The sequence below is a fragment of the Streptomyces sp. AF1A genome, assembly GCF_047340315.1.
Taxonomy (GTDB): Bacteria; Actinomycetota; Actinomycetes; order Streptomycetales; family Streptomycetaceae; genus Streptomyces.
In genome coordinates this window covers 57,672-110,613 of record NZ_JBLEBI010000006.1, presented here as the reverse complement: position 1 = coordinate 110,613, position 52,942 = coordinate 57,672, and the positions used below count along the sequence as shown (strand labels likewise).

The window sequence follows — 52,942 nt, the reverse complement described above, 5'->3', positions numbered from 1 at the left end:
CCCAAGGCTGCGGGGGCGCCCTTTGCGCGTGGGTCAGGCGTCTTCCCGCCGTACCGACAGCAGCTCCTCCAGCTGCCCCTCGCGGGCCTGAGCGGCCACGAAGAGGAGTTCGTCGCCCGGCTCCAGGGAGTCCTCCCTGGACGGGGTCAGCACGCGGGTGCCGCGGATGATGGTGACCAGCGAGGTGTCCTCCGGCCACTGCACGTCGCCCACCTGGGTGCCGGCCAGCGCCGACTCCTCGGGCAGGGTCAGCTCCACGAGGTTGGCGTCGCCGTGGCTGAAGCGGAGCAGCCGGACCAGGTCGCCGACGCTCACCGCCTCCTCGACCAGGGCGGACATCAGGCGCGGCGTGGACACGGCCACGTCCACCCCCCAGGCCTCGTTGAACAGCCACTCGTTCTTCGGGTTGTTCACCCGGGCGACGACGCGCGGGACGCCGTACTCCGTCTTGGCGAGCAGCGACACCACCAGGTTGACCTTGTCGTCACCGGTCGCGGCGATCACCACGTTGCAGCGCTGGAGCGCCGCCTCGTCCAGGGACGTGATCTCACAGGCGTCGGCCAGCAGCCACTCCGCCTGCGGCACCCGCTCCACCGAGATGGCGGTCGGGGCCTTGTCGATGAGCAGGACCTCGTGGCCGTTCTCCAGCAGCTCGCCCGCGATCGAGCGGCCGACGGCGCCGGCTCCGGCAATGGCGACCCTCATCAGTGACCGCCCTCCTCTTCGGGGCCCCCGGCGAACGCCGCCTCGACCTTCTCCACGTCGTCCGTCCGCATCATCACGTGCACGAGGTCGCCCTCCTGCAGCACCGTCTGGGAGCTGGGCAGCATGGCCTCGCCCAGCCGGGTCAGGAACGCCACCCGGACGCCCGTCTCCTCCTGCAGCCTGCTGATCTTGTGGCCGACCCACTTGGGGGAGGCGTGCACCTCGGCCAACTGCACCCCGCCGGTGGGGTCGCGCCACAGCGGCTCGGCCCCCGAGGGCAGCAGCCGGCGCAGCATCTGGTCGGCGGTCCAGCGGACCGTGGCCACGGTCGGAATGCCGAGGCGCTGGTAGACCTCGGCGCGGCGCGGGTCGTAGATGCGCGCGGCGACGTTCTCCACACCGAACATCTCGCGAGCCACGCGCGCGGCGAGGATGTTGGAGTTGTCCCCGCTGGAGACGGCGGCGAAGGCGCCGGCCTCCTCGATCCCCGCCTCGCGCAGGGTGTCCTGGTCGAAGCCGACTCCGGTGACCCGGCGGCCTCCGAAACCCGGGCCCAGCCGACGGAAGGCGGTCGGGTCCTGGTCGATGACGGCGACCGTGTGCCCCTGTTGCTCCAGGGTCTGGGCGAGAGCGGAGCCTACGCGCCCGCAGCCCATGATGACGATGTGCACGACCGTCCTTCCGATGTCAAGAGTCGCTGACTTGGCCTTAACAGGTTCTCAGACCGCCGCCCAAGCTACACACGCACCGTCCGGGTCGGGCACCCCCCGGGCCGGGCCGGCCACGTTCGTCGTGGTTCATCGTCGCGTGATGCTGCGCACGCTGTACACAGTCAGGATTCCGAGGCCGAGGAGGCCGACCACGGCCCCGATCAGCTCAGCGGTCGGGGGCATGGGACCTCCGAAGGGTCGGCGACAGGCGGGGTTTGCCATCTAGGCACGGTCCATGGCCCGGCCACGGAATCCGCACGTCCTTTCGCCTCCGAGTTCACCCGTGGGGCAGACACCGGCGGCCGGCCCCCCGGCACGGGCGAAGTCGAGCGGGGGGAGGGGTGGGCGGCTGCCAGTTCGAAGGCTTACGATCCTCTCTCGTGTCCAAACTGACCGACGTGCCCAAACGGATCCTGATCGGGCGCGCACTGCGCAGTGACCGGCTGGGCGAGACTCTCCTGCCGAAGCGCATCGCACTCCCCGTCTTCGCATCCGACCCGCTGTCCTCCGTCGCCTACGCGCCGGGGGAGGTTCTGCTGGTCCTGTCCATCGCGGGCGTGTCGGCCTACCACTTCAGCCCCTGGATCGCCCTCGCGGTCGTGGTGCTGATGTTCACCGTGGTCGCCTCCTACCGGCAGAACGTGCACGCGTACCCGAGCGGCGGCGGCGACTACGAGGTCGCCACCACCAACCTGGGCGCCAAGGCCGGCCTGACGGTCGCCAGCGCCCTGCTCGTGGACTACGTCATGACCGTCGCCGTCTCCATCGCCTCCGGCATCGAGAACCTCGGCTCGGCCGTCCCCTTCGTGGTCCAGCACAAGGTGCTGTGCGCCGTCGCCGTGATCGTGCTGCTGACGCTGATGAACCTGCGCGGCGTGAAGGAGTCCGGCAAGCTCTTCGCGATCCCGACGTACGTGTTCGTCGGCGGCGTCTTCGTCATGATCGTGTGGGGCGTCGTCCGCGGCCTGATCCTCGGGGAGACCATGCGCGCCCCGAGCGCCGCGTACCACATCAAGGCCGAGCACCAGGGCCTCGCGGGCTTCGCGCTGGTCTTCCTCCTGCTGCGGGCCTTCTCCTCCGGCTGTGCCGCGCTCACCGGTGTGGAGGCGATCTCCAACGGCGTACCGGCCTTCCGGAAGCCCAAGTCGAAGAACGCGGCGACCACGCTGGCCCTGATGGGCGTCCTCGCCGTCACCATGTTCTGCGGCATCATCGGCTTCGCGATGTCCACCAAGGTCCGCATGGCCGAGAACCCGGCCACGGACCTGATCCACAACGGCCACCCGCTGGGCTCCGGCTACGTCCAGGACCCGGTGATCTCGCAGGTCGGCGAGGCGGTCTTCGGCAAGGGCAGCTTCCTCTTCGTCGTCCTGGCGGCGGCGACCGCCCTGGTCCTGTTCCTGGCGGCCAACACGGCGTACAACGGCTTCCCGCTGCTGGGCTCGATCCTCGCCCAGGACCGCTACCTGCCGCGCCAGCTGCACACCCGCGGCGACCGCCTCGCCTTCTCCAACGGCATCGTGCTGCTCGCCGGCGCCGCGGCCCTGCTGACCGTCATCTACGGCGCGGACTCCACGCGCCTGATCCAGCTGTACATCGTCGGCGTGTTCGTGTCCTTCACGCTCAGCCAGATTGGCATGGTCCGGCACTGGAACCGCCACCTGGCAGTGGAGCAGGACCAGGCCAAGCGCCGCCACATGATCCGCTCCCGGGCGATCAACGCGTTCGGCGCCTTCCTGACCGGCCTGGTGCTGGTCGTGGTGCTCGTCACCAAGTTCACGCACGGCGCCTGGGTGGCCGTGCTCGGCATGTGCATCTTCTACGCGACGATGACCGCCATCCGGAAGCACTACGACCGCGTCGCCGAGGAGATCGCCGCCCCGGAGGAGTCGGACGACGACATGGTCCGCCCCTCGCGGGTGCACTCGGTGGTCCTGATCTCCAAGATCCACCGCCCCACCCTGCGTGCCCTGGCCTACGCCAAGCTGATGCGCTCGGACAGCCTGGAGGCGCTGACCGTCAACGTCGACCCGGCCGAGACCAAGGCGCTGCGCGAGGAGTGGGAGCGGCGTGGCATCGACGTGCCGCTGAAGGTCCTGGACTCGCCGTACCGCGAGATCACCCGGCCGGTGATCGAGTACGTCAAGGGGCTGCGCAGCAAGTCCCCCCGCGACGCGGTCTCGGTGATCATCCCCGAGTACGTGGTCGGCCACTGGTACGAGCACCTGCTGCACAACCAGAGCGCGCTGCGCCTCAAGGGCCGCCTGCTGTTCACGCCCGGCGTGATGGTCACCTCCGTGCCCTATCAGCTGGCCTCCTCCGAGGCGGCCCGGGCCCGGGCCCGCAAGCGCCAGGAGTGGAATGCACCGGGCGCGGTCCGGCGCGGTCCGGCCACCGTGCGGCCCAAGGAGCCGTCGGCCACCAAGGAGTGAGCCCCTGGTTCGACCTGCGGTGAACGGCCGGACGACAGCCACGTAGACTGGTGGGCTGTTGTCCGGCCGTTTTCCGTTCCCGATCTGGAGTCACCCCGCCATGCAGGCAGAACCGAGGAAGTCGCTGGTCGGGGAGGAATACGAGGTCGAGATCGGCCCCGTCGCCCACGGCGGCCACTGCATCGCCCGCACCGCCGAGGGGCAGGTGCTGTTCGTCCGGCACGCGCTGCCCGGTGAGCGGGTGGTGGCGAAGGTGACCGAGGGCGAGGAGGGCGCCCGCTTCCTGCGTGCGGACGCGGTACGGATCCTGGAGGCGTCCAAGGACCGCATCGAGGCGCCCTGCCCCTTCGCCGGGCCCGGCCGCTGCGGCGGCTGCGACTGGCAGCACGCGAAGCCGGGCGCCCAGCGCCGGCTGAAGGCCGACGTCATCGCCGAGCAGCTCCGGAGCCTCGCGGGCCTCAGCCCGGAGGAGGCGGGCTGGGACGGCACGGTGGTCCCGGCCGAGGGCGACAAGCTGCCGGCCGGCCAGGTGCCGCAGTGGCGCACGCGGGTCCAGTACGCCGTCGACGCCGAGGGCCACGCGGGCCTGCGCCGCCACCGCTCCCACGAGGTCGAGCGCATCGACCACTGCATGATCGCCGCCGAGGGCGTCAGCGAACTGGGCATCGAGAAGCGCGACTGGAGCGGCATGGAGTCCGTCGAGGCGATCGCGGCCACCGGTTCGCAGGACCGCCAGGTCGTCCTGACCCCGCGCCCCGGCGCCCGCCTGCCCCTCGTGGAACTGGACAGGCCGGTCTCCGTCCTCCGCGTCGACGAGAAGTCCGGCGGCGTCCACCGCGTCCACGGCCGCCCCTTCGTCCGCGAGCGCGCCGACGGCCGCACCCACCGCGTCGGCGGCGGCGGCTTCTGGCAGGTCCACCCGAAGGCTGCGGACACCCTCGTCACCGCGGTGATGCAGGGCCTGCTGCCGCGCAAGGGCGAGACGGCCCTCGACCTGTACTGCGGCGTCGGTCTGTTCGCCGGCGCCCTGGCCGACCGCCTCGGCGAGAAGGGCGCGGTCCTCGGCATCGAGTCCGGCAGGCGTGCGGTGGAGGACGCCCGGCACAACCTCGCCGACTTCCCGCGGGTCCGCATCGAGCAGGGCAAGGTGGAGTCGGTGCTGCCCCGCACCGGCATCACCGAGGTCGACCTCATCGTCCTCGACCCACCCCGCTCCGGCGCCGGCCGCGCGACCGTCGCCCACCTCGCCTCCCTGGACGCCCGCCGCATCGCCTACGTCGCCTGCGATCCCGCTGCGCTCGCCCGCGACCTGGCGTACTTCCGCGACGGCGGGTACCGGGTGCGGACGTTGCGGGCGTTCGATCTGTTCCCCATGACGCATCATGTGGAGTGCGTGGCGATCCTGGAGCCCGCCGACAAGGGCCGGTGAACCGGGCAGGCCGGCGGACCGTCACGGACGTTCGCGGCTAGTGGATGACACGGACCTTGTCCGCCCGCGCTCCCTTCTCGCCCCCGGCGATCTCGAAGGTGACTCGCTGGATCGGCGGGACTCGCGGAAAGGGGCGGCATCGCACGGGCGGATGCCTCCCGCTGTCAGGCCACCCGGTAGGGCCGTGCCCGCTCCGCGTCGAGGACGAGCCCGAGGCCGGGTGCCCCGTCGGCTCCGGGGGTGAGGGTGCCGCCGGCGGGGGAGAGGACGCCGGCGAACAGGGCGCGTTCGATGCGGACATGGTCGTGGAACCACTCCAGGTGGCGGAGGTTGGGCACCGCCGCGGCCGCGTGGGCGTGGGCGTGCGGGGCGCAGTGCCCGGAGATGTCGATGCCGTGGGCCTCGGCGAGGGCGGCGGCGCGCAGCCAGACGGTGATGCCGCCGCAGCGGGTGACGTCGGCCTGGAGGCAGTCCACCGCTCCGGCGGTGATCAGGTGCGCGAGGTACGGGAGGGTGTAGCCGTACTCGCCGGCGGCCACGTCCTGGGGCACCCGGTCGCGGATCGCTGCGAGGGCGGCCGGGTGGTCGGAGGAGACCGGCTCCTCGAACCAGGTCACGCCCTCGTCGGCGAGCGCCCGGCCCATCCGCACGGCCTGCTTGGCGCCGTAGCCGCCGTTGGCGTCGACGTAGAGGCCGGTGCTGTCGCCGATGACGGCTCGGGCCCGGGCGACGCGCCGCCGGTCGCGTTCCTCGCGGCGTCCCCACGACTCCGCGATCTTGATCTTGACGCGGGGGACGCCCTCGTCCTCGACCCAGCCGCGCAGTTGCCGTTCCAGCCGGTCGTCGTCGTACGTGGTGAAGCCGCCGCTGCCGTAGACGGGCACCTCGTCCCGGGCCGCGCCCAGGAGGCGCACGAGGGGCTGGTCGAGCAGGCGGGCCTTGCAGTCCCACAGCGCGATGTCCACGGCCGAGATCGCCTGGGCGGCCACGCCGGGCAGACCGGCGTTGCGCACCGCCCGGCGCATGGCCTCGTTCATTCGTGGCACGTCGAGGGCGGGAGAGCCGGTGATCACGTCGGCGAGCAGGTCGTCGACGACGTGTGCCGTCGCGGCGGGCGCGTAGGTGTAGCCGAGGCCCGTGACGCTCCCGCAGCCGACGGTCGCCAGGACCAGGGTCGTGCTGTCCCAGGCGAGGGTGCCGTCGGCCTCGGGGGCGTCGGTGGGCACGGTGTAGACGGCCGTGCCCACCCGCTCCACCACCGGGCTGTCGCTCATGTGCCGTCCGTCTCGCCCGTCGCCCCGGGCCGGTCCGTGCGGTGGCGGTGGCCGGGCAGGAACTCCTGGACCTTGGCCTTGAAGCCCTGACGGACCATGGCCGCACGGTCGCTGTCGCCCTTGAGGACAGAGGTTGCCGCCGCCTCGATCTGGTCGAGGGTCGCGTGCGGAGGGATCGGCGGGACGGCGGGGTCGGTCACGAAGTCCAGGACGCAGGGCCGGTCGGCGGCCAGCGCGGCCTCCCAGGCGTCCACGACGTCACCCGGCTTCTCGACCCGTATGCCCTTGAGGCCCACCATGCGGGCGAAGTCGGCGTAGGCGACGTCGGGGATCGACTGGGAGGGCAGGAACTGCGGGGCGCCTTCCATGGCGCGCATCTCCCAGGTGACCTGGTTGAGGTCCTGGTTGTTCAGCACCGCCACGATCAGCCGGGGATCCTCCCATTCGCGGTAGTACTTCGCGACGGTGATCAGCTCGGCCATGCCGTTCATCTGCATCGCCCCGTCGCCGACGAGCGCGATCGCGGGCCGGTCGCCGTGCGCGAACTTGGCGCCGATCGCGTACGGCACTCCGGGCCCCATCGTGGCGAGCGTGCCGGACAGCGAACCGCGCATGGCGCCGCGCAGCCGCAGATGGCGGGCGTACCAGTTGGCGGCCGAGCCGGAGTCGGAGGACAGGATCACGTTCTCCGGCAGCAGGCTGTCCAGTGCGTGCACGACGTACTCGGGGTTGAGCGGTTCGGCGTCGACCGCGGCACGCCGCTGCATGACCTCCCACCAGCGGGCGGTGTTCTTCTCGATCTGCCGGCGCCAGCTGTGGTGCCTGTTCGCGTCGAGTAGCGGCAGCAGCCGGGCCAGCGTCGTTCGTGCGTCGCCGACGAGGTTGACCTCGAACGGGTAGCGCAGCCCGACCATGTGCGGGTCGATGTCGATCTGCACGGCCCGCGCCTGCCCGAACTCGGGCAGGAACTGGGTGTAGGGGAAGGAGGAGCCGATGACGAGGAGGGTGTCGCAGCCCATCATCAGCTCGTACGAGGGCCGGGTGCCCAGCAGCCCGATGGAGCCGGTGACATACGGCAGGTCGTCGTCGAGGGCGTCCTTGCCGAGCAGCGCCTTGGCCACGCCGGCGCCGAGCCGGTCGGCGACCGCCATGACTTCCTGCCGGGCCCCGCGGGCCCCCTGCCCGACCAGGAGCGCGACCTTCTCGCCCGCGTTGAGTACCTCGGCGGCACGGGCGAGGTCCTCGTCGCCCGGCACCGGGGCGTACTGCGACATACCGAGGCTGGAGGGCACCATCTTGAAGGCGTGGCCGGGCGGCGAGTAGTCGAGTTCCTGGACGTCGGCGGGGATGATCACGCCGGTGACGGAGCGGCGGGCCAGGGCGGTGCGGATCGCCCGGTCCAGGACGCCTGGCAGCTGCTCGGGGACGGTGACCATCTCGCAGAAGTCGGAGGCGACGTCCTTGTAGAGGCTGACGAGGTCGACCTCCTGCTGGTAGGAGCCGCCCATGGCACTGCGGTTGGTCTGTCCGACGATCGCTACGACGGGCACGTGGTCGAGCTTGGCGTCGTACAGCCCGTTGAGCAGGTGGATGGCGCCGGGCCCGGACGTGGCGGCGCACACCCCGACCCTGCCGGAGAACTTGGCGTAGCCGACGGCTTCGAAGGCCGACATCTCCTCATGCCGGGACTGGATGAAGCGGGGGTTGTCGTCGGCACGGCCCCAGGCCGCGAGCAGACCGTTGATGCCGTCGCCGGGATAGGCGAAGACATGGTCCACCCCCCAGGCGCGCAGGCGCTCGAGGAGATGGTCGGAAACCTTCTGCGACATGTTCGACAGCCTTTCCGGTAGCGCCTGTGTGAAGAGGGATCAGAGAACGGGGATCAGAGGTGGCGCAGCGAGCGCACCGCCGCTCGCCCGGCGACCGTCGCGGCGGACGCCGTCAAGGCGGCCGCTCCCGCGCCGGCCGCCCAGCGGGACGCGCGGGAGGGCGGGGCGGGGCGTACGGCCAGGCGTTCGGGGTGCTCGGTCGGGAGCGTGCCCTCCAGGCCGAGGGCCAGGACCTCCGCCAGGTGCAGGGCCCGCCGTCCGGTGCCGCCTTGTTCGATCTGGGTTCGGCAGCTGAAGCCGTCGGCGAGGACCAGGCTGTCCGGGGCGGCGGCGCGAACGGCGGGCAGGACGCCCTGTTCGGCGACGGCCATCGAGACCTCGTGGTGGCCGCGTTCGAAGCCGAAGTTGCCTGCCAGGCCGCAGCAGCCCTCGTCGAGGACGTCGGCGTCGAGATGAGCGCGGCGCATCAGCTCGCGGTCCGCGTCGAACTTCATGACGGCGTGCTGGTGGCAGTGAGTCTGCACGGTTGCCCGCCTGTTGAGCCGCGGGGGCCGCCAGTCGTCGGGTGCGTGGTGGACGAGGTGCTCGGCGAAGGTGCGGACCTGTCCGGACAGGCGCTGCACGTCCTGGTCGTCGGGCATCAGCTCGGGGGCGTCGGAGCGGAAGACGGCGGTGCAGGACGGTTCGAGGCCGATGACCGGGGTGCCCGCCTCCAGGTAGGGGCGCAGCACGCCCAGGGTGTGGCGCAGCACCTTCTGCGCGAGGGACAGCTGCCCGGTGGAGACCCAGGTCAGCCCGCAGCACACCGGCCGGGCGGGTACGGCGACGCGGAAGCCGGCGTCCTCCAGCACGCGTACGGCCGAGACGGCGATCGAGGGATGGAAGTAGGCGGTGAAGGTGTCCGGCCACAGGACGACGGTGCGCGGGTCGGCCGGGTCGGGTTCCTCGATGCCACGGGCCCGCCACCACTGCTGGAAGGACTGCTCGGCGAAGACGGGCGCCGAGCGGGCCTCGTCCACGCCGGCCAGGCACTTGCCCGCCCGTGCCAGACCGGGCGCGCGCAGGACACTGTTGACCAGCCCGGGCGCGATACGGGAGAGCCGGGCCCATACGGGCAGCCAGCCCATGGAGTAGTGGGCGGCGGGGCGCAGTCGCCCCTCGTAGTGGTGGGCGAGGAACTCCGCCTTGAGGGTGGCCATGTCGACGCCGGTCGGGCAGTCCGACTTGCAGCCCTTGCAGGCCAGGCACAGGTCCAGTGCGTCGCGTACCTCGGTGGAGCGCCAGCCGTCGGTGACGGCCGAGTCGGCATGGCCGTCGAGCATCTCGAACAGCAGCCGCGCCCGGCCCCGGGTGGAGTGCTCCTCCTCCTTGGTCGCCCGGTAGGAAGGGCACATCACGCCGCCGGAGTGGCTGCGGCAGTTGCCGATGCCCACGCACCGCATCACCGCCCGGTTGAAGGAGTGGTCGTCCTCCGGGAAACCGAAGTGCGTCGCCGGGGTCCTCGGACGCCAGGAGGAGCCGAGGCGCAGCTGTCCGTCGACGGGGTTGGGGTGGACGATCTTGCCGGGGTTCATCCGGTTGTCCGGGTCGAACAGCGCCTTCATCTCGCCGAACGCGGTCACCAGCCGCTCACCGAACATCCGGGTGAGCAGCTCGCCCCGGGACTGGCCGTCGCCGTGCTCGCCGGAGAGGGAACCGCCGTAGGAGACGACGAGGTCGGCGGCCCGCTCCAGGAAGCGGCGGAAGTCGGCCACGCCTTGGGCGGTCCTGAGCCCGAACGGTATGCGGGTGTGGACGCAGCCCTGCCCGAAGTGGCCGTACAGGGACGGGTGGTCGTAGTCGAACTCCTCGAAGAGCTGCTTGAGGTCGCGCAGATAGTCGCCGAGCCGCTCGGGCGGTACGGCCGAGTCCTCCCAGCCCTCCCAGGTCTCCCGGCCGTCCGGCGGACGGGCCGTGACGCCGAGCCCGGCCTCGCGGGCCCTGAGCATCTTCTGCTCGCGCTCGGGGTCGTCCGAGAAGGCGACGTCCGCGTCCTTCTCGCCGCGGCCGACCGAGCGCAGCAGAGCGTGCGCCTGCTCGTCGACGTCCTCCTGGCTGTCGCCGCCGAACTGCAGCATCAGCCAGCTGTCACCCTGCGGCAGGGCGTTCAAAGACGCCAGGTAGGCGCCTTCCTCCCGCATCAGCTGGGCCATCCGGCCGTCCAGCGCCTCCAACTGGCCGGGCGAGCAGTGCTCCAGGAGCCGGGGCACGTCGTCCGCGGCGGCGCAGATGTCGTCGTAGCCGAGGACCAGCAGCGACTGGTACGCGGGCACCGGCACCAGGTCGAGTTCGGCGTGCAGCACGGTCACCAGGGTTCCCTCGCTGCCGACCAGCGCCCGCGCCACGTCGAAGCCGTTCTCCGGCAGCAGCGAGTCGAGGTTGTAGCCCGAGACCCGGCGCGGGATCTTCGGGTAACCGCGGCGGATGTCGGCGAGGTACTCGGTGACGATACGGTCCAGGCCGGCGTAGAGCTCGGCCCGGCGGCCGCCCTGCGCGGCGATCCGAGCCCGCTCGGCCTTCGACGTCGGCCCGACCCACATCCGGACGCCGTCGTAGGTGAGCACCTCCAGGCGGCGCACGTTGTCGACCGTCTTGCCGTATGCCTGCGCGGACGCGCCGCACGAGTTGTTGCCGATCATTCCGCCCAGGGCGCAGTGGCTGTGCGTCGACGGCTTCGGGCCGAACTGCAGCCGATGACCGGCCAGCCGCCCGTTGAGCACGTCCAGCACGATCCCCGGCTCGACCACGCAGGTGCGGGCGTCGGGATCGACGGCGACGAGCCGGTGGCAGTACTTGCTCCAGTCGATCACCACGGCTGTGTTCGTCGACTGTCCGGCGAGGCTGGTGCCGCCGCCCCGCGACAGGACCGGGGCACCGAACCGGGCGCACACCCGTACCGCCGCCATCCCTGCTTCCACCGTACGGGGCACCACGACGCCGATCGGCACCTGCCGGTAGTTGGAGCCGTCCGTGGCGTAGGCGCCCCTGCTGCCCGCGTCGAACCTGACCTCGGCGTCCACCTCCTCGACCAAGGCCGCCGTCAGCCCGGCCACGTCCACGCCCGCGGTACCGAAGGGGGTGCGAGTCATCAGGGGGAACCGCCTTCCTCAGACGTGGGCGTGGGGGGAGGCGTCGCGCACATTCCCGGGTTCTCCGCGACGCCGCAGTTCTCGGGTACCCACCCCTGAAGGCGCAATGGCCCCCTTTTTTTGGGGCCATCATGAGGATTCGGTTCCGGTCGGATCCGGCCCGTGGCTCGCGGCCGCGACGGGGTGTCCACCAGCCGTAGCGTCGGGTCGATCCCGAACACGCCGGTGTGTCACCTCGACAGGACGGGAACTCGGGGGCCATGAACACGGAGCAAGGACTCCTGGGGTCGTACTGGATCGAGACCGCCCCGGGCGGCGAGCCCGCTCCCCCGCCCTCCGGGGATCTCACCGTCGAGGTAGCGGTGATCGGTGGCGGTGTCGCGGGGCTGAGCACCGCCTGGGAGCTGGCCCGGCGCGGCCACGAGGTGGCCGTACTGGAGGCGGACCGGATAGCCGCCGGAGTCACCGGCCACACGACGGCCAAACTGACCGCGCTGCACACCCTGATCTACGACCACCTGCGCCGCACCCGCGGCCGCGAGGGCGCGCGGCTGTACGCAGACTCGCAGTCCGCGGCGATCCGCCGTGCCGCCGAGATCGCGGCCGACCTGGGTATCGAGTGTGAGTGGGAGGAGGCGGCGGCCTGCACCTACGCTGAGGGTGCCGGGAACGTCGCCCAGCTTCGGGCGGAAGCCGAGGCGGCGCGCGAGGCGGGCCTGTCGGCCGAGTTCGTCACCGGGACGGACCTGCCCTTCCCGGTGGCCGGCGGGGTCCGGGTGACCGGCCAGGCACAGTTCCATCCCGTGAAGTACCTGCGCGCCCTCGCCGGAGAACTGCGCCGGCGCGGCGGCACCGTGCACGAGGGGACACGCGTCACCGGGCTCACCGAGGCCGAACCCTGCGTCCTGCGGACCGACGTCGGCGTCGTGGTGCGGGCCCGCGAGGTCGTGGTCGCCACGCACTACCCGGTCTTCGACCGGGCCCTTCTCTTCACCCGCCTCTCCCCGCGCCGTGAGCTCGTCGTCGCGGGCACCCTCGACACGGACCGGGCACCGCGCGACATGTACATCACGCCCGAACAGAACACCCGCTCCGTGCGCAGCGCCCCCTACACGGACGACGAACGACTGCTGCTCGTCACCGGAGAGCACTTCACTCCCGGCGCCCCCGGCACCGCCGGCGTCGAGGAACGCTTCGCCCGTCTGGCCGCCTGGGCCGGCAGTCGCTTCCCCGGCCTGACACTCACCCACCGCTGGGCCACCCAGGACAACGACTCCACCGACTCCGTACCCCTCGTCGGACCGCTCCACCCCGGCAGCCACCACACCTACGTGGCCACCGGCTTCGGCGGCTGGGGCCTGAGCGGCGGCATCATGGCCGGCGAGCTGATCAGCGACCTCGTCGAGGGCCGTGAGCCCGAGTGGGCGGGCCTGTACGACCCGCGTCGACTGCGTTCCGTGGTCCGCGAAGGCGTGTCCTTCCTCAAGCACCAGGCCCACGTGGCCAAGCACTTCGTCGGCGACCGCCTCCCGCCCGTCACCGCACCCGGCCCCGAGGCCCTCGCCCCCGGGGACGGAGCGGTCCTGCGCGTGGGCGGGCACCAGTGCGCCGTCCACCGGGACGACCGCGGCCGGCTCCACGCCGTCTCGGCCCGCTGCACCCACCTCGGCTGCCTCGTCGCCTTCAACCATGCGGAGCAGGCATGGGAGTGCCCGTGCCACGGCTCCCGCTTCGCCCTCGACGGCCGCATCCTCCAGGGTCCCGCAGTGCGGCCGCTGGAGAAACGAGAGGTCTGAGTGGCATGGAAAGGGCAGCCCTGTTCGACGTGGACGGAACCCTCGTCGACACCAATCATCTGCACGTGGTCACCTGGTGGGAGGCGTTCCGCCGGGCCGGGCACCTGGTGCCGACGCACGCCATCCACCGCGCGGTCGGGCTCGGTTCCGAGGACCTCGTCGCCCATCTGCTCGGCGAGGGAAAAGAATCAGCCCTGGCCCCCGGCGAGGCGGAGGACCTCAGCACCGCGCACAAGGTGCTGTACGCCCAGTACTTCGAGCGGCTGACCGCGCTGCCGGACGCGGGACGTCTGCTGCGGCGGCTGGCCGACGACGCCTGGACGGTAGTCCTGGCCACCTCGGCGAGCGACGACGAACTCTCCGCGCTGCGGCGGGCGATCGGCGCGGACGACGCCATCAAGGCGGCAGCGAGCGCCGACGACGTCTCCGAGGGTAAACCGGCTCCCGAGCCCGTCGAACGGGCGCTGGAACTGGCCGGCGTAGCTGCGGAGCGTGCCGTGTTCGTCGGCGACACGGTGTGGGACATGCGGGCGGGCAGCCGTGCGGGTGTGCGCTGTGTGGCGCTGCTGTGCGGCGGTATTCCCCGCGCGGACCTGGAGGAGGCCGGCGCCGACGCCGTGTTCGACGACCCGGCCCAGCTGCTCACCGAGCTGGCGCGCAGTCCGTTCGCCTGACGCAGTTGTCACGTCCACTGCGCGGGGGCACCCGTGTGGCGGCGCCGAGCGGATCACCGTGACAGGTCGTCACTGCGTCGCCACGACACGCACGCTCCAGCAGCCGGCCCGGCTGTGCGGCGCCGCGCCCGGACGGGACTGAGGGCCACTGACCTGGCAGGGTCACCGCGAGTCCTGGAAGTCGAGTTCCTCCGCGAGGAGGATCCTGGCGCCCATGTTCCGCTCCATCATTTCCAGTGCGGCGACCGCCAGATGGGGATGGATCGAGGCGACGGCGTCCCTCGGCACTGTGACCTCCAGATGACGGATGTGCGCGTCCAGGGCGGAGTACAGGACGCACTGCTCGGTGACCTGACCGGTCAGGACCACTGTTCCGACGTCCAGGTGCCACAGCAGATAGGACATGGGGGTGTCGTAGAAGATCGAGTGCCGGGCCTTGACCACGAAGAGCGATGCGTCGTCCGGCTGGATCGGCTCGACCAGGCCGGCGTGCGGACGCGACAGCGCGGTTTCGACCAGCTCTCCCTGGTGGGAGCGCCAGAGCCCGAAGTTGTCGTTCGCGTAGATCACGGGCACGCCCGAGTCCCGGGCCCGGCCGATCAGATCCGCCAGCACGGGTACGACCCGCTCGGCGGCGGGTGTCAGCAGCTCGGCGTCCTCATGGTCGTAGGTGTTGATCATGTCGATCACGACGAGTGCGCTGCGGTCCGTCTTCCCGGGTCCGGGCACGGGATCCACCACCTCGCGCGATCAGTCCCGCAGCCTCGGCAGGACCTTGGTGCGGTAGAAGTCGAAGAAGCCCTGCTGGTCCTTGCCGATCTGGCTCACGTACACGCCGTCGAATCCCGCGTCGACGAACGCGGACAGTGCCTCGGCGTGGGCGTCCGGATCGTCGCCGCACGGCACCGACCCGGCCACCTGCTCCTCGGTGACCAGCTGCGACGCCTGCTCGAAGTGGCTCGGGGTGGGCAGGACCTGCGCGAGTTCGCCGGGCAGTTGCTCGGTGGCCCACAGCCGGTGTGCGGTGCGGACCGCCTCCCGTTCGTCCGTCCCCCAGCAGACCTTGAGGCCGCCGTAGACCGGCTTGGCGCCGCCGCCTCCGCGCCGGAAACGCTCCACCAGGGACACGTCCGGCATCATCGTGACCAGCCCGTCGCCGATACGCGCGGCGACCTCGGCGGCCTGCGGGCCGAAGGCCGAGACGTCGATCGGTACCGGTTGGTCGGGCAGCGTGTACAGGCGGGCGTTCTCCACGGTGTAGTGCTTGCCGTGGTGGCTGGTCTGTTCGCCGGTGAACAGCTGCCGGATGATCTGGAGGGCCTCCTCCAGCATCTCCATCCGTACCGCTGACTCCGGCCAGACCGTGCCGAGGATGTGTTCGTTGAGCGCCTCGCCGGTGCCCACTCCCAGCCGGAAGCGCCCGCCCAGCTGTACCGCGCTGGTCGCGGCCGCCTGGGCGACCACGGCGGGGTGCGTCCGTACGAGCGGGCAGGTCACCGCCGTCTCCACGGGTAGCGAGACCGCCTGGGACAGGGCGCCGATCACCGACCACACGAACGGGCTCTGCGCTTGGCTGTCGTTCCACGGGTGGTAGTGGTCCGATATCCACAGCGACTCGAAGCCGGCCTGTTCGGCCATGCGCGCCTGCTCGACGAGTTCCGCCGGGCGATGCTCCTCACACGCGAGGAAGTATCCGAAGCCGGTCATCGTGCCTCCTGGAACCGCGGGTCGCTCGGGGGTGACCGCAACCGAGTACCCGCCGGCCACGAGCTTGCGCATGGCGCCGGAAGAAGAAGGGGCGCGGGGGCGAACACGCACACCAGGCGCAGGTCCTCGTCCGGATGAGGCGAACGCCCGAAACGTCTTGTTCACCGCCGCCGCAGCACCCCTCGGCCGCTTCTTCTCGACCGGCTCGACCGGCTCGACCTCGAACAACCCATCCATGCCCGCCCTGCATGCCGTGATCGTTGCCGCACGCACTCCCGCTGTTGCGCACGGCCCCGCAGAACCGCCCGTGTGTTCGCGCGCGTCCTGATCTGCGGTGCCACGAGTCGCCGATGACCGGGGAGGAAGCGTGCAGCAGCCGAAGACAGTGCTCGCCCAGCGCATCGCCGAGCGGAGGAGGGGAGGCGACGACCCCCGCGCTCTGGTGGGTGAGATGCGCCGTTCGGTCCTCCTGGTGCCGTTGGCCGACGGAGGGTTGTGGTCGGTGCGCGGGGGCGGGGTGCGGTGGGTCTGCGGGTTCACCGACGAGGCCGCTCTGGCCCGGTTCGCCCGCCACCACGCGCCCGCTGACCAGCCGGTGGACTACGCGGCCCTGCGGGGCGCGCGCATCGTCGACGAGATCGTGCCGGCTCTGGGCGAGCCCGCCGGCCTCGCCGTCGACATCGCCACCGAGGACGGCGCGATGTTCTTCCCGCCGGTCGCCGGAATCGTCCCCGAAGCGGTCGCCGTCGACGCCGGACCGAGGGGAGAGGCGCGGTCATGAGCGGCGACGGCAAGGACCTGCGGCTGGACAAGGAGTCCGTCGCCAAGTTCACGCAGGGCCTGGGGACGACCATCGACCAGCTCGGCGACCTCGGCGGCGCCACCGGTTCCGTCATGGGAAAGGGCTTCTCGGAGCTGGCCATGACGGGGATGGAGGCCGGACACCACGGCCTGTCGGTCGACTTCGAGGACTTCTGCGAGTCCTGGGAGTGGGGCGTGCGCGCCCTGGTCCGGGACGCCAGCGAGATCGCGAACCGGCTCGGCCTGGCGGCCGGCACCCTGTGGGAGGAGGACCAGTACGTCGCCGGCTCGCTGAAGGTGGGCGCCAACTCCCTGTTCGGCGGCAACCCGCACGCCAGTGAGGAGGAGATCGCCGAGCAGGGCTGGGGCGACATCTTCACTCCGGACTACCTGCACCCCGACTACAGCCCCGAGTCGTTCGACAAGGCCGGGCACGACATGGCGCAGACCTGGAAGGACACCGGCCGCACCGTGCTCACCGAAGGCCAGGGCGGCCGGCAGTCGGAGCTGCTGAACAAGGCGTTCGGCATCTCCGACGACCAGTGGAACCAGGCGCTGGACGACACCTTCGGACCGTCGCCCGAAGAGCGCGCGCAGCAGCAACAGCAGGGTGAGTCCGGGGGGAACTGACCGTGGGTATCGGCGACTTCATCAGTGACATCACGCCCGACTCGGTCGAGGACAGGATCGAGGACGGCGTCGAGTGGGTGGGCGACCGGGTCGAGGACGCGGGCAACTGGACCGCCGACCGGTTGCAGGACGTCGGCTGGGAGTCCGGCGCCGACTGGGTGCGCCAGCAGTCCCGTTCGGTCGCCAACCGGCTGGGCGCCGAGGTCGACGAGATGGACCTCGGGCAGACCGAGGACAAGACCAAGCTGATCTACGGCAGCCCGAGCAAGATCAACGCCGTCGCCGCGAAGCTTCGCGGCTTCGAGTCGGCCTTCAACGAGACCGGCGACGGTCTCAGGGGCCTCGACACCTCCCGGCTCAAGGGCGAGGCGGCCGACGCGCTGCGCACCACCATCGGAAAGCAGCCGCACAGGTGGTACACGGCGGGAGAGGCCTGCGTCAAGGCGATCAGTGCGCTGGAGTCGTTCGCCGACACGGTCACCTGGGCCCAAGGTCAGGCGCAGACGGCGATCGACAAGTGGAAGGCGGGCGTCAAGGCGTCCGAGGACGCCGCCGACGCCCACCGCAGGAAGGTCGACGCCTACAACAAGGCCGTCGACCGCTACAACGCCCAGCCCGCCGACAAGCGGGACCCGTCCTCGCTCCCGGCACGCCCCGCCGAGACGTTCGACGATCCCGGCAAGAAGCTGATGAAGGACGCGCAGGACATCCTGGCCGAGGCCCGCAAGCAGCGGAACTCGGCCGCGGAGACCGCGCGCTCCGCGGTACGCGCCGCCCGCGCCATGGCCCCGAAGAAGCCCTCCTACGCCGAGCAGTTGCGCGACGGCTACGGCGAACTGCAGATCATGCAGGACCACGTGGGCGGGGGTCTCATCAAGGGCACCGCCGGGATCGTGAACTTCGTCCGCAGCGTCGACCCCATGGACCCGTACAACCTCACGCACCCGGCCGAGTACGCCACGTCCCTCAACAGCCTGGCCGCCGGCCTCGTCGTGGCCGCCAACGACCCCGTCGGCACCGGCACCCAGATGGTCAAGGACTTCATGAAGGACCCGGCCGAGGGTTTCGGCCGGCTGATCCCCGACATCGTGCTGACCGTGGCCACCGACGGCGGCGGCGCCGCGGTCAAGGGCGTGCGCATCGCCGAGGACGCGTCCGAGGCCTCGAAGGTGCGCAGGCTCGTGGACGACGTCGACGAAGGGACCCACGCGCGCCCGGACGGGAAGCGCCTCACCGACGGCTCCGACCCGGTGGACCTCGCCACCGGCCGGATGTTCCTGCCCCAGACCGACGTGGAGATCCCCGGCATCCTGCCGCTGGTCTTCACCCGGCGCACCGAGTCGGGCCTCGCGACCGGCCGCTTCCTGGGCCCGTCGTGGACATCCACGGTCGACGAGCGGCTGGAGGTCGACGCCGTCGGCGTCGTCCACGCCACCGCCGACGGCCTTCTGATCACGTACCCGCACCCGGTCCCCGGCGCCCCCACCCGGCCGGACTCCGGCGGCGGGCGTACCCTGCTCGCCCGCGACGCCGACGGCGACTACACCCTGACCGACCCCGACTCGGGCCTGGTCCGGCACTTCACGGCCCCGCCCGGCGTCGAACCCGGCGGCGACGGCACCGCCTGGCTGTCCGGCCTCGGCGAACGGGGCGGGCACACCGTCACGGTGGACCGTGCGGACGACGGACTGCCCCTGGCCCTCGTCCACTCCGCGGGCCACCGGGTCCGGCTGACCACCGCCGACGGGCGGGTGACCGCGCTCTGCCTGGTCGGCGGCGGCGAGGACGGCGCGGACCTGCCGCTGGTGCGCTACGACTACGGCGACGAGACCGGCGACCTCACCACCGTCACCCGCCCCTCCGGTGCCGCCACCGCCTTCCACTACGACGAACGCCACCGCGTCATCGCCTGGATCGACTCCAACAACCGCCGCTACGACTACGTCTACGACGACCTGGACCGGGTCGTCGCCGAGGGCGGTGAGGCGGGCCACGTCCAGATCACCCTGAGGTACACCGGACCCGACCCCGAGACCGGCCACCGCACCACCACGCTCACCACCGCCGACGGCCGCCGCACCCGGCACCTGATCGGCCCGCACTGCCGGATCCTGGCCACCACCGACGCGCTCGGCCACACCACCCGCTTCCGCCACGACCCGAACGGCAACCTGCTGTCCCGCACGGACCCGCTCGGCGCCACCACGGCCTTCACCTACGACGACGAGGGCCGCCTGATCTCGGCCGTACGCCCGGACGGCTCCGAACTGCGCATCGTACGCGGCCCGTTCGGGCTGCCGACGGAGGTCGTCGGGCCGGACGGCGCCCGCACCACGTACACCTACGACGAGCGCGGCAACCGCACCGCGTGCACCGACCCGGCCGGACACACCACCCGCACCACCTACGACGACGCGGGCCGTCCCACCTCGGTCACCGACGCCCTCGGGAACACCACCCATGTGACGTGCGACGCGGCGGGGCGGATCGTGGCCGTGACCGACCCGTCCGGCGCCACCACCCGCACCGAGCGGGACGGGCTCGGCCGCCCGGTCCGGGTGACCGACCCCATGGGCGGCGTCATCCGCCTGCAGTGGAACGCGGACGGCCTGCTCGCCCGCCGCACCGGCCCGGACGGCGCGAGCGAGTCGTGGAGCTACGACGGCGAGGGCAACTGCACGGCCCACACCGACGCCGCCGGAGCCGTCACCCGCCACGAATACACCCACTTCGACCTCCCGCTCGCCACCACGCGCCCCGACGGCGCCCGTTACGAGTTCGAGCACGACGCCGACCTGCGCCTCACCCGCGTCACCGGCCCCCAGGGGCTGAGCTGGACGTACGAGTACGACGCGGTCGGCAACATCGTCTCCGAGACCGACTTCGACGGGCGCACCCTGGCCTACCGTGTGGACGCCGCCGGCCGCCTCACCGCCCGGACCGACGCCCTCGGCACAACCGTCTCCTTCGAGCGCGACCCACTCGGCCAGGTGGTCGCCAAGACCGTCGACGGCCGGGTGACGACCTACGCGTACGACCGGGCGGGCCGCCTCCTGGAGGCGGTCGGACCGGACAGCGAACTGCGCTACCAGTACGACCGCCGCGGGCTGGTCAAGACGGAACTGGTGGACGGCCGCCCGATGCTCTACTCCTACGACGGCCTGGGACGGCGTGTCCGCCGCACCACCCCCACCGGCCACGTCACCTCCTACGCCTACGACGCCGACGGGCTCCCCGCACGGCTGACCACCGGCGGCCGGCCGGTCGACTTCACCCACGACGCCGCCGGCCGCGAACTGGCCCGCGCCTTCGGTGACGCGCTCACCGTGACGTCGGCCTGGGACGAGGCCGGCCGGCTCGCCGCGCAGCACGTCACCGCCGGAGCCCACGCCGTCAACAGCCGTGCCTACGCCTACCGCGTCGACGGCCACCTGCTGTCCGTCGCGGATCGGCTCTCCGGGACCCGCACGTTCGACCTGGACCCGATGGGCCGCGTCACCGCCGTCCACGCGCCGGGCTGGACGGAGCGCTACGCGTACGACGACGCCGGCAACCAGACGTCCGCCTCCTGGCCCGACCGTCATCCCGGCACCGAAGCGGTGGGCCCCCGCTCGTACGACGGCACCCGTGTCATCCGCGCCGGGGACGTCCGCTTCGAGTACGACGCCCTCGGCCGGGTCACCCTGCGGCAGAAGAGGCGCCTGTCGCGCAAGCCCGACACCTGGCGCTACGCGTGGGACACCGAGAACCGCCTCACCTCCGTCAGCACCCCGGACGGCACCCGGTGGCGCTACCGCTACGATCCGCTGGGCCGCCGCACGGCGAAGCAGCGTCTCGCGGCCGACGGCGAGAGCGTGGTCGAGGAGGTCCGCTTCACCTGGGACGGACTCACCCTGTGCGAGCAGACCAGCCACCGCCCGGACCTCCCGCACACCGTCGTCCTCAGCTGGGACCATCGGGACGTCGTCCCCCTCGCCCAGACGGAGCGCATCCTGACGGCCGACAGCCGGCAGCAGGAGATCGACCGGCGGTTCTTCGCCATCGCCACCGATCTGATCGGCACACCCACCGAACTCATCGACGAGACGGGCGGCATCGCCTGGCGCAGCCGCAGCACTCTCTGGGGCACCACCGCCTGGGCCCGGGACAGCGACGCCTACACCCCGCTCCGCTTCCCGGGCCAGTACTACGACCCGGAGACCGGCCTCCACTACAACCTCTTCCGCCACTACGACCCCGAGACCGGCCGCTACACCTCCCCGGACCCGCTGGGCCTCGCCCCCGCGTCCAATCCCCTCGGTTACGTGGACAACCCGTACGCCGGGTGCGACCCGCTGGGGCTGATGCCCAAGTACACGAGGGAGGAGAAGGCGCAGAAGCGGATCGACAAGATCCTCGACGACGTGGCCGACCGGGCGCGGAACGGTGAGATGAACAAGCACGCCAAGTACCACGGGGACACGCGCCACGGCTTCACCGACGAACGGGTCCTGGAGATCCTGAAGGAGCCCGATGCCGTGTACCAGTCATCGGGTCAGGCAGGGAACTTCATCTACCGGAAGGGCAACGACATCGCCGTGGTCTACGGGCCCGGTTCCAAGCAAGGCCAGGTCATCACGGCCTACGGAGAGTCGGGCATCAAGGGTGAGTCGGGCGCCAAGGCCCTCGGTGGCAGTCCGACGGACCCCGGCGCCCCGGTGACCCACGAGGACATCGTGCAGGGCAGGATTCCCACCGAGGACGGCTACCTCGCACCGGCGAAGCAGATCAGATGAGGCACGAATGACCATGAAACTGTCTTTCGACGGCGGCTGGCGCGCGACGGTCACGGACGATCCGCTGCGCGTCACCCCTCGCTTCACAGGCAACTCCGTGGACGTCGTGCGGTACGCGGACGTGGAGGAGCGCGAGCGGTTCCTCGCGAACACCTTCGGCAGCCAGGACCGGTTGTGGGACTCGCCCGACGTCCTGCGGTTCGACCGGGTGAGCCGGAAGCTGGTCGGGGCCGAGTTCCAGATGCCGTACGTCTCCGCGTCCGCCGAGACCTCCGTCCGTGTTCCGGTCATGCCCCCGGTGCGCCCGGGTGGGCTCCGCGCGGACGAAGTCCGGGACTTCCGGCACGAGATGTGCACGGTGCTGTGCCGCGTTCCCGGGGACACCGTGCTGATCTGTCTGCGCGACCTCGACGTCCTCGACGAGCCGGTGGAGGCCTGTGTCGGCATCGCCCCCGACGTGGCGCTCCTGGTCCAGGACGCCACCGTTGTCGGCTGGCGTCTCACCGACCCCGCACGGTATCTGACCACCACGTACGCCGACCCCGACCCCAGCCCTCCGTCGCCTGCGACCCGCCGGCTGCTGACCGAGTGCGTGGACCTGCTGACCCCGCCGGTGGTCGACGACCTCGTGGACGGCGAGCCGGCCGCCGTGGCCCGCCTTCGGGCGGCCGACGAGGCACTGCGTGCCCAGCGCGAGGACCGGCACCGCGCCGACGCCCTCCTCTCGCTCATCGGCACCATGGTGAAGGACTACGGGAGTCGGTGACCCAGGAGCCGTGACGGTGCTCCCAGCGGTTGCCTGCGGGCAGGACGTGAGGGTGGCCGGGGAGGAGGCCGTGGTCGCTGTCCGCCCGGTTCGGCTTGGCGGAAAGCGCCGATGGGCAGGACCGTGACGCTCGTGTGACGCTCCGGGTGTCCGCCAGGCCGCTCAATGCGGCTGACACCCGCGGTGGCCTGCGATGATGCGACACCCGCCTTCCGTGACGTGCGCTCCGTGTCGTCTTCGGGTCGGTGCGCGCCGCAGGGCCCGGTCACGACCGCCAGGTCAGCGTTGCCTCGCCACCGGCGCCTCGCTGCTCCGGCACCCGCACGCGGCGATCGGGGTGTCCCCGGGCCCGCTGAACGTTCCGGCCCGCCCGCGCGTCGCAGGACCGTACACAGCACACGGGAACAGGGGTGGGACATGCGCGGAGGGCTGCCGGCGGTGGCGGTGCTGACGGTCGTGGCGATGGCGGGGTGCGGCGGCGCGCCCCGCCCGGACCTGGTGGTGAGGGGCACCCCGCCGGCCTCCCCGTACGGCGGGCCGCTGTACGTACCGGCCAAGGAGACCGGCGCGAGCGGATCCGGCGCGCTGCGCCTGGCCTCCGGCGCGGCGGGCCGGGCGCTGGAGTGCGACGGGCAGATCTTCGACGGCTCGGGACCCGACGGCTGGAGTGAGCGGGAGGGCGGCAGGACCCCGCAGGACGGCCTGCGGCTCTTCTTCGACATGGTCCAGCCGGGCCTGCCCGACCAGGGCTGGCGCGTGGAACGCCGGGCGGGGGACCGGGTGTTGTACTCCTACGATGTCGGAGGCCGGACCAAGGCCGCCGTCGTGGTCGCCAAGGACCAGAAGGGGCGGCCGGGTTGGGGACCGGAGACGAACGCCTCCTGCGACCCCGCCGAGTTCCCCGCCGCGTTCGCGGCAGCCCAGGGCTGGGAGGTGTGGACGGACCGGCACGGCAGGCGGGTGCCGGTGAGCCGGCTGACCAGCTCCGTCGGCGCCGAGCACTGCGGCTGGCAGTCCGCCCACTTCCTCGACCTGGACGGGACGACCTACGCCCGCGACCCCGACGGCGCGCTCGGCGAGGAGCTGCTCACCGCGCCGTACCGCGGCCACGTCCGGATGCCCGACGGCGCCCGCGACACCGGATACCGCTACCGCGACCGGCGCCTGTGGCTCACCCCCGACCGGGCCACGGCCTACGTCCGTACCTCCGGCGGCGTCGAGGCATGGCCCCGGCTGAAGAAGGGGGTCGGCTGCCAGTGAGCCGGGCGCCTCACCCGGCGTGGTGCACCGGCCGACCGCCGACGCAGGTGAGGCTACGCGGGTTTCATCAAGGCCGGGACCAAGGTGCGCAACATCCGGCTGGTCGACGGGGTCGACGGCCACGACGTCGACTGCAAGGTCGAGGGCTTCGGGGCGATGCAGCTGAGGTCCAGCGTGGTCAAGAAGGCCTGATCCGGCCGGCCCCTGTACGGCGGGGGCGTCGGCGCCGTAGTCTCCTGCGGAATTGCAAATTTTCGCAATTGGTTAGATGCTATGTTGGCTGTGTTCGCAGGTAGCCGCGGACACAGCCTTTCGCGTCCGCCTCCGACGAGGTGCTTGCAGGGAAACCGAGGGGCCGTGTCCGTTCCGCTGTACCAGGCCAAGGCCGAGTTCTTCCGGATGCTGGGGCATCCCGTGCGGATCCGCGTGCTGGAGCTGTTGCAGGCCGGACCGATGCCGGTGCGGGACCTGCTCGCCGCCATCGCGGTGGAGCCCTCCGGCCTGTCGCAGCACTTGGCGGTGCTGCGCCGCTCCGGGCTCGTCACCTCGGCACGCGAGGGCTCGTCCGTCGTCTACACGTTGGCGGGCGGGGACGTGGCCGACCTGATGAAGGCCGCCCGGCGCATCCTCACCGAGTTGCTGGCCGGACGGAACGAGCTGCTGGCAGAGCTGCGGGAGGCCGAGGTGGCCGGGCGATGACCTCGGCGTTCAGCGGAGCGCGGGGCCGGCTGGTGGCGCTGCTGCCCGGCCGTGCCGACCTCGCCGACATGCGGCGGGACCCGCGCCGGGACCTGCTGGCCGGTCTGACCGTCGCCATCGTGGCGCTGCCGCTCGCGCTCGGCTTCGGGGTTTCCTCCGGGCTGGGCGCCGAGGCGGGTCTGGCGACCGCCGTGGTCGCGGGCGCGTTCGCCGCGCTGTTCGGCGGGTCGAATGTGCAGGTGTCCGGCCCGACCGGCGCGATGACGGTCGTCCTCGTGCCGATCGTCGGCCGGTACGGGCCGACCGGGGTGCTCACCGTCGGCCTGATGGCGGGGATCATGCTCGTCGCCCTGGCCGCGGTGCGGGCCGGGAAGTACATGCAGTACGTGCCCGCGCCGGTCGTCGAGGGCTTCACCCTCGGCATCGCCTGCGTGATCGGCCTGCAGCAGGTCCCGAACGCGCTCGGGGTGCCCAAGCCCGAGGGTGACCGCGTCCTGGTGGTGGCCTGGCGGGCGGTGGCGGAGTTCGCGACATCCCCGAACTGGACCGCCCTCGGCGTCGCGGTCGCGGTGGCCGCGCTCATGCTGGCCGGCGCGCGGTGGCGGCCGACCGTCCCCTTCTCCATCCTCGCCGTGATCGCGGCCACCCTCGTCGCACAGGCGGCTCATCTGGACGCGGCGACCCCGATCGGCGACCTGCCTGCCGGGCTGCCCGCGCCTTCCCTGGCCTTTCTCGACCTCGGTTCGCTGGGGACGCTGGTCGCCCCGGCGGTGGCGGTTGCCGCGCTCGCCGCGCTGGAGTCCCTGCTGTCCGCGTCCGTCGCCGACGGCATGACGGTGGGCCGGCGGCACGACCCGGACCGTGAACTGTTCGGCCAAGGGCTCGCGAACATCGCCGCGCCTCTCTTCGGCGGTGTGCCCGCGACCGGTGCGATCGCCCGCACCGCGGTCAACGTCCGTACCGGCGCCGGCTCGCGGCTGGCCGCGCTCACCCACGCCGCGATCCTCGCCGTGATCGTCTTCGCGGCGGCGCCGCTCGTCTCGAAGATCCCGCTCGCCGCGCTGGCGGGCGTGCTGCTGGCCACCGCGATCCGCATGGTCGAGGTCGGCTCGCTGAAGGCGATGGCCGGGGCTACCCGCTCCGACGCGCTGATCCTCCTCCTCACCGCCGCCGCCACCTTGGCGCTGGACCTGGTCTACGCCGTGATCATCGGCCTGGTCGTGGCAGGCGCCCTCGCGCTGCGTGCCGTGGCCAAGCAGGCCCGCTTCGACAAGGTGCCGCTGGACCGGGGCGACCACAGCGCCGAGGAGCACGCGCTGCTGGCCGAGCACATCGTGGCCTACCGCATCGACGGTCCGCTGTTCTTCGCCGCCGCCCACCGCTTCCTGATGGAGCTGACAGAGGTGGCGGACGTCCGGGTCGTGATCCTGCGCATGTCCCGGGTGTCGACCATGGACGCGACCGGCGCCCTGGTCCTCAAGGACGCGGTGGACAAGCTCAACCGGCGCGGCATCGTGGTCATGGCCTCCGGCATACGGCCCGGTCAACGCCGGGCCCTCGAATCGGTGGGGACGCTGGACCTGCTCCGTCCGAACGGCCGGGAGTACGCCACCACGCCGGAGGCGATCAAGGCTGCCCGGGACCAACTGGAAATGGCGGGTGTCCTGCCCGCAGTCCCCGCGCAGAAGAGCCACGACCTCAGTGAGGAAGCAGCGCGATGAGCACCACTCCGGCGAGCCTGCGCATGGTCGAGGTCTCCGGCGCAGAGGCCCTGTGGCTCCTGCAGGGCAGCAGCCTGGGACGGCTGGTGTTCCAGCAGCGCGAGTCGACCGTCGTACGGCCCGCCAGACACGTGTGGGAGTACGGGCGGCTGACCGTGCGCGCCCCCGTCCGGACGGCAGGGGTTCCGGCGACGGTGACGTACCACGTGGACGAGATCCGCGCGGAGCCCGGCACCGGCTGGACGGTGACCGTCCACGGCCCCGCCGACGTCCTCAGCGACACGGCCGAGTCGGCCCACTACCGTCGTACGCTGCCCGGCTGGGCGCACGGCCCGCACGACGCGATCGTGCGCATCCATCCTCGGACGGTCGGCGGTTTCCGCCTCACCCGGGGCTCGGAGGGCTGATGCCGAAACCGCTCGAGGTGCTGCCGTACCGGCATGTGCTCACCATGCCCACGGAACCGTCCGCCGTCCGCGTGGCTCGCGAGACGGCCGAGCAGGTGCTGGTGGAGTGGGGGATCGGGTTGCGTCACCCCGCCGTCGACCCCGCGCTGCTGATCCTCGCCGAGCTGGTCACCAACAGTGTCCGGCACGCCGCCGCCCTCTCTCCGACGGTGACCGTGATCTACGCGGCGGACGCGGACTGCCTGGCCTTCGCCGTCCACGACCGACACCCCCGCCGGCCTGCGCTGTGCGCGGCCGCGACCGGCGCAGGGACCGGCGGGCTGGGCACCGTCATGGAACTCGTCCTCGGCCTGGGCGGCACCGCCACGGTACGGGCCGACGCCGACGGGGAAGGCAAGAGCATCCGGATCAGCCTGCCTCTGTGATCGGACCGCGACCCCGACGGGCCACCCGCACAAGGGAGTTCAGCCTATGACCATCGACTGGCGCTACACCGTCGAGGAGAACCTCGGCGTCCTCTCCGTCGCCGGCTACCTCGGCCCCGACGCCGTCCGCCGCTTCACCGGCGCCATCGGATGGGGGGCTCGGCGGTGCGCGGGGGTGTGCCGCCGAAGGACAGCTTCAGCAGCCGGCCGGTGCCGCAGAGCGGGCATCCGCCGTTCGGGCCGACGGCGGCGGGACGGCACGTGGGACCGCAAGCGGGGCACTTCAGCCAGGTGATGCCGACGCCGTGCAGGGGGGTGACCCTCACGCAAACCTCCTCCCAGGATCTCAGTAATTGCTAATCTTAGCAATTACTGAGGTCATCGCCGTTGGATGCGACGGCGTCCGTCCTCCGCCCGGATTCGGTCCGGCCGGGGCCGCAGGCGAGGATGGCCGCATGTTGTCGACGAGTGGGTGGATGCGATGCGCCGAGGTCCGGCCGGTGGGGCCGTACTGCTGTACCGGGGAGGTGATGGCCAGGTGAGCATGCCGCTGTACCAACTGAAGGCCGAGTTCTTCAAGACCCTCGGTCATCCGGCCCGTATCCGGGTCCTGGAGCTGTTGAGCGAGCGCGAGCACGCGGTCTCCGAGATGCTGCCCGAGGTGGGCATCGAGCCCGCCCATCTCTCCCAGCAGCTCGCGGTGCTGCGCCGGGCGAACCTGGTGGTGACCCGCAAGGAGGGCTCGACCGTGTACTACTCGCTCACCAGCCCGTATGTCGCCGAGCTGCTGCGGGTGGCCCGCACCATCCTCTCCGGCGTCCTGGCCGGCCAGGCCGAACTCCTCGCCGACCTGCAGGCCGCACAGCAGGAGGCGAAGCCGCCGTCGTGACGACGGCCCTTGACCGGCGGCCGTCTCCCGGGAGAGTTCAGCGGTCCGTGACGACGGGAGACGACCGCCTCCACCGCGATCCACCGCAAGGGCAAGGCGTCGTAAAAGTGCCGTAACTCCGTCCGCGGGAGATTCCGTTGGCTACCCGCGGACAGACCTCACCGTCTCAGGGAGGGTTCATGGGACTGCTGCGCAAGATCCGTGCCACCGGGCGGGTGGCCGAGCCGCCACCGCCGCGGCCCGAGGGCGATGTCCCGGCCCAAGCGGGAGTTGGGCGGGTCGGTGCAGGTGCGGTGCGTGGACGCGGGTTCCTGCAACGGCTGCGAGATCGAGATCGCGGCGGCCTTCAGCCCGGTGTACGACGCCGAGCGCTACGGCGCCCGGCTGGTGGCCTCCCCCCGGCACGCGGACGTGGCGCTGGTGACGGGGCCGGTGACGCGGAACATGGCCGAGCCGCCGCGGCGCACGGTGGCCGCGATGGCGGAGCCGCGGCTGGTGGTCGCGGTGGGGGACTGCGCGATCAACTGCGGTGAGTTCGCGGGTGGTTACGGTGTCGAGGGCGCGGTCGGCGATGTCGTACCGGTGGATCTGGCGGTGCCCGGGTGCCGGGGTGCCCGCCGGAGCCGGAGCGGATCGTGGCGGCGCTCAGGAGAGTGACCGGACGGTGAGCGTGATCCCTGCTGGCCGCTCCTCAAACTCAAGGCCGCCTCTGGTTCGTCCACAAGGGCGTACGAACACGACCGGATCAGGGCCCACTTCGCCGACCAGGACATCGGTGAGGCGATGGGCACCCTCACGGACAGCCACCACCTCATCGAGGACCAGGCCGTCGACGTGCTGCGCCGCTTCTCCCGGGAGCACAGCGTCGAGCTCCGGGAGGCGGCCCGCCGCATCCGCGGACGCGGCGGGCCCGACCAGCCGTTCACCGGCCGGTCGTACGACCCTCGAACGCCGCAAGGATGCGTTCCGCCGCCAGCGTCGCGGTCAACCGGCCCTCCCTGACCTGCCGTTCGAGGTCCGGTGCCGTCTCGCGCACCGCCGGGTCGGCGTGCAGCCGGCCGAGCAGCTCGTCGCGGACCATCGCCCACGTCCAGTCGACCTGCTGGTCTCGCCGCTTGGCGGTGAGCCGCCCGGTGGAGTCGAGCAGCGCGCGGTGCCGCTCCAGCCGCTCCCACACCGTGTCCAGCCCCGTCGACTCGCGGGCGCTGCAGTGCAGCACCGGCGGAGTCCAGAAGGCGTCCTTGCCGTGCATCAGCCGCAGCGCGCCCGCCAGTTCCCGGGCGGCGGCCCGCGCGTCCCGTTCGTGCGGACCGTCCGCCTTGTTGACGGCGATCACGTCGGCCAGTTCCAGGACGCCCTTCTTGATGCCCTGCAGCTGGTCGCCGGTGCGGGCCAGGGTGAGCAGGAGGAAGGAGTCGACCATGTCGGCCACCGCCGTCTCCGACTGGCCGACGCCGACGGTTTCGACGAGGATCACGTCGTAGCCCGCGGCCTCCATCACCACCATCGACTCCCGGGTGGCCTTGGCGACCCCGCCCAGCGTGCCCGCGCTGGGGGAGGGCCGCACGAAGGCGTTCGGGTCCACCGCGAGCCGGTCCATCCTCGTCTTGTCGCCCAGGATGGAACCGCCGGTGCGGGTCGAGGACGGGTCGACGGCGAGCACGGCGACCCGGTGGCCCAGCGAGGTCAGCATGGTGCCGAACGCGTCGATGAAGGTCGACTTGCCGACACCCGGCACCCCGCTCACGCCGATCCGCCGCGCCCGGCCGCTGTGCGGGAGCAGCTCGGTGAGCAACTCCTGCGCCAGCGCCCGGTGCTGCGGCCGGGTGGACTCGACGAGCGTGATGGCCCGGGCCACCAGGGCCCGCTTCCCGTCGAGCACACCCTTCACATACGTGTCGAGATCGATCGCGGCCATCGCGGCGCTACAGCTCGTGGCCGAGGTCGGCGGACAGCCGCTTCACCAGGTCGTAGGCCGCGTCCGGGATCACCGTGCCGGGCAGGAACACCTCCGCCGCGCCCATCTCCCGCAGCGTCGGCACGTCCTGCGGCGGGATCACCCCGCCGACCACGATCATGATGTCCCCGCGGCCCTCCTCGGCGAGCTTCTCCCGCAGCGCCGGGACGAGCGTGAGGTGACCGGCGGCCAGCGACGACACGCCGACGACGTGCACGTCCGCCTCGACCGCCTGCCGGGCGACCTCCTCCGGCGTCTGGAACAGCGGGCCGACGTCGACGTCGAAGCCGAGGTCGGCGAAGCCCGTGGCGATCACCTTCTGGCCGCGGTCGTGGCCGTCCTGGCCCATCTTGGCGACCAGGATCCGCGGACGGCGCCCCTCGGCCTCCTCGAAGGCGTCCACCAGGGCCCGGGTGCGGTCCACGGACGGGGAGCTACCTGTCTCGTTGCGGTACACACCGGAAATCGTACGGATCTGGCTCGCGTGCCGGCCGTACACCTTCTCCAGGGCGTCGGAGATCTCGCCCACGGTCGCCTTCGCGCGGGCCGCGCGGACGGCCAGCTCCAGCAGGTTCTCGGTGCCGTCGGCGGCCCGGGTCAGCGCGTCCAGGGCGTCCTGGCAGGCCTGCTCGTCGCGCTCCGCGCGCAGCCGCCGCAGCTTCTCGATCTGCTGGGCGCGCACGGCGGAGTTGTCGACCTTCAGGACCTCGATCTGCTCGTCGCTGTCGACGCGGTACTTGTTGACGCCGATGACCGGCTGGCGCCCGGAGTCGATGCGGGCCTGCGTCCGCGCGGCCGCCTCCTCCACCCGGAGCTTGGGGATGCCGGCGTCGATGGCCTGCGCCATGCCGCCGGCCTGCTCGACCTCCTGGATGTGCGCCCAGGCCTTGCGGGCGAGGTCGTACGTCAGCCGCTCCACGTAGGCGCTGCCGCCCCACGGGTCGATGACCCGGGTGGTGCCCGACTCCTGCTGGATGAGCAGCTGGGTGTTGCGGGCGATGCGGGCCGAGAAGTCGGTCGGCAGGGCGAGCGCCTCGTCGAGGGCGTTGGTGTGCAGCGACTGGGTGTGGCCCTGGGTCGCCGCCATCGCCTCCACGGCCGTGCGCGTGACGTTGTTGAACACGTCCTGCGCGGTCAGCGACCAGCCGGAGGTCTGCGAATGGGTGCGCAGGGAGAGGGACTTGGCGTTCTTCGGCTCGAACCCGCTCACCAGCTTGGCCCACAGCAGGCGGGCCGCGCGGAGCTTGGCGACCTCCATGAAGAAGTTCATGCCGATCGCCCAGAAGAACGACAGGCGGGGCGCGAACGCGTCCACGTCCAGGCCCGCCTCCCGGCCCGCCCGGATGTACTCCACGCCGTCCGCGAGCGTGTACGCCAGCTCCAGGTCGGCCGTCGCGCCCGCCTCCTGGATGTGGTAGCCGGAGATCGAGATGGAGTTGTAGCGCGGCATCCGCTGCGAGGTGTACGCGAAGATGTCGGAGATGATCCGCATCGAGGGCTTGGGCGGATAGATGTAGGTGTTGCGGACCATGAACTCCTTCAGAATGTCGTTCTGAATGGTTCCGGCCAGCTTCTCGGGCGGTACGCCCTGTTCCTCCGCCGCCACGATGTACAGCGCGAGCACCGGCAGCACGGCGCCGTTCATCGTCATCGACACCGTCATCCGGTCCAGCGGGATCCCGTCGAACAGCTGCCGCATGTCGTAGATGGAGTCGATGGCCACGCCCGCCATGCCGACGTCACCGGTCACGCGCGGGTGGTCGCTGTCGTAACCGCGGTGCGTGGGCAGGTCGAAGGCGACCGACAGGCCCTTCTGGCCGGCCGCCAGGTTGCGCCGGTAGAAGGCGTTGGACTCCTCGGCGGTGGAGAAGCCCGCGTACTGGCGGATCGTCCAGGGCTGGTTGACGTACATCGTGGGGTACGGGCCGCGCAGGTACGGCGCGATGCCCGGGTAGGTGTCCAGGAAGTCCAGGCCCTCCAGGTCACGGCCGGTGTACAGCGGCTTGACCCCGATGCCCTCCGGGGTCTCCCACAGCGGCTCCTCGGCCCCGGTCGCCCGCTTGACGGCCGTACGCCACTCCTCGGCGCTGCCGCCGGCCACCGGGGTCCCCAGCTCGATGCCGGAGAAGTCGGGGATTCCCATCAGGACACTCCCATGCGGTCGAGGGTCGCGGACAGCACATCCACCGCGTCGCAGCCCGCGAAGACGTACGAGTCGATGCCGGCGTGGTCGGCCGGACGCCCCGCCAGGAACACGTGCCGGGCCCCGGCCGCGCGCAGCGACTCGGCGGCCTGTTCGGCCTGTTCGGCGTACCGGGCGTCGCTGGAGCACAGCACGGCCTCGGTGGCGCCGCTGTCCTCGAAGCAGCCCTCGGTGACCGGCTCGATGCCGCCCGCCTGGAAGAGGTTGGAGGCGAAGGTGGCGCGGGCGGTGTACTCCGCGGCCGAGCCGAGCGTGGCGAGGAAGATCCGGGGGCGGGCGCCGGTCGCCGCGAGGTGGGCGTCGGAGCGGGCGCGCAGTTCCTCGTACGCCTCGTCCCTGCGCACCCGCGGCAGTCCGCCGGACGGCGGTTCGGGCGCGGGCTCGCGCACCACGGGCTTCTCGGCGAGCAGCGGGAACTCGCTGACGCCCGTGATGGGTTCGCGCCGCCTGGCGAGCCGCTTGGAGCGTTCGGCCCAGGTCGTCGCGAGGTCGGTGCGCAGCCGGCCGGAGCGCAGCACGGCCGCCTGGCCGCCGTCGCGCTCGATGGTGCGGAAGAACTCCCAGGCCGCCTGGGCGAGTTGGTCGGTCAGCGCCTCGACGTACCAGGAGCCGCCCGCCGGGTCGATGACCCGGGCCAGATGGGACTCCTCGATGAGGATCGTGGAGGTGTTGCGGGCGATGCGCCGGGCGAACGCGTCGGGCAGGCCGAGCGCGTGGTCGAACGGCAGCACGGTCACGGAGTCCGCGCCGCCGACCCCGGCGGCGAGCGTCGCCACCGTCGTGCGCAGCATGTTGACCCACGGGTCGCGGCGGCTCATCATCACCGGCGAGGTCACCACGTGCTGCACCTGCGCGCCCGGGGCGTCGCAGACCTCGGCGACGCGGGCCCACAGCCGGCGCGCGGCGCGCAGCTTGGCGATGGTGAGGAACTGGTCGGCGGTGGCCGCGTAGCGGAACTCCAGCTGTCCCGCCGCCTGTTCCACGCCCAGCCCGGCCTCGGTCAGCTCGCGCAGGTAGGCCACGCCGGTGGCGAGCGAGGCGCCCAGCTCCTGCGCGGCCGAGCCGCCCGCCTCGTGGTACGGCAGCGCGTCCACGGTCAGCGCGCGCAGGCCCGGGTACCGCTCGGCACAGCGTGCGGCCAGCGCGGCGCTCGGCGCGAAGTCCAGGGCCGCGCCGGTGCGGGCCTCGTACCCGAGCGGGTCGGCGCCGAGGTTGCCGCGCGCGGCCTTCGGGTCGACGCCCTTGTCCTGGTACAGCCGCAGCAGCGCCTCGGCGGCCTCGGCGGTGTCCCGGCCGGCGTCCAGGACGACGGGTGCCAGGTCGAGGTAGACGCCCTCCAGCGCCCGGCCGAGGCCGTCGACCGGGATGCCGCCCTCGCCCAGCACCAGCCACAGCGAGGTGCCGCCGTTCTCCAGGTCGGCCAGGACCGCGTTCTCGGTGAGGGCGGTGTGCCGCTGCCGCACGTCCCAGCCGCCCGCGGTGTTGCCCTCGGGGCGGCTGCCCCGCACGAAGGGCGCGAAGCCGGGCAGGCCGGGGTCGGGCGCGGCGTCGCGCGCGGTGTACAGGGGGCGGGTGCGCAGCCCGTCCTCCAGCGTGGTGGACAGGGCGTCCTCGACTGCCGCGCCCGAGACTTCCTTGCCCGACTTGCGCAGCACACCCTCCACCAGGCGTTGCCACTGCTCGTGCGTCGCGTCAGGGAACTCGGCGGCCAGTGAGAGCCCGTCGTCAGGCAGGACCGTCATGGCTCGGATGCTAGGGCAGCACGCTAAAGGGAACGCAGGGCGGGGGCTGTGAGGTTTCTCCCCTTGCGGTTGTGACCTGCGCCTCTCAGCCGTCGGCCGACTCGGTTTCGAGCCCCGGGACCAGTGCGCACAGGGCCGCGCGCTGGTCGGAACCCATCGAGTCGGAGAGTGCCTGCCGCACGGTTCCGGCGAGCCGGACGGACGTCTCCCGCAGCAGGTCGCGGGCCTTGTCGGTGAGCGCGACCTCGACACCCCGCTTGTCGCCGCACACCGACCTGCGGGTGACGAGACCGGCCCGCTGCAGGCAGGCGATCTGGTAGGTGAGCCGGGTCTTGGGGCGGCCGAGGAGGCCGGCGACCTGGGTCATGCGCAGCCCGGTGCGGGGCTGTTCGGCCAGCAGACACAGGATCAGGAACTCGTCGTGGGAGACGTCGAGGGTCTCCTTCACGGCCGACCGCAGGCGCTGCTCGACCGCGCCCGTCGCCGACAGCAGGACCAGCCAGGCCCGCAGTTCGTCCGGAAGCAGCCCGCCACCGCTCCCCGGGAAGGGGCATTCGGGCTGGTCGGCGGGGTGCGCGGCGGAGGCGGACATGGCTCGATTCTACCCGTGGTCCACATTTGGACCGCTTGGTTGTCCATATTTGGATGAGCGGCTAGCGTGAGGTCATCCAAATTTGAATCACTGAACTCGGGAGTACGACCATGACCGTCACCGTGGAGACAGGCCTCTGGCAGCTCGACCCGGCCGCGTCCACCGTCGGACTGCGGCACCGGACGTTCTGGGGCCTGGTCACCGTCAAGGGCACGTTCACCGGCGTCGCCGGCTCGGGTGAGGTCCGGCCCGACGGCTCGGCCGCCGGCACGGTCACCCTGGACGCGGCCTCCCTGGACACGAAGAACGCCAAGCGGGACACCCACCTGCGCTCCGCCGACTTCTTCGACGCCGACAACCACCCCGAGGTCACCTTCGCCGTGAGCGGGGCCGAGCGGGTCGACGGCGACCAGGTCCGGGTGACCGGTCAGCTGACCGTGCGCGGCGTCTCCCGGCCCCTGTCCGTCACCGCGCGCCTGACCGACGCGACGGACGCCGCGCTCACCCTGGAGACCGAGTTCACCGTGGACCGCGAGCAGTTCGGCATGGGCTGGAACCAGCTGGGCATGATGGGCGGACTCACCACGGTGACGGCCGCGCTGCGCTTCACGCGGGGGCCGGCGTGACCTGTCGTGTCACGTGTGTGCGGGGGTGACCTGTCGTGTCAGGTGTGTGTCTGCGGGACCCGTCGCTTCACGTGTGCGCCGGGGGTGACCCGTCGCCTCACGTGCGGGCCGGCGTGACCCGTCCGGTCAGCCCTCGACGCCCAGGTCCGACGGCCGCAGATCCCGGGTGGAGAGCGTCTGCGGGGTCGCCGTGAAGGCGCGCAGCCGCAGCGGGGTGCCCGCCTGGAGGGGCACGGAGAAGTGCCCGGAGGGGGCCCGGAGTTCGACGGTCGCCGTGGTGTGCGCGGGGATCGTGGCCGGGCCGCGCACCTGGGTCCAGTACCGTCGCATGCCCTGACTCGTGGTGATCATGTAGTGCGGGGTGAGCGCGTCGCCGCCGGTGTTGGTCACCCGCAGGGTCAGCCTGGACACCGTGTGCGCCGAGGTCCGCCGGGCCGCCGTGACGTCCATGCGCAGCGGGGGCCGGCCGGTCACCGCGAGGGTCGCGCTCACCAGTGCGGGCATGACCAGCACGACCACCGCGGCGGCCAGCGCCGGCCGGCGGCGCGGACCGGACAGCCGGCGGGGCCGGGGCTGCCACGCGCGGGAGAACTCCGTCAGGGGCGCGGTGACCGCCGCCGCCAGCCACAGCGGGGTCATCATCAGGTAGTAGCCGTCCTGGGAGCGGGTCGCCAGGTAGAAGGCGCACCAGGGCAGCACCGTCGCGGCCGGCCCGAGCCGCCGTACGAACAGCACGAACAGGGCCAGCAGGGCCGCGGCGAGCAGCACGCTCGCGCGGCCGTACCAGTCCAGCCGGTCGCTGCCGTGGGTGAAGTACAGGGAGACGTCGACCAGGCCCTGGCCGTGCAGCACCGCGCCCTGGATCAGCGGCAGGGCGATGCCCTGGAGCCACGGGCCGGGCTGGCTCACCATGAAGTACGTGTTGATGAGCAGCCAGACGAGGACGGCGATCCCGGCGATCCGCAGCACCACCCGCGCCGCCTCCCGGCCGCCCAGCTCGCCACGGCGCACCGCGTAGATCCCGGCCAGCAGGAACGGAGCCACGAACCACGGCAGTTGCTGCGCCGCGCACGCCGCGCCCAGGCAGGCGGCCCGCGCGATCCCGGACGCGCCGAGCCGGCCCCCGGCCCCGAGCCGGGGCCAGCGCACCACCACCGGCACCAGCAGGACCAGGGCGATGATCGCCGGGTAGCCCTGGCGCGCGTACATCGGGATGAAGCCGAAGCCCAGGCAGACCATCGTGGCCGCCGAGCGCCACGGCGCCGGGAGCAGCCGCCACAGCACGGCCGTGCCGACGATCAGCACGGCCGTCACCGCCGCCGTGGCCGGCGCGCCGGCGTGGCCCAGCCACAGGAAGGGCGCGGTGAGCAGCGGCGCCAGCGGGGGATAGCCGTAGGTGAAGTCGTAGCCGCCGGTCGTCGTCGCGGTCAGGGCGACGCCCTTGAGGCGGAACAGCCACGGCCACTGCTGCCCGTAGACGGCGTGCCCGTGCACCAGCTCCTTCGCGGCCTGCGTGGTGAGTACGGCCTCGTCGCCGCCGGCGTGGTTCAGCGCCCATGTGCACAGGGTGAGCGCGATCGCGGTCACCAGGACCACCAGGTCCAGGCGGGCCAGCGAGCGCGCCCGGCGGACGGTCAGGGCGAGGACGCCCGTCACCAGGATGGAGGCGTAGCAGACGGAGATGATCCCGGCCAGGACCAGCCGGTGCGTGGCCGCCTGCGTCCACACCGAGCGTGTGCCGATGAACAGGCTGACGTCCGCGAGCAGCGTCAGCACGCGGTGCCACTGAGCGGGGCTCCCGGGGGCCTCCGCACGCGGCCCCGGGACCGCGGACACCGCCGGGTGGGTCCGCCGGCCGGGTGTCACCTGCTGTGTTTGTGCCAACGTCACGCCACGGGACGGTATCGGCGGCATGTGAGCGGTTAGTGGCGCGACGTGAAGAGTCCGGTATGAGGGCGGTAAGAAACGGGCGTATTCGTACATGTGCCCCAAGAGGTGCCGGAGGACGTGGCGCCGGAGAGGTCGCGGATCGTGTCGCTGTTGGGCCGAACGGGTGACTTGGCGTAAGAATTGGCCGATGCAGGCATCGAGTGCGAGTCAGGGTTGGGGGAGCCGGTGAGCCGTTACGACGTCACCGATGAGCAGTGGGAAGGGCTCGCCCAGGTCGTGCCGCTGCGGGGCCGGGACGCCTGGCCGTCGGCGGTGAACCACCGCTCGCTGCCGGACGCCGAGACCGAGACCAGGCGCCGGTTCGTGGTCCTGCGCGTCAACGTCTTCGCGGACGCCCGCGAGGTCGCCGAGACCCTCATGGCGGGGGCGCCGGTCCTGCTCGACCTCTCCGGCGCCGAGACCGAGGTCGCCAAGCGCGTCCTCGACTTCAGCACAGGCGTCGTCTTCGGCCTGGGCAGCGGCATGCACCGCGTCGAACGCAACGTCTTCCTCCTCACCCCGCCGGGCACGGAGGTCAGCGGCCTGATGGAGGGCGCGGGGGCCTCCGGCGGTTGAGCCGGGGGCGTGCGGTGGCCTCCGGCTGTTGAGCCGGGGGCGTGAGGTGGCCGAGCGGTGGGCCGAGGCGGCTCGTACCTGTCGGCCGGAGGGCATCAATCCGGTGCCGGCCGGGCTGCTGCCTCGGCGCGCTGCGGGGCGTCGGGTGCGAGGGCGGGCAGGCGCGCGTCGCCTGCTTGACCCGGGTGCGGGTTGAGAGGCCGGGGCCAAGAGCAGGGGGTCGAGGCGGCTCGTAGCCGCCGACCGCAGGACATCGTTCCGGTGCCGGCCGGCCGGCTGCCGCGTCCGCTTTGCCTGCTGCGGTGCGCCGGGTGTGAGGGCGGGGAGGCGTGAGCCGTCTGCTCGTCCTGGATGCGGGTGGAAAGCCGCCGGGGCCTGCGGTGTTCGGGTGGGGGCGCGGTGCGCTGCGGGTGCCGAGGGCAGGGCACGGGTCTTGTGCCGGCCCGCTCGCCGCACCTGCCGGTCGCGCGATGCCGGGTGCGCGGTCGGGGAGGGGCGAGCCGCCCGTTCGTCCCCGGTGCGTGTGTGGGGGGCGGCCCGGTGTCACTCGGGTGAGTGGTGCCGGGTGCGGTCGTGTCCGTTCGGGACCCCGATCGTGGGAAGGCTCGGGCGGGAAAACGGTTCGGCGGGTCGGCGGAGGCCTACCGTCCGGGCATGGCCGTGCCTTCCGTGTCCGCCGAGCCTCCGGCGGCCGACGCTTCCGCCGGGACCGTACCCGTCCAGTCCCGCGGGCCCCTCGACATGCGCGCCCGGATCACCGAGCTGCGGTTGTCCGCCTTCGCCGGGCACCGGCGCGCCGGGTTCCCGCTGGGGCCCGTCACGGTGTTCGCCGGGCCGAGCGGCGCGGGCAAGTCCACCGCGCTCGCCGCGTACGAGGCGCTCGCCCGGCTGGGCGGCGGCGCCCCTCTCGTGGAGGCGTTCCCGAACCCGGCCGGCTGTGTGCCGGAGCGGGCCCGCCCGGACGCCGACGGCCGGCGCGGCTTCCGGATCGGGTGCACGGCCGACGGCGCCGAGGGACCCGTACGGCTCGACATCGCCGTACAGGCCGAGCCCCAGTTGCGGATCGTGGGCGAACGGCTGACCGCCGGCGGGGTCGTTCTCCTGGAGACCGCCCTGCGCGACCCCGGACGCAGCACGGTGCAGGCCGCCTGGCACACCGGGGGCTCCGCTCCGGTGACGCGCGCCCCACTCCCGGACGACCGCCTCGGCACCGCCCTGCTGCCCCTGCGCGTGGCCGGCAAGACCGACGGGCAGCGCCAGGTGCTGGCCGCGGCCGAGCAGATGGTCGTCGCCCTGCGCTCGGTCTTCTCCTGCGACCCGCGCCCCGACTGCATGCGCACGCCCGTCCCCACGGGCTCGGGCCGGCTGCTGCCCGCCTGCGACAACCTCGCCGACGTCCTGTGGCGCACCCGCGCGGAGTGCGCCCGTCGGCACGCACTGCTGGTCGAGGCGCTGGGCGCGGGCTGCGCCGGGCCCGTCGCCGACCTGGTCGCCGAGCCGCAGGGCGACGGCACGGTCCGGGCACTGCTCGACCGCGGCGACGGCTCCCGCACCGAGGTGGCCCGGCTCGGCGACGGTGAACTCCGCTACCTCGCGCTGACCCTGGTCCTGCTGACCGGACCCGGCGTCCTGGACGTGGACGCCCCCGGCGAGGTGCCCGACGCCCTGCGCACCCTCACCGTCCTCGCCGACGGCTTCGACCGCGCGCTCGACCCGTCGCAGCGCCGGGCACTGCTGCGGCTGGCGTCCCGGATGAGCGAGCGCGGGCACATCCGCTGTGTGGCCGCGGTGAGCGACGCCTCCTGGGTCGGCGGAACCGAGGGCGTCACAGTGGTACACCTGAACCCGTGACGGAACAGCCCGACCTGCCCCGACTCCAGCGCAGACTCGCCGAGTTCGCGGCCGCGCGGAACTGGCAGCCCTACCACACGCCCAAGAACCTCGCCGCCGCCCTCAGCGTGGAGGCCTCCGAACTGGTCGAGATCTTCCAGTGGCTGACCCCGGAGGAGTCCACCCGGGTGATGGACGACCCCGGCACCGCGCATCGCGTCACCGACGAGGTCGCCGACGTCCTCGCCTATCTGCTGCAGTTCTGCGAGGTGCTGGGCATCGACCCGCTGGCCGCTCTGTCCGCCAAGATCGACCGCAACGAACGGCGCTTCCCGCTCCCGGGCTCCGCGGACCCCGGCTGACGCCCGGCCCCGCACTGCCACCCCGGCCTGCGGACGGACGCGACAGCGCGGGCCACTGCGCCAACCGACCGGACGACGAAGGAACGCCGCCCACCCCAACGCCGCGCCCGCCAGCGCACGAGACGGCGCCCGTCCCCGCGCCGCGCCGGACGCACACCGCTCCCCCCGACACCGCGCCCGCACTCGCGGACGCACGCCGATCCACCCGCACCCCACGGCAACCGGCGCGCACCGCTCCCCCTCGCGGACGCACGCCGGTTCCCCCACGCCCCACGCCAACCAGCGGACGGAACTGCTCCGTTATTACTCTCCGCAGTCAATTTCCCCTGCCGAATCCGAATTGTTGTCCACAGATTTCCGTCTACCTCTGGCTTTTCGTCCCACAGACCCTCACGCTGGGTAGTGACCAAGAGAGTTCAGGCTGTCGTGCGACCGAGCACGCGGACGGACGGGGGCGACGGATGGACGCGGTACGGCTCATCCTCACGAGCAGGCGTGCCCTGGCGCGCGGCGCGGACACGCCCGAGATCATGGCGGAGGTGTGGCAGGCACAGGCCCTGGCCCAGGCGATCGGCAGCCGCCTCGCCGTATCCGGTCCGCCGGAGCTGCGCGGCGAGGCCCTGGGCCTGATCGAGCTCGCGGGCCGGGGCTGCGGCGCCCTGGACCCGCCCGAGCTGGACCCCGGCGATCTGCGCGCCGCCCAGCTCACCGAGCTGGACGACGCCCGCGAGACCCTGCTCTGCCTCGGCGGCCTGCTCGGCGAGGTCGGCATGGCCCTGGTCGGCATGGCCAGCGCCGCGGCCGACGAGACGACGTACTGGCAGTGCATGGAGGCCATCGACGCGGCCGACGAGTCCCGTGACCGGGTCCGCGAGATGCTGCGGAAGCTGGCGGCGCGCCAGGAGGCGGTACCGGGCAACGGCAACGGGAGCAGCCCGTTCTGAGGCGCCCCCCGCGGTCAGCGCTCGGCCCGGGCCGCGGGCGCCGGTGAGGTTGCCGGCGCCCGCGGCGTGCAGGATGGATGTATGGACCTTCGCATCTTCACCGAGCCCCAGCAGGGGGCCACGTACGACACCTTGCTCACCGTCGCGAAGGCGACCGAGGACCTCGGGTTCGACGCCTTCTTCCGCTCCGACCACTATCTGCGCATGGGCGGCGGGGACGGCCTGCCCGGCCCCACGGACGCCTGGATCACCCTGGCCGGCCTCGCCCGGGAGACGAAGCGGATCCGCCTCGGCACCCTGATGACGGCGGCCACCTTCCGGCTGCCCGGCGTGCTCGCCATCCAGGTCGCGCAGGTCGACCAGATGTCCGGCGGCAGGGTGGAACTGGGCCTCGGCGCGGGCTGGTTCGAGGAGGAGCACAAGGCGTACGGCATCCCGTTCCCGAAGGAGAAGTTCGGGCGGCTGGAGGAGCAGCTGGCGATCGTCACCGGGCTGTGGGCGACCGAGCTCGGCAAGACCTTCGACTTCCACGGCACCTACTACGACCTCACCGGCTCGCCCGCGCTGCCCAAGCCCGCCCAGAAGAAGATCCCGGTGCTCATCGGCGGCCACGGCGCGACCCGCACGCCGCGGCTGGCCGCCCAGTACGCCGACGAGTTCAACATGCCCTTCGCCTCGGTCGAGGACAGCGAGCGGCAGTTCGGCCGGGTGCGCGCCGCCGCCGAGGAGGCGGGCCGCGCGGACGAGCTGACGTACTCCAACGCGCTCGTGGCCTGCGTCGGCAAGGACGACCAGGAGGTCGCCCGGCGCGCCGCCGCGATCGGCCGCGAGGTGGCGGAACTGAAGGCCAACGGCCTGGCCGGGTCCCCGGACGAGGTCGTCGAGAAGATCGGCCGCTACGCCGAGATCGGCTCCCGGCGGATCTATCTGCAGATCCTGGACCTCGACGACCTGGACCACCTGGAGCTGATCTCCTCGCGCGTCCAGTCCCAGCTGTCGTAACGCCTCCCGCGCCCTCTTCCCGCCCCGCACCGGGGCGGGAAGAGAGGCGCGAGCCGTGGGAGCGGGCGGGCGAGCGCCGGCGGGAAGTCGGGAACACCGGGCCGGCGTGCGAAAACCGGTGGTCGGCGGGCGCCAGCGCCGGGGAGACTCGGACATGTGTTCCTGACGATCTCCACCAGCGGCGACGCCGCCCACCCGGCCACCGACCTCGGATACCTGCTGCACAAGCACCCCGGCAAGGCGCAGAGGTTCTCCACGTCCCACGGCACCGCCCACGTCTTCTACCCCGAGGCCGGGGACCGGCGCTGCACCGCCGCGCTGCTGCTGGAGACCGATCCGGTGGCGCTGGCGCGGCGGGGAAGGGGCAAGAGCCGCGGCAAAGCGCCCGACGCGGCGCTCGCGCAGTACGTCAACGACCGCCCCTACGCGGCCTCCTCGCTGCTCGCGGTCGCGCTGAGCAGCGTCTTCTCCAGCGCCCTGCGCGGTGTGTGCGCCTCCCGCCCCGAGCGGGCCGCCGCCCCGCTGCCGCTGCGCATCGAGGTACCGGCCCTGCCCGCACGCGGCGGCGCCGAACTCGTGGGGCGGCTGTTCGAGCCGCTCGGCTGGACGGTGACCGCCGACCCGGTGCCGCTCGACACCGCGTTCCCGCAGTGGGGCGACTCGCGCTACGTCCACCTCGTCCTGGAGTCGGACACCCTGACGCTCGCCGAGGCGCTGCGCCACCTGTACGTCCTGCTGCCGGTGCTCGACGACGCCAAGCACTACTGGGTCTCCTCCGACGAGGTCGACAAGCTGCTGCGGGCCGGCGAGGGCTGGCTGCCCGGCCATCCCGAGCAGCACCTGATCACCAGCCGCTACCTGTCCCGGCGCTGGTCGCTCACCAGGCAGGCACGGGAGCGGCTGGAACTGGTGCGGCTGGCCGAGGCCGACGACAGCGAGGTCGAGGCGATCGACAACGCGGTCCCGCAGGACAGCGGGGAGGAGGCGGAGGAGAAGCCGGCCCCGCTGGCCGTCCAGCGCAGGGAGGCGATCCTCGCCGCCCTGCGCGACGCCGGCGCGGCCCGCGTCCTCGACCTCGGCTGCGGCCAGGGCCAGTTGGTGCAGCAGCTGCTGAAGGACGTGCGGTTCACCGAGGTCGTCGGGGTCGACGTGTCCGTGCGGGCGCTCACCGTCGCCGCCCGGCGGCTCAGGCTGGACCGCATGGGCGAGCGGCAGGCGGCCCGCGTCCGGCTCGTCCAGGGGTCGCTCGCCTACACCGACCGCCGGCTCAAGGGCTACGACGCCGCCGTGCTCAGCGAGGTGATCGAGCACCTCGAGCTGCCCCGGCTGCCCGCTCTGGAGTACGCCGTGTTCGGGCACGCACGCCCGCGCACGGTCGTGGTGACCACCCCGAACGTCGAGTACAACGTCCGCTGGGACACCCTCCCCGCCGGGCACGTGCGGCACGGGGACCACCGCTTCGAGTGGACCCGCGAGGAGTTCCGCAGCTGGGCGGCGGCCGTGGCCGAACGGCACGGCTACGGCGTCGGGTTCACCCCCGTCGGGCCGGACGACCCCGAGGTCGGCCCGCCCACCCAGATGGCCGTGTTCCACATCGAGACCGAGAAGGAGGCGAAGGCGGCATGACCGAGACACAGAGCGGGGGACGGGTGCTCCCCGTCACCGACCTCTCCCTCGTCGTCCTCGTCGGCGCCTCCGGCTCCGGCAAGTCCACGTTCGCCCTCCGGCACTTCAAGCCCACCGAGGTGATCTCCTCGGACTTCTGCCGCGGCCTGGTCTGCGACGACGAGAACGACCAGGGCGCCACCCGGGACGCCTTCGACGTGCTGCACTACATCGCCGGCAAGCGGCTGGCCGCCGGACGGCGCACCGTCGTCGACGCCACCAGCGTGCAGCAGGACGCCCGCCGTCAGCTGATCGAGCTGGCCAGGAAGCACGACGTGCTGCCCATCGCCATCGTGCTGGACGTGCCGGAGGAGGTGTGCGCCGAGCGCAACGCGGCCCGCACCGACCGCGCCGACATGCCCCGCCGGGTCATCCAGCGGCACATCCGCGAACTGCGCCGCTCGCTCCGGCACCTGGAGCGTGAGGGCTTCCGCAAGGTGCACGTGCTGCGCGGGGTGGAGGAGGCCGAGAACGCCACCGTCGTCACCGAGAAGCGCTTCAACGACCTCACCCACCTCACCGGGCCCTTCGACATCATCGGCGACATCCACGGCTGCTCCGCCGAGTTGGAGGCCCTGCTCGCCAAGCTGGGCTACGTGGACGGCACCCACCCCGAGGGCCGTACCGCCGTGTTCGTCGGCGACCTCGTCGACCGCGGCCCGGACACCCCGGGCGTGCTGCGCCGGGTGATGGCGATGGTGGCCGCGGGCGACGCGCTGTGCGTGCCCGGCAACCACGAGAACAAGTACGGCCGGTACCTCAAGGGCCGCAACGTCCAGCACACCCACGGCCTCGCCGAGACCGTCGCGCAGATGGAGGGCGAGAGCGAGGAGTTCAGGGCGCAGGTACGGCAGTTCCTGGACGGGCTGGTCAGCCACTACGTCCTGGACGGCGGCAGGCTCGTCGTCTGCCACGCCGGCCTGCCCGAGAAGTACCACGGCCGCACCTCGGGCCGGGTCCGCTCGCACGCCCTGTACGGCGACACGACCGGCGAGACCGACGAGTTCGGGCTGCCGGTGCGCTACCCGTGGGCGGAGGACTACCGGGGCCGGGCCGCGGTCGTCTACGGCCACACCCCCGTCCCGGAGGCCACCTGGCTGAACAACACGATCTGCCTGGACACCGGCGCCGTCTTCGGCGGCAAGCTGACCGCGCTGCGCTGGCCGGAGCGCGAACTGGTCGACGTACCGGCCGAGCGGGTCTGGTACGAGCCGGCCCGCCCGCTGCGCTTCGAGGCGCCCGGTGGACAGGACGGCCGGCCGCTGGACCTGGCGGACGTGTCCGGCCGCCGGGCCGTGGAGACCCGGCACGCGGGCAGGGTGGCGGTCCGCGAGGAGAACGCGGCGGCGGCCCTGGAGGTCATGAGCCGCTTCGCGATCGACCCGCGCCTGCTGCCGTACCTGCCGCCGACCATGGCGCCCACGGCCACCTCCCGCCTGGAGGGCTACCTGGAGCACCCGGTGGAGGCGTTCGCGCAGTACGCCGCCGACGGGGTGGAGCGGGTCGTGTGCGAGGAGAAGCACATGGGCTCGCGGGCCGTGGCCCTGGTGTGCCGGGACGCGGAGGCGGCGCTGAAGAGGTTCGGCGCGCAGGGCCCCACCGGGTCGCTGTACACCCGGACCGGGCGGCCGTTCTTCGACGACGAGACGGTGACCGAGGAGATCCTCGGCCGCCTGCGCTCGGCGGTCACGGACGCCGGACTGTGGGCGGACCTGGACACGGACTGGCTGCTGCTGGACGCCGAGCTGATGCCGTGGTCGCTGAAGGCCTCGGGGCTGCTGCGCAGCCAGTACGCGGCCGTCGGCGCCGCGTCCGGCGCGGTCTTCCCGGGCGCGCTGGCCGCCCTGGAGGCGGCCGCCGCCCGGGGCGCGGACGTCGGCGACCTGCTGGGCCGGCAGCGGGAGCGCGCCGCCGACGCGGCCGCGTTCACCGAGGCCTACCGCCGCTACTGCTGGAGCACGGACGGCCTCGACGGCGTACGCCTCGCCCCCTTCCAGCTGCTCGCCGTCCAGGGCCGCAGCCTCGCCGCGCTGCCGCACGACGGGCAACTCGCCCTGATCGACCGGCTGGTGGAGCACGACGGCTCCGGTCTGCTGCAGACCACCCGACGGCTGTACGTCGACACGGGCGACCCGGAGTCGGTGCGCGCGGGCGTCGACTGGTGGCTGGAGATGACCGGCCGGGGCGGCGAGGGCATGGTCGTCAAGCCGGTCGGCGCGCTGGTCCGCGGCACGGAGGGGCGGCTGGTGCAGCCCGGCATCAAGTGCCGGGGGCGCGAGTACCTGCGGATCATCTACGGTCCCGAGTACACCCGGCCGGAGAACCTCGCCCAGCTGCGGCAGCGGTTCCTGAACCACAAGCGGTCCCTCGCCCTGCGCGAGTACGCGCTCGGTCTGGAGGCGCTGGACCGGCTGGCGGACGGCGAGCCGCTGTGGCGGGTGCACGAGGCGGTGTTCGGCGTGCTGGCGCTGGAGTCGGAGCCGGTCGACCCGCGGCTGTAGGCCCGTCACACAACGCCCTTGTGTCGCACACACTTCTGTCCATATGGTGGACGGCCGTGCGGCACAAGGGTGTTGGCACGTCCGCGAGGGGAGCGCAGGGGCATGGAGATCAAGAAGATCGTGGTCCGGGAGGACCGGAGCACCACGCGCCGCCCGGCGATCCTGGAGAAGCGGCCGACCCGCTGAGTCATGCGCGTCCAACTCGTCACGATGCCCTGGCAGCCGCTCGATCTGCCCTCGCTGCAACTGGGCCTGCTGCAGCGGATCGTGCGCGCGGCGCGCCCCGCCGACGAGGTGACCGAGTTCCACGGCTCGCTGCGCTGGGCGGAGTTCCTGCTGGAGCGCTCCGGCGGCCGGCTGCGGCCGGGTGACTACGTGGCGGTCGGCAGCGACGCCATCTTCCACGGCCTGGGCGACTGGGTGTTCTCCGGCGCCCTGTACGACGACCCGGGCTGGGGCCTGGCCCGGCTGCGGGGCTACGCGGCCGCGCGGGACCTCTGCGTCGAGACGGCCGTCGCCATGCGGCCCCACGCCGCCGACTTCGTCGCAGCCTGCGCCGAGGAGGTGCTGGCGGCCGAGCCGGACGTCGTCGGGTTCACCACCACGTTCATGCAGAACGTCTCCTCCCTCGCCCTCGCCCGCGAACTCAAGCGCAGAAGACCCCGGTTGACCATCGTGTTCGGTGGCAGCAACTGCGACGGGCCCATGGGCCACGCCCTGCACCGCAACCACCCCTTCGTCGACCACGTGGTCCGCGGCGAGGCCGAGTACGCCTTCCCCGCCCTGTTACGCCACCTGGACGCGGGCAGCGCACCCGCGGACGTGCCCGGCCTGTGCTGGTGGGACGGACCGGTGCCGCGCGCCAACCCGGAGACCCGGCGGACCGTGGCCCCCGCCGACATCCCCTCGCCGGACTACGACCAGTGGCAGGCCGCCCTGGACGCCTCCCCGGTGCGGGAGTACGTCCATCCGAAGCTGGTCGTGGAGGGCGCCCGGGGCTGCTGGTGGGGCGAGAAGCACCACTGCACCTTCTGCGGGCTCAACGGCTCCGCCATGGCCTTCCGCGCCAAGCCGGGGGAGCGGCTGTGGGCGGAGCTCGACCGGCTGGTGCGCCGGCACCGCATCCTCGACGTGGTCACCGTCGACAACATCATCGACATGGCCTACTTCCGCGACTTCCTGCCCCGCGTCGCCGCGAGCGGCTGGGACCTGCGGCTGCACTACGAGGTCAAGTCCAACCTCACGCCGGCCCAGCTCCGGCTCCTCGGCGAGTCCGGCACGGTGCACATCCAGCCCGGCATCGAGAGCCTGGGCAGCCGGGTCCTGGAGCTCATGGACAAGGGCGTCACCGGGGCGCGCAACGTGCGCACCCTGCGCGAGTGCGAGAACCACGCGCTGACCTGCTCCTGGAACCTCCTCTACGGCTTCCCCGGCGAGAGCGCCGAGGACTACGAGTCCGTCGTCGGGCAACTGCCGGCCCTGGTCCATCTGCAGCCGCCGAGCGGTGCCCACCGCATCCAGCTGGAGCGCTTCAGCCCGCACTTCACCGACCCGGGGCTCGGCTTCGGCAAGCGCCGCCCGGCCGAGATGTACCAGCACGTCTACGACCTGCCCGAGTCCGAACTCGCCGACCTGGTCTACCTGTTCGACACCGACGACGCGGGCATCACCGGCCCGGCCGAGCGGCGCCTGAAGGACGCCGTGGCCGCCTGGCGGGCCGGGCACGCGCGCTCCCGGCTGCTGTTCGAGGAGGACGGGCAGGACCTGCTGGTGCACGACCGGCGGCACGGCCGCGCGCCGGCCGACCACCGCTTCACCGGCTGGCGGGCGCAGGCCCTTCGGCACCTGGAGGACGGCCGCACGGCCGCCGCCCTGCACCGGCTGCTGGCCGCCGCCGGGCACGAGGTGACGGCCGACGCCCTGACGGAGTGGATCGGGCACGCCTTCGCGCTGGGCCTGCTGTTCCGCGACGGCCCCACCTACGTCGCCCTGCCCACCTGGGGCGAGCCGGTCCGCCTGCCCGAGGGCGCCGCATGACCGGGCTGCCCGCCGAGGTGCCGCACCGGCGCACCGGGCACCGGGTCGAGGCGACCGAGCCGCTGCGGCTGGCCGGTACCGGGCGGGAGACGGCGCAGGCGGTGCGGTTCCTGCGCGAGTGCGAGAGCCTCGGGCTGCGGGTGTGCTGGCGGGCGGCGGGACGGCCGTCGTACGACCTCGCCGTGCTCCGGCATCTGCCCCCTCCCGAGGAGTTGCCCGGAGGCCGGGACGAGCTGGAGGCATGGCGCGCCGGGTACTCCTACGGAGCCCTCCACCACCGGCGCGGCCCCGGCTTCGTGACCGTCCTCGACCGCAGGGAGCCCGGCACCGCGGCCCGGCTCACGCTCGACCACCCCGATCTCCGCGCCGCCTTCCTCCGGTTGCTGGAGCCCACACCGCTGGCCGCGCTCGACGCGCCCGGGCGGGCGGCCGCGGACCTGCTCGCCGCGGAGCGGCTGGTGCTGGCCACCGGAGGCTGGGCGGTGGCCCTGCCCCCGCGCATCCGGCGCTGGCCGGTGCCGTGCACCGCGATCTGAGCGCACGGCCGACGCCGCAGCCCGTCCACCGGCCGCCCGGGAGACGGGACGGGGAGGCGGCAGGGGGAAACAAGAAGGCACGGAAATGGCCGAGGAGGGGGTGAATCCGGTCCGCGATGGTCAGGATGGTGGCATGGGATTCCACGTCGACTCCGAGGCCGGGCGGCTCCGCCGCGTCATCCTGCACCGGCCGGATCTCGAGCTGAAGAGGCTCACCCCCAGCAACAAGGACGCGCTGCTGTTCGACGACGTGCTCTGGGTGCGCAGGGCACGCGCAGAGCATGACGGGTTCGCCGACGTCCTGCGTGACCGCGGGGTCGCCGTCCACCTCTTCGGCGACCTGCTGACCGAGACCCTGGCGATCGACGAGGCCCGCACCCTCGTCCTGGACCGCGTCTTCGACGAGAAGGAGTACGGCCCGCTCGCCACCGATCATCTGCGCGCCGCGTTCGAGACCCTGCCCGCGCGGGAACTGGCCGAGGCCCTGGTCGGCGGCATGACGAAGCGGGAGTTCCTGGAAGCGCACGCCGAGCCGACCTCCGTCCGCTTCCATGTGATGGACCTCGACGACTTCCTGCTCGATCCGCTGCCCAACCACCTCTTCACCCGCGACACCTCCGCCTGGATCTACGACGGGGTCGCCATCAACGCGATGCGCCTGCCCGCCCGGCAGCGGGAGACCGTGCACTTCGAGGCGATCTACCGGTACCACCCGCTGTTCCGCGACGAAGCGTTCCGCGTCTGGTCCCGCGGGCAGGCCGACTACCCCTCCACCATCGAGGGCGGCGACGTGCTGGTGATCGGCAACGGGGCGGTCCTCATCGGGATGAGCGAGCGCACCACCCCGCAGGCCGTGGAGATGCTGGCGCACAAGCTGTTCGCGGCCGGCTCGGCGCGCACCATCGTCGCGCTGGACATGCCCAAGCGGCGCGCCTTCATGCACCTCGACACGGTGATGACCATGGTCGACGGCGACACCTTCACCCAGTACGCGGGGCTCGGCATGCTGCGCTCGTACACCATCGAACCCGGCGTGAGCGAGCGGGAGCTGAAGGTCACCGACCATCCGCCCGAGCACATGCACCGGGCGATCGCCGCGGCCCTCGGGCTCGGCGAGATCCGGGTGCTCACCCCCACCCAGGACGTGCACGCGGCCGAGCGCGAGCAGTGGGACGACGGCTGCAACGTGCTCGCCGTCGAGCCCGGTGTCGTCGTCGCCTACGAGCGGAACTCGACCACCAACACCCATCTGCGCAAGCAGGGCATCGAGGTGATCGAGATCCCGGGCAGCGAGCTGGGGCGGGGCCGGGGCGGCCCCCGGTGCATGAGCTGCCCGGTCGAGCGCGACCCTGTGTGACCTGGCCCACGGCGGGGGCGGCGGGGACGCGACGAGGGCGGGGACCGTGGCAAGGTTGCCGCCCGTGGCAAGGGCGGGGACCGCGACGAGGGTGGGGACCGTGGGGACCGCGGCAAGGGTGCCGTATAGAAATGCTGACCGTCGTATAGAATTTCAGTGTCCCTTCATCCGTACCCCTGGAGCGCCCCCCATGGCGACAGTCCTGACCGCCCTCGCCGGCCGCCACTTCCTCAAGGAGCTGGACTTCACCGAGGAGGAGTTCCGCGGCCTGGTCGAGCTGGCAGCCGAGCTGAAGGCCGCCAAGAAGGCGGGGACCGAGACGCAGTACCTGCGCGGCCGCGCCATCGCGCTGGTCTTCGAGAAGACCTCCACGCGCACCCGCTGCGCCTTCGAGGTCGCCGCCGCCGACCAGGGCGCCCACACCACCTACCTGGATCCGTCCGGCTCGCAGATCGGGCACAAGGAGTCCGTGAAGGACACCGCCCGCGTCCTCGGCCGGATGTTCGACGCCATCGAGTACCGGGGCGACAGCCAGGCCAAGGTCGAGGAGCTGGCCGCCCACGCCGGCGTGCCCGTCTACAACGGGCTCACCGACGACTGGCACCCCACGCAGATGCTCGCCGACGTGCTGACCATGGCCGAGCACAGCACCAAGCCGCTGACGGGGATCGCCCTCGCCTACCTCGGTGACGCCCGCTTCAACATGGGCAACTCCTACCTGGTCACCGGCGCCCTGCTCGGCATGGACGTGCGGATCGTCGCGCCCAGGGAGTACTGGCCGGCCGACGAGATCGTGGCCCGGGCCCGCGAGCTGGCGGACAGCAGCGGCGCCGTCCTCACCCTGACCGAGGATGTCGCCGAGGGCGTCCGGGGGGCCGACTTCGTCGCCACCGACGTCTGGGTCTCCATGGGCGAGCCCAAGGAGATCTGGGCCGAGCGGATCAAGGCCCTCGCGCCGTACGCCGTGACCATGGACGTCCTGCGGGCCACCGGCAACCCGGACGTGAAGTTCCTGCACTGCCTGCCGGCCTTCCACGACCTCGGCACCGAGGTGGCGCGGGAGATCCACGAGGCCCACGGCCTGACCTCCCTGGAGGTCACGGACGAGGTCTTCGAGTCCGCGCACTCGGTCGTCTTCGACGAGGCCGAGAATCGTCTGCACACCATCAAGGCCGTACTGGTCGCCACGCTCACCGGACAACCGTAGCGGTCCGGTCACATCACACCCTGTCCTGATCGGCGGCCCGGGCCACCCCTTCCGGTGCCGCCGCCGCGACGGCCACCCCGTCGCCCGCACCACCGAGAAACGAGCACCACCCGCACATGCCCGCTCCCCGTATCAAGTCCCCGCACCTGCTCGTCGCCGAATCCGGCACCGACCGCGAGGGACACGGCCTGAGGCGCACGATGGGCCTCTTCCAGCTCATCTGCTTCGGCGTCGGCGCCATCGTGGGCACCGGCATCTTCGTCGGCCTCTCCGACTCCGTCGCGCAGGCCGGCCCGGCCGTCGTCGTCTCCTTCGTCCTCGCCGCGATCACCTGCGTCTTCACCGCCTTCTCCTTCGCGGAGCTGGGCGGCGCGATCCCGGTCTCCGGCTCCTCCTACTCCTTCGCCTACGCGGGGCTCGGCGAGTCCACCGCCTTCCTCGTCGGCTGGTGCCTGCTGCTGGAGTACGGCGTCTCCATCTCGGCCGTCGCGGTCGGCTGGAGCCAGTACGTCAACGAGCTGCTGCACAGCCTCACCGGCGTGCAGCTCCCGGCCGCCCTGTCCGCGGGCCCGGGCGACGGCGGGATCGTCAACCTGCCGGCCGTGATCGTCATCGCCATGGCCTCCGTGCTGCTGGTGCGCGGGGTGCGCGAGAGCGCCCGGGCGACGGCCGCCATGGCCGCCGTGAAGCTCGTCATCCTGCTGGCCTTCTGCGCCGTCGGCTACAGCGCCTTCCGGCACGGCAACCTCACCCCGTTCTCCCCGGCCGGTCTCGGCGGCATCGGCGCGGGCACCACGGCGGCGTTCTTCTCCTACATCGGCTTCGACGCGATCACCACCGCCGGCGAGGAGGCCAAGAACCCGCGCCGGGACGTCCCGGTCGCGATCATGGTCTGCATGGGCCTGGTCACCCTGCTGTACTGCGCGGTCGCGCTCGCCGCGATCGGCGCCGTCGGCCCCGGGCAGGTCGCCGGCCGTCCCGCAGCTCTCTCCTACGTCGTCAACGAGGTCACCGGCTCCGGCATCGGCGGCGGGGTGATCGCCTTCGGCGCGGTCGTCGCCATCGCCTCCGTCGTCCTCGCCGTGATGTACGGCCAGACCCGGATCCTGATGTCGATGTCCCGGGACGGCCTGATCCCGCGGGTCTTCGAGAAGGTGAACCCGAAGACCTCCACCCCGGTGGCCGGCACGCTGGTCGTCGCGTTCGTCTTCGCGCTCCCGGCGGCCTTCGCCTCCCTCGACTCCGTGATGAACCTGTGTACCATCGGCACGCTCGCCGTCATGGGCGTGGTCAACATCGCGGTGATCGCACTGCGCCGCCGCGAACCGGGCCTCGGCCGCAGCTTCCGGGTGCCGCTGTACCCGGTGGGCCCACTGCTCGGCGTCGGCTTCTGCCTGTACCTGATGTACGAGACGGGCTGGCGGACCTGGCTCCAGTTCGCGGTGTTCCTCGCGGTGGGCCTGCTGATCTACGTCGGCTACGGCCGCCGGCACTCCACGCTGGCCCGGACGGCGGCCCCCGGGGTCACAGTGGACGGCGCGGAGCGGGAACCACAGGCAGTCTGAACCACACCGCCTTGCCCGAGGGGGTGGGGCGGTGCCCGCAGGAGGAGCTGAGGGCGCGGATCAGCAGCAGCCCGCGCCCGCCCTCCTGCCACGGGTCGGGCTCCTCGATCACCGGCCGCGTCAGATGGCCGGGCGGCGCCGGGTCCGGGTCGTGCACCTCGACCTGGCAGCCGGTCGGCAACAGCTCCACCACCAGCTCTATCGGGCCGCGCCCCGCGGTGTGCTCCACCGCGTTGGCGACCAGCTCGGCGGTG

At 72.4% G+C, this 52,942-nt stretch carries 43 protein-coding genes and 1 pseudogene (1 of these 44 running past the window's edge); 30 read left to right on the top strand and 14 right to left on the bottom strand.

The genetic code is table 11. The annotated features are described in order from the left end of the window. Positions 1-33: 33 nt before the first annotated feature. Together ACLU3S_RS03775 and ACLU3S_RS03770 are read right to left on the bottom strand one after the other, a co-directional pair. The gene (locus tag ACLU3S_RS03775) at positions 34-705 is read right to left on the bottom strand and encodes a potassium channel family protein (RefSeq protein ID WP_413950267.1); all 672 of its coding nucleotides are present in this window, start codon (positions 703-705) and stop codon (positions 34-36) included. Next, positions 705-1,376, bottom strand: a complete 672-nt coding sequence (locus ACLU3S_RS03770; RefSeq protein ID WP_413950266.1) for an NAD-binding protein — start codon at positions 1,374-1,376, stop codon at positions 705-707. Before ACLU3S_RS03770 ends, ACLU3S_RS03775 begins: the two co-directional genes overlap by 1 nt. Before the next feature lie 419 nt (positions 1,377-1,795). Here ACLU3S_RS03770 and ACLU3S_RS03765 point away from each other — a divergent pair, with 419 nt between their 5' ends. Continuing rightward, positions 1,796-3,847: an APC family permease gene (locus ACLU3S_RS03765; RefSeq protein WP_413950265.1), complete on the top strand. Its 2,052-nt coding sequence runs from the start codon at positions 1,796-1,798 to the stop codon at positions 3,845-3,847. A gap of 100 nt (positions 3,848-3,947) precedes the next feature. Then, positions 3,948-5,276: a class I SAM-dependent RNA methyltransferase gene (locus tag ACLU3S_RS03760; protein WP_413950264.1), complete on the top strand. Its 1,329-nt coding sequence runs from the start codon at positions 3,948-3,950 to the stop codon at positions 5,274-5,276. Positions 5,277-5,440: 164 nt separating this feature from the next. Here ACLU3S_RS03760 and ACLU3S_RS03755 read toward each other — a convergent pair whose 3' ends face one another. The 3 genes from ACLU3S_RS03755 to ACLU3S_RS03745 are packed head-to-tail and all read right to left on the bottom strand — an operon-like array spanning position 5,441 to position 11,507. Then, positions 5,441-6,550, bottom strand: a complete 1,110-nt coding sequence (locus ACLU3S_RS03755) for an enolase C-terminal domain-like protein (RefSeq protein ID WP_413950263.1) — start codon at positions 6,548-6,550, stop codon at positions 5,441-5,443. Then, on the bottom strand, positions 6,547-8,379 hold the full coding sequence (locus tag ACLU3S_RS03750; RefSeq protein ID WP_413950262.1) for a thiamine pyrophosphate-requiring protein: 1,833 nt from the start codon (positions 8,377-8,379) through the stop codon (positions 6,547-6,549). The genes ACLU3S_RS03755 and ACLU3S_RS03750 overlap by 4 nt, the downstream gene beginning before the upstream one ends. Positions 8,380-8,432: 53 nt before the next feature. Next, complete coding sequence (locus ACLU3S_RS03745) at positions 8,433-11,507, bottom strand: FAD-binding and (Fe-S)-binding domain-containing protein (RefSeq protein WP_413950261.1); 3,075 nt, start codon at positions 11,505-11,507, stop codon at positions 8,433-8,435. Positions 11,508-11,767: 260 nt separating this feature from the next. Here ACLU3S_RS03745 and ACLU3S_RS03740 point away from each other — a divergent pair, with 260 nt between their 5' ends. Beyond that, positions 11,768-13,303 (top strand): FAD-dependent oxidoreductase, encoded by a 1,536-nt coding sequence (locus ACLU3S_RS03740; protein WP_413950260.1) that lies wholly within the window; start codon positions 11,768-11,770, stop codon positions 13,301-13,303. A 5-nt stretch (positions 13,304-13,308) separates the two neighbouring features. Beyond that, positions 13,309-13,977, top strand: a complete 669-nt coding sequence (locus tag ACLU3S_RS03735; RefSeq protein WP_413950259.1) for an HAD family hydrolase — start codon at positions 13,309-13,311, stop codon at positions 13,975-13,977. 162 nt (positions 13,978-14,139) lie between these two features. Here ACLU3S_RS03735 and ACLU3S_RS03730 read toward each other — a convergent pair whose 3' ends face one another. Together ACLU3S_RS03730 and ACLU3S_RS03725 are read right to left on the bottom strand one after the other, a co-directional pair. Then, positions 14,140-14,706 carry a cysteine hydrolase family protein gene (locus ACLU3S_RS03730; RefSeq protein ID WP_413950258.1) on the bottom strand — a complete coding sequence of 189 codons (567 nt, stop codon included), beginning with the start codon at positions 14,704-14,706 and terminating at the stop codon, positions 14,140-14,142. A gap of 21 nt (positions 14,707-14,727) precedes the next feature. Further along, positions 14,728-15,684, bottom strand: a complete 957-nt coding sequence (locus ACLU3S_RS03725; RefSeq protein WP_413950257.1) for an LLM class F420-dependent oxidoreductase — start codon at positions 15,682-15,684, stop codon at positions 14,728-14,730. Between the two features lie 367 nt (positions 15,685-16,051). Between ACLU3S_RS03725 and ACLU3S_RS03720 the strand changes: the two genes are divergently transcribed. From ACLU3S_RS03720 to ACLU3S_RS03675, 10 genes and pseudogenes are all read left to right on the top strand, one after another. Then, positions 16,052-16,465 (top strand): SseB family protein, encoded by a 414-nt coding sequence (locus ACLU3S_RS03720; RefSeq protein ID WP_413950256.1) that lies wholly within the window; start codon positions 16,052-16,054, stop codon positions 16,463-16,465. Next, the gene (locus tag ACLU3S_RS03715) at positions 16,462-17,115 is read left to right on the top strand and encodes a hypothetical protein (RefSeq protein ID WP_413950255.1); all 654 of its coding nucleotides are present in this window, start codon (positions 16,462-16,464) and stop codon (positions 17,113-17,115) included. The genes ACLU3S_RS03720 and ACLU3S_RS03715 overlap by 4 nt, the downstream gene beginning before the upstream one ends. A 2-nt stretch (positions 17,116-17,117) precedes the next feature. Further along, complete coding sequence (locus tag ACLU3S_RS03710) at positions 17,118-21,890, top strand: putative T7SS-secreted protein (RefSeq protein WP_413950254.1); 4,773 nt, start codon at positions 17,118-17,120, stop codon at positions 21,888-21,890. 13 nt (positions 21,891-21,903) lie between these two features. Further along, on the top strand, positions 21,904-22,656 hold the full coding sequence (locus ACLU3S_RS03705; protein WP_413950253.1) for a hypothetical protein: 753 nt from the start codon (positions 21,904-21,906) through the stop codon (positions 22,654-22,656). A gap of 417 nt (positions 22,657-23,073) precedes the next feature. Continuing rightward, a complete protein-coding gene (locus tag ACLU3S_RS03700; RefSeq protein ID WP_413950252.1) occupies positions 23,074-23,916 on the top strand; it encodes a hypothetical protein in 843 nt (280 codons plus the stop codon). Positions 23,917-23,982: 66 nt separating this feature from the next. Further along, a pseudogene (locus ACLU3S_RS03695) lies at positions 23,983-24,108 on the top strand (PhnA domain-containing protein); the annotation flags it as partial. A gap of 165 nt (positions 24,109-24,273) precedes the next feature. Continuing rightward, entirely contained in the window at positions 24,274-24,615 is a 342-nt protein-coding gene (locus ACLU3S_RS03690; protein ID WP_413950251.1) for an ArsR/SmtB family transcription factor, read from the top strand. Next, positions 24,612-26,336: a SulP family inorganic anion transporter gene (locus tag ACLU3S_RS03685; protein ID WP_413950250.1), complete on the top strand. Its 1,725-nt coding sequence runs from the start codon at positions 24,612-24,614 to the stop codon at positions 26,334-26,336. The genes ACLU3S_RS03690 and ACLU3S_RS03685 overlap by 4 nt, the downstream gene beginning before the upstream one ends. Beyond that, positions 26,333-26,743, top strand: a complete 411-nt coding sequence (locus ACLU3S_RS03680) for a pyridoxamine 5'-phosphate oxidase family protein (protein WP_413950249.1) — start codon at positions 26,333-26,335, stop codon at positions 26,741-26,743. Before ACLU3S_RS03685 ends, ACLU3S_RS03680 begins: the two co-directional genes overlap by 4 nt. Then, positions 26,743-27,168 (top strand): ATP-binding protein, encoded by a 426-nt coding sequence (locus tag ACLU3S_RS03675; RefSeq protein ID WP_413950248.1) that lies wholly within the window; start codon positions 26,743-26,745, stop codon positions 27,166-27,168. Before ACLU3S_RS03680 ends, ACLU3S_RS03675 begins: the two co-directional genes overlap by 1 nt. Before the next feature lie 134 nt (positions 27,169-27,302). Here ACLU3S_RS03675 and ACLU3S_RS03670 read toward each other — a convergent pair whose 3' ends face one another. Then, complete coding sequence (locus ACLU3S_RS03670) at positions 27,303-27,494, bottom strand: hypothetical protein (protein ID WP_413950247.1); 192 nt, start codon at positions 27,492-27,494, stop codon at positions 27,303-27,305. A 212-nt stretch (positions 27,495-27,706) separates the two neighbouring features. Here ACLU3S_RS03670 and ACLU3S_RS03665 point away from each other — a divergent pair, with 212 nt between their 5' ends. From ACLU3S_RS03665 to ACLU3S_RS03655, 3 genes are all read left to right on the top strand, one after another. Continuing rightward, complete coding sequence (locus ACLU3S_RS03665; RefSeq protein ID WP_413950246.1) at positions 27,707-28,057, top strand: ArsR/SmtB family transcription factor; 351 nt, start codon at positions 27,707-27,709, stop codon at positions 28,055-28,057. Positions 28,058-28,354: 297 nt separating this feature from the next. Further along, positions 28,355-28,714, top strand: coding sequence for an NADH-quinone oxidoreductase subunit B family protein (locus ACLU3S_RS03660; RefSeq protein ID WP_413950245.1), 360 nt, complete (start codon positions 28,355-28,357; stop codon positions 28,712-28,714). Between the two features lie 87 nt (positions 28,715-28,801). Further along, positions 28,802-29,059, top strand: a complete 258-nt coding sequence (locus ACLU3S_RS03655; protein ID WP_413950268.1) for an ANTAR domain-containing protein — start codon at positions 28,802-28,804, stop codon at positions 29,057-29,059. Here the strand turns inward: ACLU3S_RS03655 and meaB are convergent. The 4 genes from meaB to ACLU3S_RS03635 form a co-directional block, all read right to left on the bottom strand. Then, a complete protein-coding gene (gene meaB, locus ACLU3S_RS03650; protein ID WP_413950244.1) occupies positions 28,980-29,975 on the bottom strand; it encodes a methylmalonyl Co-A mutase-associated GTPase MeaB in 996 nt (331 codons plus the stop codon). The genes ACLU3S_RS03655 and meaB overlap by 80 nt on opposite strands. A 7-nt stretch (positions 29,976-29,982) precedes the next feature. Further along, positions 29,983-32,157, bottom strand: a complete 2,175-nt coding sequence (scpA, locus tag ACLU3S_RS03645; protein ID WP_413950243.1) for a methylmalonyl-CoA mutase — start codon at positions 32,155-32,157, stop codon at positions 29,983-29,985. Next, positions 32,157-33,959: a methylmalonyl-CoA mutase family protein gene (locus ACLU3S_RS03640; RefSeq protein WP_413950242.1), complete on the bottom strand. Its 1,803-nt coding sequence runs from the start codon at positions 33,957-33,959 to the stop codon at positions 32,157-32,159. The genes scpA and ACLU3S_RS03640 overlap by 1 nt, the downstream gene beginning before the upstream one ends. A gap of 85 nt (positions 33,960-34,044) precedes the next feature. Then, a complete protein-coding gene (locus ACLU3S_RS03635) occupies positions 34,045-34,551 on the bottom strand; it encodes a MarR family winged helix-turn-helix transcriptional regulator (protein ID WP_413950241.1) in 507 nt (168 codons plus the stop codon). 110 nt (positions 34,552-34,661) lie between these two features. On the opposite strand from ACLU3S_RS03635, the gene ACLU3S_RS03630 reads away from it, so the two are divergent. Further along, the gene (locus tag ACLU3S_RS03630; protein WP_413950240.1) at positions 34,662-35,177 is read left to right on the top strand and encodes a YceI family protein; all 516 of its coding nucleotides are present in this window, start codon (positions 34,662-34,664) and stop codon (positions 35,175-35,177) included. Between the two features lie 126 nt (positions 35,178-35,303). Here the strand turns inward: ACLU3S_RS03630 and ACLU3S_RS03625 are convergent, their stop codons facing one another. After that, complete coding sequence (locus ACLU3S_RS03625) at positions 35,304-37,091, bottom strand: hypothetical protein (protein ID WP_413950239.1); 1,788 nt, start codon at positions 37,089-37,091, stop codon at positions 35,304-35,306. Positions 37,092-37,292: 201 nt separating this feature from the next. Between ACLU3S_RS03625 and ACLU3S_RS03620 the strand changes: the two genes are divergently transcribed. The 12 genes from ACLU3S_RS03620 to ACLU3S_RS03565 all read left to right on the top strand — a co-directional run bounded on the left by ACLU3S_RS03620 (position 37,293) and on the right by ACLU3S_RS03565 (position 52,688). Continuing rightward, positions 37,293-37,682 (top strand): cell division protein SepF, encoded by a 390-nt coding sequence (locus tag ACLU3S_RS03620; RefSeq protein ID WP_413950238.1) that lies wholly within the window; start codon positions 37,293-37,295, stop codon positions 37,680-37,682. A gap of 654 nt (positions 37,683-38,336) precedes the next feature. Next, complete coding sequence (locus tag ACLU3S_RS03615; protein WP_413950237.1) at positions 38,337-39,533, top strand: AAA family ATPase; 1,197 nt, start codon at positions 38,337-38,339, stop codon at positions 39,531-39,533. Beyond that, positions 39,530-39,874, top strand: coding sequence for a nucleotide pyrophosphohydrolase (locus ACLU3S_RS03610; RefSeq protein ID WP_413950236.1), 345 nt, complete (start codon positions 39,530-39,532; stop codon positions 39,872-39,874). The genes ACLU3S_RS03615 and ACLU3S_RS03610 overlap by 4 nt, the downstream gene beginning before the upstream one ends. A 461-nt stretch (positions 39,875-40,335) precedes the next feature. After that, positions 40,336-40,818 (top strand): DUF6099 family protein, encoded by a 483-nt coding sequence (locus ACLU3S_RS03605; protein WP_413950235.1) that lies wholly within the window; start codon positions 40,336-40,338, stop codon positions 40,816-40,818. Between the two features lie 81 nt (positions 40,819-40,899). Continuing rightward, positions 40,900-41,820: an LLM class F420-dependent oxidoreductase gene (locus ACLU3S_RS03600; protein ID WP_413950234.1), complete on the top strand. Its 921-nt coding sequence runs from the start codon at positions 40,900-40,902 to the stop codon at positions 41,818-41,820. 156 nt (positions 41,821-41,976) lie between these two features. Further along, positions 41,977-43,446 (top strand): 3' terminal RNA ribose 2'-O-methyltransferase Hen1, encoded by a 1,470-nt coding sequence (locus ACLU3S_RS03595; RefSeq protein ID WP_413950233.1) that lies wholly within the window; start codon positions 41,977-41,979, stop codon positions 43,444-43,446. Beyond that, positions 43,443-45,986 carry a polynucleotide kinase-phosphatase gene (locus tag ACLU3S_RS03590; protein ID WP_413950232.1) on the top strand — a complete coding sequence of 848 codons (2,544 nt, stop codon included), beginning with the start codon at positions 43,443-43,445 and terminating at the stop codon, positions 45,984-45,986. Before ACLU3S_RS03595 ends, ACLU3S_RS03590 begins: the two co-directional genes overlap by 4 nt. 189 nt (positions 45,987-46,175) lie before the next feature. After that, positions 46,176-48,023 carry a RiPP maturation radical SAM C-methyltransferase gene (locus ACLU3S_RS03585; RefSeq protein WP_413950231.1) on the top strand — a complete coding sequence of 616 codons (1,848 nt, stop codon included), beginning with the start codon at positions 46,176-46,178 and terminating at the stop codon, positions 48,021-48,023. Further along, positions 48,020-48,559: a DUF5825 family protein gene (locus ACLU3S_RS03580; protein WP_413950230.1), complete on the top strand. Its 540-nt coding sequence runs from the start codon at positions 48,020-48,022 to the stop codon at positions 48,557-48,559. Before ACLU3S_RS03585 ends, ACLU3S_RS03580 begins: the two co-directional genes overlap by 4 nt. A 133-nt stretch (positions 48,560-48,692) precedes the next feature. Beyond that, complete coding sequence (locus ACLU3S_RS03575) at positions 48,693-49,916, top strand: arginine deiminase (RefSeq protein WP_413950229.1); 1,224 nt, start codon at positions 48,693-48,695, stop codon at positions 49,914-49,916. Between the two features lie 190 nt (positions 49,917-50,106). After that, positions 50,107-51,123, top strand: a complete 1,017-nt coding sequence (gene argF / locus ACLU3S_RS03570; protein WP_413950228.1) for an ornithine carbamoyltransferase — start codon at positions 50,107-50,109, stop codon at positions 51,121-51,123. Positions 51,124-51,239: 116 nt separating this feature from the next. Next, the gene (locus ACLU3S_RS03565; protein ID WP_413950227.1) at positions 51,240-52,688 is read left to right on the top strand and encodes an amino acid permease; all 1,449 of its coding nucleotides are present in this window, start codon (positions 51,240-51,242) and stop codon (positions 52,686-52,688) included. Here the strand turns inward: ACLU3S_RS03565 and ACLU3S_RS03560 are convergent. Continuing rightward, positions 52,648-52,942, bottom strand: partial view of an ATP-binding protein gene (locus ACLU3S_RS03560; RefSeq protein WP_413950226.1) — the 3' portion only. Its footprint extends 158 nt past the window's final position; the window shows 295 of its 453 coding nt (coding positions 159-453); the start codon falls outside the window, past its right edge; it ends in the stop codon at positions 52,648-52,650. The genes ACLU3S_RS03565 and ACLU3S_RS03560 overlap by 41 nt on opposite strands.

What these genes read in the sequence shown, in the direction of transcription:
- meaB (WP_413950244.1), bottom strand. Translation starts at nt 29,975, where the DNA reads ATGGCCGCGATCGATCTCGACACGTATGTGAAGGGTGTGCTCGACGGG.
- ACLU3S_RS03705 (WP_413950253.1), top strand. Translation starts at nt 21,904, where the DNA reads ATGAAACTGTCTTTCGACGGCGGCTGGCGCGCGACGGTCACGGACGAT.
- ACLU3S_RS03630 (WP_413950240.1), top strand. Translation starts at nt 34,662, where the DNA reads ATGACCGTCACCGTGGAGACAGGCCTCTGGCAGCTCGACCCGGCCGCG.
- ACLU3S_RS03685 (WP_413950250.1), top strand. Translation starts at nt 24,612, where the DNA reads ATGACCTCGGCGTTCAGCGGAGCGCGGGGCCGGCTGGTGGCGCTGCTG.
- ACLU3S_RS03605 (WP_413950235.1), top strand. Translation starts at nt 40,336, where the DNA reads ATGGACGCGGTACGGCTCATCCTCACGAGCAGGCGTGCCCTGGCGCGC.
- ACLU3S_RS03750 (WP_413950262.1), bottom strand. Translation starts at nt 8,379, where the DNA reads ATGTCGCAGAAGGTTTCCGACCATCTCCTCGAGCGCCTGCGCGCCTGG.
- ACLU3S_RS03755 (WP_413950263.1), bottom strand. Translation starts at nt 6,550, where the DNA reads ATGAGCGACAGCCCGGTGGTGGAGCGGGTGGGCACGGCCGTCTACACC.
- ACLU3S_RS03600 (WP_413950234.1), top strand. Translation starts at nt 40,900, where the DNA reads ATGGACCTTCGCATCTTCACCGAGCCCCAGCAGGGGGCCACGTACGAC.
- ACLU3S_RS03565 (WP_413950227.1), top strand. Translation starts at nt 51,240, where the DNA reads ATGCCCGCTCCCCGTATCAAGTCCCCGCACCTGCTCGTCGCCGAATCC.
- ACLU3S_RS03575 (WP_413950229.1), top strand. Translation starts at nt 48,693, where the DNA reads ATGGGATTCCACGTCGACTCCGAGGCCGGGCGGCTCCGCCGCGTCATC.
- ACLU3S_RS03640 (WP_413950242.1), bottom strand. Translation starts at nt 33,959, where the DNA reads ATGACGGTCCTGCCTGACGACGGGCTCTCACTGGCCGCCGAGTTCCCT.
- ACLU3S_RS03760 (WP_413950264.1), top strand. Translation starts at nt 3,948, where the DNA reads ATGCAGGCAGAACCGAGGAAGTCGCTGGTCGGGGAGGAATACGAGGTC.
- ACLU3S_RS03745 (WP_413950261.1), bottom strand. Translation starts at nt 11,507, where the DNA reads ATGACTCGCACCCCCTTCGGTACCGCGGGCGTGGACGTGGCCGGGCTG.
- ACLU3S_RS03585 (WP_413950231.1), top strand. Translation starts at nt 46,176, where the DNA reads ATGCGCGTCCAACTCGTCACGATGCCCTGGCAGCCGCTCGATCTGCCC.
- ACLU3S_RS03775 (WP_413950267.1), bottom strand. Translation starts at nt 705, where the DNA reads ATGAGGGTCGCCATTGCCGGAGCCGGCGCCGTCGGCCGCTCGATCGCG.
- ACLU3S_RS03680 (WP_413950249.1), top strand. Translation starts at nt 26,333, where the DNA reads ATGAGCACCACTCCGGCGAGCCTGCGCATGGTCGAGGTCTCCGGCGCA.
- ACLU3S_RS03625 (WP_413950239.1), bottom strand. Translation starts at nt 37,091, where the DNA reads ATGCCGCCGATACCGTCCCGTGGCGTGACGTTGGCACAAACACAGCAG.
- argF (WP_413950228.1), top strand. Translation starts at nt 50,107, where the DNA reads ATGGCGACAGTCCTGACCGCCCTCGCCGGCCGCCACTTCCTCAAGGAG.
- ACLU3S_RS03635 (WP_413950241.1), bottom strand. Translation starts at nt 34,551, where the DNA reads ATGTCCGCCTCCGCCGCGCACCCCGCCGACCAGCCCGAATGCCCCTTC.
- ACLU3S_RS03735 (WP_413950259.1), top strand. Translation starts at nt 13,309, where the DNA reads ATGGAAAGGGCAGCCCTGTTCGACGTGGACGGAACCCTCGTCGACACC.
- ACLU3S_RS03740 (WP_413950260.1), top strand. Translation starts at nt 11,768, where the DNA reads ATGAACACGGAGCAAGGACTCCTGGGGTCGTACTGGATCGAGACCGCC.
- ACLU3S_RS03590 (WP_413950232.1), top strand. Translation starts at nt 43,443, where the DNA reads ATGACCGAGACACAGAGCGGGGGACGGGTGCTCCCCGTCACCGACCTC.
- ACLU3S_RS03700 (WP_413950252.1), top strand. Translation starts at nt 23,074, where the DNA reads ATGCGCGGAGGGCTGCCGGCGGTGGCGGTGCTGACGGTCGTGGCGATG.
- ACLU3S_RS03580 (WP_413950230.1), top strand. Translation starts at nt 48,020, where the DNA reads ATGACCGGGCTGCCCGCCGAGGTGCCGCACCGGCGCACCGGGCACCGG.
- ACLU3S_RS03715 (WP_413950255.1), top strand. Translation starts at nt 16,462, where the DNA reads ATGAGCGGCGACGGCAAGGACCTGCGGCTGGACAAGGAGTCCGTCGCC.
- scpA (WP_413950243.1), bottom strand. Translation starts at nt 32,157, where the DNA reads ATGGGAATCCCCGACTTCTCCGGCATCGAGCTGGGGACCCCGGTGGCC.
- ACLU3S_RS03675 (WP_413950248.1), top strand. Translation starts at nt 26,743, where the DNA reads ATGCCGAAACCGCTCGAGGTGCTGCCGTACCGGCATGTGCTCACCATG.
- ACLU3S_RS03725 (WP_413950257.1), bottom strand. Translation starts at nt 15,684, where the DNA reads ATGACCGGCTTCGGATACTTCCTCGCGTGTGAGGAGCATCGCCCGGCG.
- ACLU3S_RS03615 (WP_413950237.1), top strand. Translation starts at nt 38,337, where the DNA reads ATGGCCGTGCCTTCCGTGTCCGCCGAGCCTCCGGCGGCCGACGCTTCC.